Source organism: Leptospira sarikeiensis, assembly GCF_004769615.1.
In the GTDB taxonomy this organism is placed as follows: domain Bacteria; phylum Spirochaetota; class Leptospiria; order Leptospirales; family Leptospiraceae; genus Leptospira_B; species Leptospira_B sarikeiensis.
The window spans coordinates 458,399-516,069 of record NZ_RQGF01000012.1; the positions used below are offsets into that span (position 1 = coordinate 458,399).

Consider the following 57,671-nt stretch of genomic DNA (forward strand, 5'->3'; position numbering starts at 1 on the left):
GTAGAATACTTCGTTTCTTACTACGATTATTACCAACCGGAAGCATATGTCCCTACTTCGGATACGTTTATCGAAAAAGATATGTCGATGAACGAAGAGATAGATAAACTTAGATTGCGAGCTACTTCTTCCTTATTGGAAAGAGATGATGTAGTGATCGTAAGTTCCGTTTCCTGTATTTACGGTTTGGGATCTCCTGAAGAATATGTGAACTCAGTAGTCGCATTACAAAAAGGAGATATAATCGATAGAGACCAAGTCATTCGTAAACTACTACATATACAATACAATAGGAATGATACCGATTTCTCTCGGGGAAATTTTAGGGTAAGAGGAGATTCTATCGAAGTATATCCTGCTTATCATACGGATGCTTTCCGTATCGAATTTTTCGGGGACGAAGTGGATTCAATTTCCAGGATCCATCCGGTCACCGCCCAAGTACTCGCAAAACAGGAAAAATGTTATATCTATCCTGCAAAACACTTCATCATGTCCGCTCCTTTGGTAAAAGACGCAATCAAAAGGATTAAGGATGAGATGGCTGAGCAAGAGATCAAGTTCACAAAAGAAAATAAGTTTTTAGAAGCTCAACGTATCGTATCCAGAACGAATTACGATATGGAAATGCTCCAAGAAATGGGCTACTGCAACGGCATCGAAAATTATTCCAGACATCTTACAGGCAGAAAAGAAGGGGAAAGACCTGCTTGTCTTATAGACTATTTTAGAGGCGACTTCCTATTGATCGTGGACGAATCCCATGTCACTATTCCTCAGGTAGGAGGAATGTATGCGGGAGATAAGGCTCGTAAACAAACGCTCGTGGATTTCGGTTTTAGGCTTCCTTCTGCATTGGACAATCGACCTTTGAATTTTGCGGAATTCGAATCATTAACTCCTAAAACTTTATACGTATCCGCAACACCTGCGGAATACGAATTAGAAAAAAGTAAAATTGCTGTAGAACAGATCATTCGACCTACGGGACTTTTGGATCCGAATGTGGAAGTTCGTCCTACAAAAAACCAGGTAGAAGACTTACTGGTGGAGATCCGCAAAAGGATCGATCTGGGAGAAAGGGTCTTAGTCACCACATTGACCAAAAAAATGTCGGAAGATCTTACGGATTATTATAAAGAACTCGGGATAAAAGTTTCCTATCTGCACTCCGAAATAGAAACATTGGAAAGGGTCGAGATCATCCGGGACTTACGTAAAGGGATTTACGATGTTCTGGTCGGGATCAATCTATTGAGAGAAGGACTGGATATACCTGAAGTTTCTATGGTGGCGATCCTGGATGCGGACAAGGAAGGATTTTTAAGAAATTATAAATCCTTAATACAAACGATAGGGCGTGCTGCAAGGAATATAAACGGGACCGCTGTCCTGTATGCCGATAAAATGACCGATTCTATGAAAAGGGCGATCGACGAGACTAAAAGAAGAAGAACGATCCAGGAAGAACATAATCAGAAATATCGGATCTCACCTCAAACGATCAAAAAACAGATCGGAGATATCATAGAAAGGGAAGAAAAAGATCCGAACTCTGAAGAGTCCGTAATGATCGAGATCAATAAAAAATTCAGGGAAAAGAACTTCTCTTCTAAAGACGAAATGAAAGAACGTATCAGAGAAGAAATGTTGAAAGCCGCAAAAGAATTGGATTTCGAGCGTGCTGCATTGCTTCGAGATAAAATGCTTTCATTAAAGTAATTTTGTAGAGGGATCAATGCGTTTCGACATTACTATTATTACGATCATTGCCACAGGTGCCATAAGCCTGTACACGTTGTATGTAGACCAAAACCTTTTGGATAAACTGATACTCAGGCCTTTTAGAGATTCTAGAGAAGGAAATTATTATACCTTAGCTACGAGCGGATTCGTTCACGCGGATCTTTCCCATCTATTTTTCAACATGCTTACCTTATATTTTTTTGGAAGGCATGTGGATCTTGTGCTTGGGCCGATCGGTTTTATGGGATTGTATCTTGCGAGTATCTTGATCGCGAATTTAGTATCATTTCAAAAACATAAAACCGATACCAATTACGCGAGTTTAGGAGCTTCCGGGGGAACTTCGGGGATCGTATTTGCTTCTATCTTATTTTATCCTTATTCTAAGATCATGTTTATCTTTTTACCTATCCCGATCCCGGGACCTGTGTATGCGGTTTTGTATTTAGCATATTCTTATTATGCTTCTAAAAACAGGCAAGATGGGATCAATCACGACGCGCATTTTTATGGGGCTTTGACAGGGCTTGCAGTGGCGATCTTAGTGCAACCGCAATCTGCGGTCGCATTTATCCAATATGTGCTAACTGTATTTATGTAAGAAGAAGCGAAGGGATTATCCTCCTTTCGCGATCTTATCCTTAATAAAAGCCTTAAATTTGTCGGAACCGAAACTTACATCCAACTTGATGATCTCAGGAGCGAGATAAGGATGTTTTTTCATGATATATTCTTCGATAGCGAGATACTTATCAGCTTTCGCTTTTAATAATATTTTGTTTTCCGAATCGATCGTAAGTTTTCCTTCCCATTGATATAAAAGGGCGACTTCCGGGAAAATGGTACCGCTAACTATGATACCGAGTTGAAGCATTTCTGCGATATACTCTTCCGCTAGATCTCTGTCTGCCAGAGTGGTAAATACCAAAATTTCTTGGGATGAAGACATTGGTTCCTCCGAGAAAAAGGAGGATAAGAAGTATTCTTTCTTTGTCCAGTCTTTCTTTATATTGATATGGATCAGTATCTAGGCGCGTTCGGATCCGAATAATTTCCCTTTCCGGAATTGGGCATGGTCCCGCTGGAACTTGCAGGATCAAAATTATCGCATATGTTCCTACATCTTGCTATACAATCTTCTCTTTTACGATCCACGGTGATTGCGGTAAATACTGTCTCTACTTTAGGAGAAGGAAAGTTTGTCCAACAACTGTCCTTACAATTCCCGTACTTCGCCATACAATTTCGAGTGTAGTTAGAGTCCGATCCTCCGGAGCTCATCATCTCGAAAAGTTGTTGTTCTTCCTTGCTCTTAAAGTCAGATTTTTTCCCCTTTTGAATGAGCTCTTTTCTGCTCAGATTGGATTGTTCAGGCTCGGCAATTTCTTCCGGAGACGGTTTTCCCTTGGTCTTTTCCGGAGCACCGGAACTCCAATCCACTGCGAAATAACAATTGAATAGAAAGAATAAAAGGAAGAGTCCTGATTTAGTTTTCATAGATGGAGAGTCGATATTCGGGGAGCGGGTTCTTACAGGCTGAAAGGCCGGTACCTAAATTCAAGGAAAGAAAAAGTGAATTTTTGAAAACTATACCTTTGGGATTAGTCCAATTATTTCGTCGTTTAACAAATAAAAGCATGGTTTTTGCGTCATTTTATCCCGAAATCGGCTGGAAAAAAATTTCCAGAAACGGTCTCAATAGTATTGAATGTGGGATAACCTACAATAGATTTAGTCTTAGTTAATACTAAGACCTATGAATATGAACGGAGGGTCTTGCGTGAGTAGATTTTTTTCTAATACATCCGTAAAACGTTTCTTTCTTATCACCTTAGTTTTCCTTTTTATCAGTAACTGCAGCGCCTTAGATTGGGGTTGGGTCAGACTTCCTTCCGGACTTACCTGGGACGAAGACGAAACATTCGACAGGAACCCTGTAGAAGGTTTTCAAGTCCAGTTCCCTGAGGAACTAGGGTTGGATTCAAGGCCGTTAGTCGAACTTTCTAAAAAGATCCGAAAAGAAAAAACGGAAGTACGTTCCCTATTGATCCTAAAAGAAGGGAATCTTATTTTCGAAAGATACGCAGGCGGCATCAGCAGAAATCATAATCATAATATGTATTCGGTAACTAAATCCGTAGTATCCATGTTACTAGGGATCTGTTACACAAATGATTGCGGAGTCAACTTAGAGGAAAGTTTATCTTCTGCGGAATCAGGTCTTCCCGGCCTTCTTCCTTCCGAGTTAAAAGGAAAAGAATCCATTCGATTGAAAGACGCTTTAAGAATGAGTTCCGGAATGGGTTGGGATTCATTTCCAAGAAAAGAAGATATCAGAACGGACATTGACCCTCTCGCGATCGCTTGGATCCCTTCCGCATCTACTGCGCCCGGAACTAAATTCGAATATTCTAATGGAGATACTCAGCTTGCCGCTGGATATCTGGAAGCAAAGACTGGAAAAACATTATACGAGTATTCTAAAAACACAGCATTCTCTTGGTTAGGTTTTAAAGGAGAAGAGTGGAACACCTCTAAATCCGGAAGACAAACCGCAGGATTCGGACTTCGTTTGAGACCGATCGATATGGCGAAGATTGGGCAACTCTATTTGGATGGTGGGAAATGGCATGGTCGCCAAGTACTAAAGCCTGAATGGATCGCGCTTACATTGGAACCGGGAGTAGAGAAAAAATACGGCCTACAATTTTGGCTCCACGAATTCGAAGGTAAACCTAGCTTCATGGCAAACGGTAAAGGCGGGCAATTTATCTATGTGATCCCTCATCGTAAGATGGTGATCGTGATGACTAGTGCGATTTGGGACAAGGCTCCCGATCTAGTTTTAACTTCCGTTCTGGATTCTGTAAAAGCTGCGATTTTATCCTCCGACAAATTGCCTTCTATGGAAAGAGAAGAGGCACTTTTACGTGAGCTGAAGATCTCACATAGAACTTCCTTAGACCCGAAACTTAAGGAAGGAGCGGACGAAACAAGGATTGCAGCAGAACCAGGGATGAAACAAAATCATCCTTAAATGAAGACAGTACTTATACCGATCCCTCAAATCGATTTTGATCCCACAGAAGTTTCCGTACCTTGGAAAGTTTTAAAAGAAAACGGATATAAGATAATTTTTGCCACCCCGAGCGGCGGTTCTGCGGAAGCGGATTTTAGAATGGTGACAGGTAAGGGACTCGGGATCCTCTCTCCTGTTTTAAAGGCAAAAAATGATGATGTTTCTATCTATAGAGAATTAGAAAAATCGAATGAATTTCTAAACCCTAAAAAATACGAAGCGGTTAAACCTGATTCTTTCGATGTATTGCTCCTTCCTGGAGGACACGCAAAAGGAATGAGGACCTATCTGGAATCGGAAGTCCTACAATCTTTGGTGGGTAAAACGTTCGCAGAAGGTAAGCCTGTTGCAGCGATCTGCCATGGAGTGCTTCTTGCTGCTCGATCTAAAAATCCAAAGACCAAAAAATCCAGCTTATACGGTCTAAAGACCACTGGATTATTGAAGTCCCAAGAGCTTCTTGCTTGGAATTTGACTAGGGCCTGGCTTGGAGATTATTATAGAACTTATCCTACACCTTTACAGGACGAAGTGATCTCCTTCTTAGAGTCGGAAGTGGATTTCCAAGAAGGTCCAACTCCAATCTCTAGAGATAGTTTTTCGAATACTAAACCGGGGTACACTGTTCTAGATAGATCTTATTTATCCGCTAGATGGCCTGGGGATGCACATAGATTCGCTTCCGAGTTGCCTGAATTCTTCGGTTGAATTCAGGTTTTTGATTTTCCTCGGATCAAGCATCGTCATATTGTCCATAGAGACTGTATTCTTCATTCTCTATTAGGAACCAAATGAGTTCGAAAGAACATTATATATTTTTGGATGTAGGAGATACTCTCCTCACAATGAAAAAGCCCGCAGGGGAAGTATATTTTGAAGTTCTAAAAGAATTCGGTTTGGACGGTTCCAAACATCCGAACGGTTTTATGGAAAGAGCGTTTCGTAAGGCATACGCTCATATGACACGTCATCCGCTACCGGATTATATAGATAAATTCCATGCACATGTGGACGGAAGCGAAGGGTGGTGGAGAGAATTACTAGGCTTCTTCTTAAAAGAGATTGGTTCCGATCTAGAGCCTGATCCCATCTTTCAATCTATCTTCAAACGTTTTGATGATCCTGAAGTTTGGGAAATTGATCCTGGATTTTTCGAATTAGTGGAATTTGCTAAAGAAAGAAATTCAGGATTAGGTATTATCTCTAATTGGGATCATAGATTAAAACAATTGCTTTCAAGCGTTGGGGTTCTGGATTATTTTTCTCCTGTCATTGTGTCTGCCGAATTCGGATATGAAAAACCTTCTCCTTTGATCTTTGAAGAGGCCGAAAAGCTTGTAGGTCTTACTCCGGATAAATTGGTATACTGCGGAGATAAGGTGGAGTTGGATATCCTACCTACTAGGTCCAGAGGATGGACGGCTTTCCATAAACATGCCGAAGGTGATATCAAGGATTTAAGTGAGCTTATATCAAGATTAAAAAATAAGTAAAATTCTTTCGGATCATTCCTTTTCAGGATCCGGCTCAGTCTAACGAAAACAAAAAAATAAAGTTAGGCATTGATGAAAATACTCGCTGTTTCCGGAAGTTTAAGAAAAGGATCAACAAATACCGCCCTATTACTTGCCGCTCAAAAAATCGCAAACGGTTCTTTACAAATTCAATTGGCAGATCCTTTGGATCGTATTCCCCATTTTAATCCGGACTTGGATACGGATACTCCTCCCGAAGAAGTAAAAAAATGGAGAACTGAATTAAAAGAAGCGGATGCGATCTTATTCTCAAGCCCGGAGTATGCATTTGCAATTCCTGGAGTGTTGAAGAATGCTTTGGACTGGATCGTATCCAGCGCGGAACTTTATGGGAAGCCGGTAGGGTTGATCAATGCATCTCCAAGTTATGCGGGTGCTTCCAAGGCTCAGGAAGCTCTTATACATTTATTGAATGTTCTTACCGTAAAGATTAACGATGGCTGCGTGCTCAGCATTGCGTCCGTAAATAAGAAGTTGGATGCAAATGGGAATGTAATCGATTCGAAGACAGAAACGGAACTCATGAATTGCCTGGAGAATTTGAAAGCTCTGGTTTTAGAATCTTCTGAAAATTAAACATGGTTATCGGATGATCCAAAACATCAGATAGGCCCGATGATTGATTTTGAAGAAAATGATTGTACAGCTTTGAAAGACGCTAAAAACAGACGAAAATTGCGCTATATTCTGTTTTAACGTTAAATTTCCTATATTTTAAATATATACTCTGTTATAGTGAATAAAATTCTTGCAATATTTCTAAGATACTGTCATACCTGGTCATAGGAGTAATCGATTATGGCACTTAGATTAGGTGATGTGGCCCCGGATTTCCAGGCAGAAACTTCCGAAGGACCGATTGAATTTCATAAATATTTGGGAGAAGGTTGGGGGATTCTGTTCTCACATCCAAAAGATTATACTCCCGTTTGCACTACAGAGTTAGGATATGTTTCGAAAATTAAACCGGAGTTTGAAAAACGAAATGTGAAGGTTCTAGCTTTATCCGTAGATCCAGTGGATTCTCATAAAGGTTGGATCAGCGATATTAACGAGACCCAAAACACTACTGTGAATTATCCGATCATCGCGGATGCGGACAAAAAAGTTTCCGGTCTTTATGATATGATCCATCCGAATGCAAGCGAGACTACTACAGTTCGTTCCGTATTTGTGATCGGTCCGGATAAAAAAGTAAAATTGACCTTAACTTATCCTGCTTCTACAGGAAGAAATTTCGATGAACTTTTAAGAGTGATCGATTCTTTGCAACTGACTGCGAATTACAGCGTTGCAACTCCTGCAAACTGGAAACATGGTGAGGATGTGATCATTGTTCCGTCTGTTTCCGACGAGGACGCTGAGAAAAAATTCCCAAAAGGTTTCAAAAAAATTAAACCTTATCTGAGATATACTCCTCAGCCGAATAAATAAAAAACAAGATCAAATCGATTTTGCTGAAAAGGAGCTTTTCGAAGCTCCTTTTTTATTTTAAAGGAAATCCTCCGTATTCAGAAATCGTTTTATCGATCGAAGCGGTTACCTTTAGAATGTTTTCGATTGAATTCGGGATTTCAGAATAATGTTTAATTTCGTCGAAGTTTAAATTTCTTCCTTTACGATCATTTAGCCATTTTTCGCAGACTTGGTATCCTCCAATCTTATATTCCCAGACTTCTTTTTGAATTTTGGAAAAGTATTGTTCCGAGTTGATCCAGACCTTTTCCTTAGATTCCTCGTAAAAGATCTTATCAACCGCAGAACTGCCTTGGATAGGAAATTTTACTTTAGTCGTATTCTCGTTATCCATTAATTGAAAAGAGACGATCTTCTCTCCGTATTTGGAAATTTTTTTGAAAAGTTCCTTATCGGACGTGATCGGGATCCTAGGAAAATCACGCTTTAGAAATTCAGAATATCTTTTTCTGTATTCGGAAGAATGTAGAACTGCGAATATATAATAAAAGATAGAATTCGGATCTGTGGAAAATTTTTTTAAAGAAAGCTCCTCTAAAAATTCCTTCGAATAATTAACTGTTTCTTGCGCGAATAATTCGGAATCGTTTTCATTCAAACGTAAAGGAAAGAAAAATCCGTTATTGGAAGTTTTTGGCGAAAGGCAGATCACTTCTCCCGGAATTTCGGTCACCATCGCATGGGCGAAATTTTCTCCCTTGGTCATTCTGGATGTAATGAGAGCTAGATTTCCCCTTTCCATCAGATGTTTCATGGTTTCTCTTCTGGGATAACAAAGAAATCCTTTCGTTTTCCCGGTATAATAAGTGTAACGATAATCGAAGGGTCTATATAGTATTTTCGTAATGTATTTGGAACTCGGGCCGGTATCTTTCAGATCTTTTTGGGCCAGACCCACTTTCCAATCCCGAACATCTTCGCCTAGTTGGAATTCGTTTCTTGCTTGTTCTGCTCCCATTCCGGAGAATTTTAATACCGTCTGCCAGAGTTCTTCTTCCGTAAAATGTATGGTGAGCCTGTCTCTTGCGGTCAATAATCCGATCGAATGTTGAGGCATGATCTCTGTGATCTTAGGATACTTTTCATATTCCGATCTTCGTTTCGTATCTTGAGGAACGAATAGGCAAAAGTCGGAAGAAGGTTCGATTTTAGTCCAATTCGTATTGGAGATATCGTGTTTTCGTAACCATTCGTATTTTGTTTCCCTATCTCCATACAATTCCGAGTGGAAAATCCTCGCAGGTTGTTTGGGTTCCTGTTTTCCGGTTTTGATAAAAATTCCTAGAGCCACTCCTTGAGAAATTTCGAATACGTTCTGGTCCGAACTTCCGTCTTCTTTCTTTTCCGCTCGAGAAGAATTGCCGTGCAGATCTAGTACGTATATATCATCAAAGGTCTCTCTCAAACTTTCTCTCATTCCTCTGAATGTGGGATTGTCTAGATAAGAATGATTCGTTATGAAAGCTAATATTCCTTCCCCGTTTTGATCTATCTTATGTTGCGCAAATCGGATGAACTTCACATAATCGTCGTTTAACCATTTCGGATTTTTTTCTTGTAACGGTTTTCCTCCGAACTCGAAATAATTCCCTTTTCCTTTATGCAGAAGATTATAGATCCATTCTCCCTTGTTTTTGGATTCTCCAAAATAAGGAGGGTTTCCGAGTAGGATCATGATCTTTTTTTTCTCCTTGATCTCGCCCGCTTCTTTGGATTCGTTCACTAGAAATTTGTCGAATATATCCCCTTCTTTAAGATGTACTGATTCTTCCAGAGTATTGGTTAGAAATATTCGTAATCTATCTTCGAATGCGAGATCATAACCGGTTTCCTGTAGATATAATCCGATCTTCAAATGTGCAATCGCATATGGCGCCATTAATAATTCGAATCCCAAGATCCTAGGAAGTAAATGTTTCGGAACGTATTTAGCCCAACTTCCCGCGTTTCCGGAGAAGTTCGATTTAATATGTTTAATCGCTTCGAACAAAAAAGTCCCTGTTCCGACGGAAGGATCCAGAATATGGACCCTATGTGTTTTGGTTCCGTCTTCTTCCTTACGAAGTTCCGTATTTGCAAGCCCGTCCTTGATCCCGAAGTATTCTTTATTTTTCAAGACCAGATCGACTGTTTTAACTAGATACTTCACAACCGGATCCGGGGTATAATAGACTCCTTTTTTCTCCCGTATGTCGGGATCATACGACGCCAAGAAGGTCTCGTAGAAGTGTATGATCGGATCTGCCTGCTTAGTCTTCTTTCCGAAATCTTTTAAGATCGTTTCGAAGTCCGCTCTATCGAGTAGATACGCGAGATTATCCACTGCCCAGGTGACTCGATCATCTAGTTCGGTTCCTGCAATCGTATTGAATAATCTTCTTAAAAAAGGATTTGTTTTCGGAACTTCGAAGCCTGCAGTTTCTCTTGTAAATACTCCGGAACGATGGTTGGATCTGGCAGCAAACATTCCGTAACAGATTGTTTGTGCGTACATGTCCGCGAATTCCTCTTCGGAAAATTTCTTGGTCAATCTGGAGTGAAAGGCGTCCATCTGAGCCTTTAAAGGAGAACTTTCTTCGGATCCGAGCGCCTGTAAGATTGTGTTTCGAATGGCTCTTGCGATCTTTCCCATTCTTTCCGCTAAGTCTTTCGGATCCTTGGCGACTCTGGTTTCTTCCGTTATAAAACAACCCAAAAGATCCAGGACTTCTTTTTCTTGTCCCGGAAAGGGGATGATCTGTTTTCTTTTAAGCCCGCCTAACTTTGCGGAAGATCTTTCGATCCCTTCCACATACCATCTGAACTCTACGTAATTTGTTAATAGGAAGTTACCTAAACTGTCTTTATACCGTTTGATCTGTTCGGTTTTTTCGATCTTGTCTAAGTTCTCTCCGATATCCTTGGTTTCTATATAACCTATGGGAGCGTTATTTTTTAAGATCACATAATCAGGAGCACCGAATTCGGATCGTTTAGGTTCGTTATTTGCAACGATTGCCTTATCCAATGAATTTAGAAGTTCTCCGAGTGGAGGACGATAGGAATGTTCTGTGGACATTCCGGTCTTATAAATTTGGTCCAGGCTATGAGTGTATCTTTCTAATTGTTTCACTCGGATCGAATCGGAGGAATGAGATCTTTTCGGGTCCATTGTATTCCAAAACAGAATATTCTAATTTAGGATAATTTGGGTCAAGGCGGATTTCGGAATATTTATTCAGAATGCATATTCCGCAAAAATGTACGACCGGAAATCAACTTTCCGGACCTGTATAGGTATAATGGGGAAAAGAAAATTGAAAAATCCCCGAAAGGGAGTAGAGTATATGACAATGCCTATGTTTCACAGAATGCCTCGCAGATTTGAAGAGCTTATTGGAAATCAAGGTGCAGATGAATTTGTGGGTTTTATGAATACTGCTTTTGCTGCTAACAAGGAGAATATTGTGGAAATTGTTTCTGAAAGATTTGAGAGACGTTTGTCTGAGGAAATACATGCATTTCGCTCCGAAATCAAAACGGAGATTGCGGATTTGAGAGCAGAATTTAAATCGGACCTCGCGGAATTACGATCTGAATTAAAAGGAGATATTTCTAATTTAAGATCAGAACTTAAGAGTGAAATCGCAGAGCTTAGAGCGGATTTTAAGATGGAGCTCAAACAAGAAATCTCTGACTTAAGAGGGGAGATGAATGAAAAATTTGCAGAAGTCTACAAACTTATCTCTTCTCAAACAAAATGGATGTTTGGAGCGGTAGTAGCATTAACAGGGATCTTTTCAATTATCGTAAAGTTATGAGCCTATTAGAATTTAATTTTTTATTAATTTCCGGATGGCTTCCTTTGCGATTTCCTTTCTTAACTCTTGGGCCTTCTTACGGGAGTTTTGAGTTTCCGAAACTAAATCCGGATTTGCAACGCTCGGATGTCCTCCTAAAAAAGGCGGGCTTGGGTTGTATTCGATCATGAGTTGGATCTCTTCTGCAGCTTTCTGTCCTTGGATCTCGGAAACAACTTGGAGGGCAAAATCGATCCCGGCGGTAACACCTCCTCCGGTAATTCGATCTCTATCAATGACAACTCTATCTTCTTTTACTTCGATTTCCGGAAAAAGACTTAGCACATCTAAAGAAAGCCAATGTGTTGTGGCCTTATATCCGTTTAATAAACCTGCAGCCGCCAGAACTAGAGAGCCAGTGCAAACGGAAGTGATGTATTTTGCATTTTCAGAATTTATTCTTAGCCAGTTCAGGACTTTATCATTTTTCATCAAACGATTGATGCCTAGACCACCAGGAATTAGGATTAAGTCTAAATGGAGCTTTTCTTCGAGTGTAATATCCGGAAGAATATGCAGACCTCTCTCCGAAGGGATTGGATCTTTTGTTTCTGCAATCACATATACTTTGGAGTCTTTCATTCTAGAAAAAACTTCATATGGACCGACAAAATCCAAGGGGGTGATATCCTGGAAAATAAAAAGACCGATCGTAAAAGGATCCTGCATAAATAAGATGGGATAGCATTCGATCATGTTCGCAAGCTTATTCCATGCAAAATTTTCCGGAGAATTTCTACATAAGGATTGGTTTTTTAAGTATTAGGAATGAAAGAGAGATCCTGAAAATTTTCGGGAAATTCTCAAAACTCCTATAAACTGCGTTTTTATTCTAATTTGGGATATTCCGAAATGGGAAGTAGAATTAGTCTAGCTTGGCAAAGACGATCTACACAGAAGAATATAAAATTTTTCAAAAACTGCTGAAACAAGCCAGAGAAGATGCAGGTTTAACTCAAGTAGATGTGGCCAACGCTCTCAAAACTCCGCAATCTTTCATTTCTAAAGTAGAAGCTGGTGATAGAAGAATCGATGTGATCGAATTTTGGAATTTAGCTAGGTTATATAAAAAGCCGGTGGAGTTCTTCTTCCGTTTTGAAGAAAAGGGAGAGCATAAGAAGAAGTCCTTAAAAGCGGCAAGTTCCGGTAAGAAAAAAAAGAAATAACCCCACCTTAAACTTCAGTGAGATTTAATCTATTCCTGAGATCAGAAAAGGAATAGCCAAAGATCCCTGCAGATCTAAAAAATCTCCATTCGCCTTTGGCGGAAAAGCGAAATGAGACCAATCCAGAATTTTCGAGCCTGGTTATATACGGGGAGCCTAATCCTAACTGCACTAGTATCCTTTTTGGTCGGAACGATCAGCAAAGAAAATGTAAATAGCCCTTTCATAGAAACCGAACTCGGAACGGAAAAAATTTCCAATCCATTCTTCTATCCAAGACCCAGATTATTCCTGAAAAACGTTCGGTTTTATTGGCAGAAGGAAGTGTTTGTAGAAACGGAAGGACTTGGACTAGAGGCAATTCCCAAAAACGGAGAAGTTCTACCATTCGATCAACCGAATCGTTTTACTTTAAAGATCCAAGGTGGGAACATTCGGATCTCCTTCGAAAGTTTGGAAAAACTTATGAATTCCAGGTTATTTTCCATTCCGGAATCCACGTTAAGAAAAATAAAACTAAGACCTATTTTTCATAATGGAGCATGGAAACTTAAGGTCTCAGGAGAGGTCAAATTTGTAGTTTGGGTGTCTTTCGAAGGGATCGCTACGGTTAAGATAGATCCCGATTCCGGAAGAATACTCGTAGAGAACGAATCCGTACAAGCATTATTAAATCCTTATACAAAGGAACTCTTAAATACGGTAGGTCTGTCTATAGAGGATTTGGTCCGTTTTCCTAAGGGGAAAGGGTTGAATATCTTCGGGAACCGTATTTTTTTCGAACCATTTTCCGTTTTCCCAGATCCTGAAGTGGAAGGAAGGATCCAAAACATCCGATTGGATGAGGATGCTCTCCATATCGATTTCTTTTCGGAAGGGGACGTTCCCTTACCTAAAACAAATTCTAAAAATTTTATTTTTGTAGCAGGCGGAAAACTTTTGTTCGGAGGGATTCAAGTTCATCAAGGAAGGGTCTTACTTCAAGATAAAGATGAATCCTCCTTGTTCGAGTTCTGTTTTTCAGAATATAAGAAAGCGTTGTCTCTTTCTAATGTAAAAATGGAAGAAGACGGTCGTATCCTTATATTCATGCCTGATTCTCCTCCTCTAAATTGATTTTTAGTTAATAAAATATTTCCAATCTCACAAAATTTTTTACAATCGGGAACGTTCTAACTTGAACTCGGTCTTTCTGTTGAAGAGGGATTTTTATGGATCTGTTCACTTCCGAGTCAAAAATTTTTAACTTACCGTTTAGGATTATTTTACTCCTTGTAGGGTTTCTTTTATTGAATTGTGTCTCTCCTCAATTTGCTGTGGGTGCCGGAAGTTCTTATCCTTCCGACTTCGTTTATAAAGGTGATCTGTTCGGTTTACAGAACTGTTTGAGATCCGGTTATTCCATCGATACCAGAGATCCTTTTACTAGGAATTATACTCCTTTAATGATCGCAGCAAGAGAAGGGGAAGTGGAGATCGCGGATTTTCTGATCCGCAACGGTGCGGATATAAACGCAAGAACGAGGGACGGCCACACAGCTCTTATGATGGCTGTTTACAATCGAAATATCGAGATTGTAAAACTTCTTCTGAAAAACGGCGCGAATGTAAGTATAAAGAGTAAACAGGGCCATACAGCGCTTTCCGAAGCCAGTTTAGAAGAATCTCTTCAGATAAAGGAATTATTAGCTTCTTATGAACTCGGTCCAAAAAAATGAAACATGCAGTTCAGATAGTACTCGTACTTTTCTTTTTAGAATCTTGTATGAATGACGATCGTTGTGCCAAGGATTGTGATAAAAATTTTTCGATCTGCTTATTGGTCGCAAGTGATGAAAATTCTTTAGGGATTGCGGTTGTCTGTAAGATGCTCTGTGATAATTGTAAATCCGATTGTAATAGGGTATCAACTTCTTCCGGAAGAACTACTAGCACATCCAGAGGAGGTTCTGGGGGCGGAGGTGGTGGAGGAAGCGGCGGCGGAAGTTCCGGCGGTGGGGGTGGTGGCCATGGAGGAGGCGGTCATGGTGGAAGTGGATTTACATTTTAAAGTTTTTCTTCCAAAAAAAAGGAAACCGAGCCTACTCGGTTTCCAATTGGAGCTATTATGAAAAATTTATATAGAGGAAATAGAACTACTTCGCAAATCCTATCTCGGAACCGACTGGAGCTTTCTCGTATTCCGGTTTTTTCTCCGCTACCTCGTCAAAGTAAGTTTCGTAATTCGGGAAATTCGTGCCCATGATCCTATCCCAAAAATTGAAATATAAACTATAATTTCCGTGAAACTTCTGATGATGCTGGTTATGATGAGTAGAAGTATTGATCCATTTTGTGATCGGATGACTTGCCCAACCTTTTGGGAAAAACTCATAACCTAGATGCCACCATATATTCATTATCATCGCATAGAATGTATGGAAGATAAATACTCCGAAATGGATCGGGACCAAACTGATAAAAGGAACCACATAGATTGCCTCTAAAAAAGCTTCCGCCCAATGAAAATTATAAGCTGCTAATGGAGAAGGATTTACGGATTTATGATGGATCGCATGAACGAGAGGGTAGATCTTTTTATGATGAACGAGCCTATGCATCCAATAAAACCAGGTTTCATGCCAAATCGTGATCATGATATAACTTAAGATCGCGTATGCCCAACCTCTTTCCGAAATATCAAAGTATAATGCCTTCGGAATGTAGCCTAATTTTTGAAGACTGAAAGAAACTACTGCAACTCCGCTAAACATTATCATCGTAACAGCGGATTGTTTGATCTCGAATACTACCTTTTCCCATTTTGGAAAATTTTTCTGGATCCTATACTTCTCAAAATATCCTTTTTTCCAAACCCAGAAAATGAAGAATGCTAGTCCTGCTAAAGGATAATACCTGATAAAGTTCATGGAAAGTTGGAATAATCCGAAATTACGAACACATTCCCAGCCGAAATCACAAGCGTTGATTGCCATTTGTCCTCCGATTTCTTGTGATTAGTTTACGAGAAGATTCGAAAGAAGTCGTCCTGCCCGATCGGACCGGAAGGAAATAAACGTCCAGACCGATCGAAACGGACTATTTGGATGTTTTTTTTCGGATCTTATTTCTGTATTCGGATGGAGTAAATCCGGTCTCCTTTCGGAAAACCTCATTAAAAGCCGATTTGGAGCCGAATCCTGAGGAGTAGGCGATAGACAATAAAACTTCTCCCGGATCCGATTCTATTTTCTTTTTGGCCTCTTCTACCCTGTATTCGTTCAATAATTGGAAAAAATTTTTACCGATCTCGTTGTTTAAATACTCTGAAAGTTGGTGAGTGCTGATCTCTAACTTACCGGCCAAGAAACCAAGTGTCAGATCTTCTTTTAAGAATACCTTCTCCTTTTGAAATAGATCTTCCAGACTGCGTTTGATGTTTTCTAGATCGAGTCCACCGAGTTGGGAGGCTCTGTATTTTTTCTCTTCTTCTACAACTCTTTGTACTTCTAAAAAGAATTCGGGAAATCCCTGACGTAGAATGTAAAGAGCACAAAAGAAGACTCCAATCATGGAGCCTACTCCTTCCAACCCTCTTATGGAACCTATGAGGACGGAAATAAATCCGTAAGAGAGTATGATAAAGATCCCAATACTAACGCTTAAAATTGTGAGTAGTCTTGTATCCTTATAGATGACCGAAAATCTAAATCCCCAAAATAAACGAAACATGGTCGAAAGTAGAAATACAAATACGATCCCGATTGCGGAAAGAACCGGGATTTTCAAATATAAAGGAAGTCCGGTGTCTTGTATATTACGTAAGATCTCGATCTTCTCGGGACCTTCGGCAAAATAAAAAGGGGACATCCAGAGAAATATTGCTAGAGCAGGAAGCATCTTAAGATAAAAGATTTTTTTGGATTCGGGAGCACTTCCCATTGCAAGAAGAAGATAACGTTCTATAAACGGGCCCATGAGTGCGGAAACCGGTAGATGAGTTAGATACAATCCTGGGTAATGAATGATCACGCGACAGGTGATCAAATATGCATGGGTAAGAAAGATCCCGACTAGGAAAAAGGTTATCGCCAATAAATTTTGTTTTTCTCCACGAGGAGAAGTGAATATTTCTCCAAGGGAAAATAAAAAAGCCAGTCCGATGGAAAAGACTAAAAATAAAGAAGCGATGGATTGATTTTCGATCGGGTTCATAATGAAATTTCCGCAATCCCTACCTTCTCCGCGGCTTTTGCCAAAGATAGATCTGCAGAATATAATTTTGCACTTCCTAGGGCGCAACTTGCAAGCAAATGTGCATCTATCCAGCCTATTCCGAGGCCCGCTAAAGAATTTCTTTCCGAAAAGATCATCGCTTCTTGGTGGGTAGCAAGAGGAACTTCTTTAAGCTGTGAATACTCTTTTAAAAAAATATTCTTATTTTTAAAATTCCCCAAGCTCAATTCACCTTCAACCATCGGATGTCTACGAACGAGTCCGGACCCGAGTAGTTCCACAAGTTTTGGATCCGATTTGCGAAGATGATTGATCCAAACGGAAGTATCTATCAGAACTCCGCTCATTTAGTCGATTTTTTACGGGTAGGACCTTCTGCTTTAGGGTCACTTCCTCCAAGCAAAGCCATTCTTTCTGCGGATTTTTCTCGGATCAATGCGCGTAGCCCCTCTTGTACTAAACGCGTTTTTTCGGAGATCCCTGTATAAGTCTGAGCACTAGAGATGAGCTCGTCCGGAATATATAATGTGGTTTTGACAGCTATCATATATGGTAATATATGGTGCAAATAGATGCATGTCAATATGGTAAGCCCGGAAAAGTGATTCCGGGAGGGGAAAATAGGGTTTTCCATCTTTCTAATTTTGAAAAAGTTGAAAGAGATTTGTTCCTACCCCTGAAAACAGTAAACTTATGTCGCATTAGATGGACGGAGTCGTATGCACTAGGTCCAAAAAACCTTCTCCCTTGCATAAATAATGCCATCTCTTTAGGAACTCTTGGCTAAAACCTTGACCGGGCACCCTGGGTAAAAATACTGTGTATTTCTAGCTCCTCTTCCGGGAGCGGGTAAAGAGACATGCCCTCTTAGCTCAGCGGTAGAGCACTTCCATGGTAAGGAAGGGGTCACCAGTTCAAGCCTGGTAGAGGGCTAAGTTCGTATAGGTCTGTAGTTTAATGGTAGAACAAGGATCTCCAAAGTCCTTGGTGGGAGTTCGATTCTCTCCAGACCTGGAGTTTGGCCCTAAAAATTCGGCTATATTAGGAAGGATTTAGAGTGAAGTTTGGCGCATTTATACAAGAATGTAGAGAAGAACTTAAAAAAGTTCAATGGCCGAATCGACAAGAGGTGATGCAGTCCACCATCGTCGTTTTAGTAACGGTATTATTTTTCTCTGCCTTTCTATTCTTTTCGGATACTGCGTTTGTGAAGTTGCTTACCGGATTCTGGAATCTGTAAGAGCTTAGGATAAAGTGTGATTATGATGGCTGATTTGAAATGGTATGCGTTACAGACTTATTCCGGTCACGAGAATAAGGTCCAGAAAAATCTGGAAAAGCTGATCCAACAGCGCAAGCTGGAGGAGAAGATTTCTCAAGTGCGTATTCCTACCATGGAAGTCGCCGAAATGAAAAACGGCAAGAAGAAGGTCACTAAGAAGAAACTCATGCCGGGTTACGTTCTTGTTGAGATGGATATGGACGAGGACCTTCGATTCATGATCCAAAGTCTTCCTTCTGTTTCTACTTTCGTAGGATCAAAAGACGGAGGACCTGAACCTCTTTCTGTGGACGAGGTGAAAAACCTTTTCGCAGAAACCGGGGAATACAAATCCGAGGAACCAGTAAGTCCTCGTTTATTGTTCAAAGTGGGAGACAACCTGAAGATTATCGACGGGCCTTTCGCTAATTTTACCGGAGTCGTAGATGAGATCTTCCCTGATAAAGGAAGACTCAGAGTGAAGGTGGAGATTTTCGGACGCTCTACCCCTGTGGAATTAGATTATCTACAGGTCAAAACCGAACCCTGACCGGTGGGAGAACCGGGAGAAACAAATAAGGTGTTTCGCCAATGGCAGCAAAAAAAGTAGTAAAGCAGATCAAGCTCCAGGTTGAAGCCGGTAAGGCCAACCCTGCTCCTCCAGTCGGACCGGCTCTCGGTCAGGCAGGATTGAACATCATGGAGTTCTGCAAGCAGTTCAACGAGAGAAGTAAGGCCCAAATCGGGTACAAACTTCCTGTTGTAATTACGGTATTCTCCGACAGGAGTTTTACATTCATTACCAAGTCTCCTCCGGCAGCTCTTCTTGTGAAGAAAGCGATCGGCCTAGAGACTGGTTCCGCAACTCCTCATACCGTTAAGGTAGGGAAGATCACGCGTAAGCAATTAGAAGAAATTGCTAAAACCAAAATGGAAGACTTAAACGCAAACGATCTGGACGCAGCTGTTCAAATTATTGCGGGAACCTGTCGTTCCATGGGCGTTACGGTAGAGGGTTAATTCATGAAACGCGGAAAAAAATATCGCGCGGCTAAAGAGAAAGTCGACGCAACAAAAGTTTATCCGATCGACAAGGCTGTAGAATTAGCTAAAGCTTCTTCTTATTCCAAATTCGATGGAACGATTGAGATCGCTACGAAAGTTAATTATAAATCTCTTCAGAACGTGAGAGGGACTATTTCTCTTCCTCACGGAACCGGTAAACTGGTTCGGGTCCTTGTTTTCTGCAAAGGAGACAAACAGAACGACGCGAAAAACGCAGGTGCGGAATTCGTGGGTGATATGGACTTGATCGAGAAAGTGGCCGGTGGATGGACCGACTTCGACGCTTGCGTTGCTACTCCTGATATGATGAAGGAAGTAGGTAAACTCGGACCAATCTTAGGACGTAAAGGTTTAATGCCTAAGCCTAAGGCTGGAACAGTTACTAACGATGTAGCTAAAGCAGTCGGCGAGCTTAAATCAGGACGTATCGAATATCGTCCGGACAAAGGCGGAGTCGTTCACTTAGGAGTTGGTAAGGTCAGTTTCGATCAAACTAAACTCGTAGAAAACATTCGTACAGTAGTTCAAACTCTTCTCCGGGACAAACCTTCGGATGCTAAGGGTGATTATCTGAAAACTTTCTCCGTTTCCCCAACTATGGGTGCAGGCGTGAAAGTAGACGTGAAGGAACTGGTCAACACATCCATTTAAGGATGTAGTAGACGGGAGTAGGAACAATGCCCAGCCAGGAAAAAATTGAAGCAGTAGCCGAATTAAAAGGCAGATTAGAAAAACGTAGCGACTTTATCCTAGCCAGCTACAGCGGACTCACAGTAGAAGAGATTACCAATCTTCGCGCGAAACTTCGTAAAGAAGGTTCCGAGATGAAGGTGATCAAAAACAATCTCTTCCTACTCGCATTAAAAGAATCCGAGAAGCATAAGGATAAGAACATCGCCTTTGGATCCGAATACCAAGGACCTCTAGCGGCGATTTTTTCGGACGCGAATCTTCCGAACGCAGCCAAAATCCTAAAGGAATACGCTAAGACGAATAAGAACCTTATTCTGAAAGCGGGATACCTAGACGGATCTGTTTTGAATGCGGAAGATGTAGAAGCAATCGCGGGTCTTCCTTCGAGAGAGCAACTATTGGCTCAAATCGCAGGCGGTATCAATGGTCCGGCAAGAAGTATCGCTTCTGGCCTCAACCAAATTATCGCAGGACTTGCAAGAGCTATCCAAGCAGCGGCAGAAAAGAACAATCAGTAGAACTAATTTAGTAGTTAAAAGGACCAAACGGAATCAAAGGAGCACCATATGTCTACCACTGAAGCGTTATTAGAGCAACTCGGCAAACTTACCCTAGTAGAAGCAGCCGATCTAGTTAAAAAAATGGAGGAGAAGTTCGGAATTTCCGCAGCGGCTCCAGTAGCAGTAGCTGCAGCAGCACCAGCAGGTGGAGCAGCAGCGGCAGCAGATGAGCCTGCTTCCTTCAACGTTGTATTGAAAGGTTTCGGCGATAAAAAAATCGAAGTTATCAAGGTTGTTCGCGAGATCACTGGTCTTGGCTTGAAAGAAGCAAAAGATCTAGTAGAAGCTGGCGGAAAGTCTGTTAAAGAAGGCGTTGCGAAAGCAGAAGCTGACGACATTAAAAAGAAATTAGAAGCTGTCGGAGCTCAAATCGAACTTAAGGCTGTCTAATCAGGGAGCCGAGGCTTTGTCTCCTCGATATCTGATTAAAATCCTTTCACTCAGGCAAGGAAGCCAGCGGGACTTCCTTGCCTTATTGCATTTTTTCGCGCAATTATAATTTCCATCACCCCAGGGAGCACACGAATGTACGGTCAAGTCGAGAGAAAACGGGTAAACTTCGGTAAAATCACCAATTTGGATTACCTTCCTAACTTGATTCAGATTCAGAAGAAGTCATTCGATTGGTTTCTTCAATCAGAAGTTAAGGATCCCACAAAAAGAAAAAATCAGGGACTAGAAGCGGTTTTTAGAGAAACCTTCCCTATAGAAAGTCCGAACAACGACATGGTGATGGAATACAGTCACTATGTTCTAGGAGAGGCTAAAAAATCTCCTCAAGAATGTAAGGACACAGATGCGACTTTCGCTCTTCCTTTAAAAGCGGTCATTCGACTTATTATCAAAGAAACCGGAGAGATCCGTGAGCAGGTCGTCTATATGGGCGATCTTCCTGTGATGACCGAGCAGGGAACTTTTATCATCAACGGAGCTGAGCGTGTTGTAGTTTCTCAGCTTCACCGTTCCCCGGGTATCTTCTTCTCTTATGATGAAGAAAGAGATACTTATTCCGCGAGAGTAATTCCTTATCGCGGATCCTGGTTAGAGTTCGAAATGGACAATAAGGGAATTTTGGTCGCCAAGATCGATCGTAAGAAAAAATTCCCTGCTACTCTTCTTGTTAAGTCTTTAGGACACGGGACTAACGAGGAAATATTACGTTTATTTTATAGATCCTCCAAAGCGAAAATCGGAGGAGCTTCTACTAAAGAACTTAAACGTCTGATCGGCCGAAGAGTGATCGCAGACGTGATCAATATGGAAACCGGAGAGGTAATGCTCGATGCGGGTTCCAAGATCAACGAGGACAATATCTCCATCTTGAAAGAGATGAAGGTGAAAGAAGTGGAGCTGGTTGAATATCCTAAAGATAAGGATAATCCTGTTTTAGTAAATTGTTTGGAAAAAGACGGGGTCAACGATTACGAAGACGCCGTTCTTAAATTCCATAGCATCATGAGACAGGGAGAACCTTCTACGATCGAGAACGCGGAAGCGGAATTGAATCGTCTATTCTTCTCTCCTAAAACTTTTGATCTGGGCGATGTTGGTCGTTATAAGATCAATAGTAAATTCGAGTTCAATAACCCGAAAGAATTCACAAGCGCTATCGAAAGAGTTCTAAGACCTGCGGACATCATCGAGACTGTACGTTATCTTCTGAACCTGATCTCCGAAACTGAGAACTACTATCCGGACGATATTGACCACTTAGGGAACCGTCGTATCCGTTCAGTCGGTGAGCTAATCGCAAACCAATTGAAAGTAGGTTTCACTCGTGTAGAAAGGGTGATCAAAGAGAGAATGACTGTCCAAGAAGTTGGAACTCAAACACCTCAACTTTTGATCTCTATCAAACCGATCACTGCGGTAATCAACGAGTTCTTCGGATCCAGCCAGTTGTCCCAGTTCATTGACCAAACAAACCCTCTGGCAGAGCTCACTCACAAACGTCGTTTGAACGCTTTAGGACCTGGAGGTCTTTCCAGAGACAGAGCGGGATTCGAGGTGCGTGACGTTCACTACAGCCACTATGGCCGTATGTGTCCGATTGAAACTCCTGAAGGTCCAAACATCGGACTCATTCTCTCCATGTCTTCTTATGCGAGAGTGAATGATTACGGATTCTTGGAAACTCCTTACAGAGTCGTTAAGAACAGTAAGGTTTCGAATAACATAGAATATTTAACTGCGGATAAGGAAGAATATCATTCAATTGCGGTATCTTCTTCTCCTGTAGATGAGAAGGGAGAGTTTAAGAATAAACTGATCTCAACTCGTCACAGATCTGATTATCCGTTCCGCAACCCGAACGAGATCCAGTATATGGACTTAGCTCCTATGCAGGTAGTTTCAGTTTCTACTGCGTTGATCCCATTCTTGGAGCATGATGACGCGAACCGTGCGCTCATGGGTTCCAACATGCAACGTCAGGCGGTTCCTCTTCTTCGCCAAGAAGCTCCATTTGTCGGAACTGGAATGGAAACTCGCGCTGCATACGATTCTCGTATTTGTATCATCGCAAAACATGACGGTGTTGCTACATATGTAGATGCGGAGAAGGTTGTGGTCGAGCGTAAGGGCGGAAAAGAAACCGATACTTACGATCTTACTAAATTTAAGAAGACCAACCAAGGTACTTGTTTTAACCAAACTCCTGTAGTAGGAGTGGTTCACTCAGAGATCGACGGAAAAGTTTCCAAAGTCAGCAAAGAGAAGATCGAAGTGACTGCGGATAACGGAAACGTAAGAGAATATAATCTTGTTTCCGGAAACAAACAATACCAACCGATCGTTTCCAATGGAGAAGAAGTTCGCAGAGGTTCCACTCTTGCAGGCCAAGTGATCTTGGGTGAGAGAATGGACGAGAACGGAAACATACTCCAAAAAGGTACCGTTCTTGCTGACGGCCCTGCGGTGGACAACGGAACTCTCGCTCTCGGACGTAACGTTCTTGTGGCATTCATGCCTTGGGAAGGTTACAACTTCGAGGATGCGATCCTTATCTCCGAAAAAGTCGTAAAAGACGATATTTTCTCTTCTATCCATATCGAAGAGTTCGAGATCCAAGCTCGTGAAACAAAACTAGGACAAGAACAAATCACAAGAGATATTCCGAATCTTTCGGACAAAGCTTTCCGTGATTTGGATGAGACCGGTGTGATCCGTGTTGGAGCAGAAGTGAAGCCGGGAGACATCCTGGTAGGTATGGTTACTCCAAAAGGAGAGACCGATCTAACTCCTGAATACAAACTACTTCATTCCATCTTCGGTGAGAAGGCGAAAGAAGTAAGAGACTCTTCTCTACGTATGCCGAACGGATTCGAAGGAACCGTAATCGATATCAAACGTTTCTCTCGTGAGAAAGGTGACGAACTTCCTGCAGGTGTGGAAGAAATGGTGAAAGTTTTCGTAGCTCGTAAACGTAAACTTTTAGTCGGTGATAAAATGGCCGGCCGCCACGGAAACAAAGGGGTAGTCGCTCGTATCATGGCAGAAGAGGACATGCCTTACATGGAAGACGGTACTCCGATGGATATCGTTCTGAACCCATTAGGTGTTCCTTCTCGTATGAACCTCGGACAGATTTTCGAAACTCAACTCGGACTTGCTGCAAGCAAATTGGGGATCAATTTCGAAACTCCGGTCTTCGACGGTGCTACTGAAGCAGACGTGGAAAAATACTGTAAGGAAGCGAATCTTCCTCTCAGCTCTAAATTCAAATTATATGATGGACGTACTGGTTCACCTTTCATGAACGAAGTGTTCTGCGGTTACATCTATATGTTAAAATTGGCCCACTTGGTGGACGACAAGATCCACGCTCGTTCTACCGGACCTTACTCCTTGGTTACTCAACAACCACTCGGAGGAAAGGCTCAGTTCGGTGGTCAGCGTTTGGGAGAGATGGAGGTCTGGGCTCTCGAAGCTTACGGAGCTTCTCATACTCTTCAAGAGCTTCTCACCATCAAGTCGGACGATATGCTCGGAAGAGCGAGAATCTACGAAGCTATCGTTAAAGGGATCCATTCCATTAAACCTGGAATTCCGGAATCCTTCAACGTATTGGTGCAGGAACTCAGGGGTCTTGCATTGGATATCGTCATCACCGACTCGGAAGGTAACAGCGTTGATATCTCCGACTACGAGGATGAATATTCCAAGAGCAAGAAGAAGATTAAGTTCGAAACGATCGAGAACGCCTAAGGGTAAGGTAGCATGAGATCCAATAACGATTTTGAATCAATAACAATCAGATTAGCATCTCCGGAAAGGATCAAAGAATGGTCTTACGGAGAAGTCAAAAAGCCTGAGACAATCAACTACCGTACTTTAAAGCCGGAGAGAGACGGTCTTTTCTGCGAGAAAATTTTCGGAACTACTAAGGACTGGGAATGCTACTGCGGAAAGTTCAAGTCTATCCGTTATAAAGGTGTGGTCTGCGACAAATGTGGCGTTGAGGTAACTCACTCTAAAGTTCGTCGTGAGCGTATGGGGCATATCGAACTTGCTGCTCCGGTTTCTCATATCTGGTATTACCGTTCCGTTCCTTCCAGAATGGGGCTCTTGCTGGATATGACTATCAACCAGCTCAAGAGTGTTCTTTATTTCGAAAAATATGTGATCATCGATCCGGCTGATACCGGAAGAAATCGCGGCGAGTTAATCGACGAAGAAGAATATCACGCATACCTAGACGAATACGGCGACAAGTTTGTTGCCGGTATCGGTGCAGACGCGATCAAAGAACTTCTATCTCGTATCGACGTAGACGCAGAAGCTCGTATCATCCGTCAAAAAATCCAAGAGAAAGAAAAAATCTCCGATAAAAGGATCCTGAAACGTCTCGAAGTTCTCGAGGCATTCCGTGATTCAGGAAACCGTCCTGAGTGGATGGTATTGGATGTGGTTCCGGTCATTCCGCCTGAACTTCGCCCAATGGTTCAGTTGGAAGGTGGACGTTTTGCTACTTCCGACTTGAACGATCTTTATCGCCGAGTTATCAACCGTAATAACCGTCTAAAACGTCTTCTCGCGTTAAAAGCTCCTGAGATCATCGTACGTAACGAAAAACGTATGCTCCAAGAGGCGGTTGACGCGTTATTCGATAATAGCCGCCGCAAACGTACCGTAAAAGGTAAGGGTAACCGTCCTTTAAAATCCATTTCAGACATGTTGAAAGGAAAACAAGGACGTTTCCGCCAAAACTTACTTGGTAAGCGTGTGGATTACTCCGGTCGTTCCGTGATCGTAGTAGGTCCTGAGTTGAAATACCACGAGATGGGTCTTCCTAAGAAGATGGCTCTCGAGTTATTCAAACCTTTCATCATGAAACGTTTGGTGGATCTGGACCTGGCTCCAAACATCAAATCCGCTAAGAAGAAAGTGGAAGCGGAAGAAAAAGAAGTTTTCGACGTTCTGGAAACTGTAGTGAAAGAGCACCCGGTCATGTTAAACCGTGCACCTACTCTTCACCGTTTAGGGATCCAAGCTTTCTTACCTGTTCTTGTAGAAGGAAAAGCGATTAAACTTCACCCGTTAGTATGTCACGCATTCAACGCGGACTTCGACGGTGACCAGATGGCGATCCACGTTCCACTGACTCCAAAGGCTCAGTTGGAAGTATGGATGCTCATGCTTTCTCCTCATAATATCCTGAATCCTGCAAACGGTCACCCGATCTGCGGACCTACTCAGGATATCGTACTCGGAATTTATTATCTTACTTCGGAAGTTCCTTCCGAGGCAGGAGTTCCTCTGAAATCTTTCGCAAACCTTGATGAGGTTACTTATGCGATCGATAGAGGTGTGATCGAGTATAGAACTAAAATTTCAGTTCTTCACCAAGGAAAGATCCTAGAGACAACTGCAGGTCGTTTGATCTTCAACACTGTTCTTCCGGAAGGATATCCTTACGTGAACCGTGCTCTTTCCGATAAAGAGACGAACAGAATTATTGCTGAAGTGTATGAGAAATACGGACCGGCTCAAACCGTTCTAATGCTAGACGATATTAAGAAATTAGGATATCGTTATGCAACTATCTTCAGCCCGACTATCTCTATCGAAGATATTCGCGTATCTCCGGGTAAAGTGACTCTTGTTGGCGACGCTAATAAAGAAGTCGAAAAAGCCGACGGAGAGTATCGTAAAGGTATTATCACCAACGAAGAACGTAAGAAAAAAGTGATCGAGATCTGGACTAAAACCAATGACCTCATCACTGATTCCATGTTCAAAGAATTGGAAAAAGATAAGGGTGGATACAATCCTGTATTCATCATGGCTGCTTCCGGAGCGCGTGGATCTAAACAACAGATCCGCCAGTTGGCTGGAATGCGCGGTTTGATGGCGAAACCTTCCGGTGAGATCATCGAACTAGCGATCCGTTCCAACTTCCGTGAAGGATTAAGCGTTCTTGAATTCTTCATCTCCACTCACGGTGCTCGTAAAGGTCTTGCGGATACTGCATTAAAAACTGCGGACGCGGGTTACTTAACTCGTCGTTTGGTGGATATTTCTCAAGACGTGATCGTAGCGGAAGACGATTGTGGCACCGAAGAATGTATTACTCTCGGAACCGTAAAAGAAGGAGAGAACGTAATCGTTTCTCTTAGCGACCGTGTATTCGGACGTTATACTTCTGAAGACATCGTCGACCCAGTTACTGAAAGTGTGGTTTATCCGAAAGGAACTTTGATCACAAGAGAAGTAGGACAAAAACTGGAGAACCTAGGATACGAAAAGATCCAAGTTCGTTCTCCACTTACTTGTGAAGCTCGTTGGGGAATTTGTATTAAATGTTACGGTATGGACATGGCTCGTCTGACTCCTGCGGAGATCGGAGAGGCTGTTGGAACGATCGCAGCACAGTCCATCGGTCAGCCTGGAACTCAGCTTACAATGAGAACATTCCACATCGGTGGTGCGGCTTCCGCAAAAGTACAAGAGAAAGAACATAAAGTGGGATATCGTGCGATCGTAAATTCGATCAATGGTAGAACATTACAAACTACTGATAGAGGTTTGATCTTCTCTCGTCGTGGGTCCATCGTAGTTCAAAGGTTGATCCAACAGTTCAATTCTTCCGAACTTACGAACCTAAGAGTTGAGAACGGTCAGAAAGTGGATAAGGGAGAGTTGGTTGCAACTCTTGCTTCCGGAGAGAACGTAACTTCCGAGGCTCCAGGAACAGTTAAGATCGCTGACGGTCTTTTCAGAATTCTGGGAGAAGAGGCGGTTGTTCCTGTAAAAACTTCTACCACTCTGAACGTTAAAGTCGCACAGATCACAGAGCCGAACCAAGCTTTGGGAGAATTCGACCCATTCAACGAGATCGGTGTTACCGAGATCGAAGGAACTGCCGCTTGGGTGGATCTTGAAGTCGGTAAGAACGTTCGTAGGGACGAGGACGTTAAAACATCTAACGTTAATTATAAAGTAATCGAGCAACGTAGGGAAAAATTGATCCCAAGGATCGTGGTAACTTCTGGCGGAAGCAAAGAAGAATATCTGGTCCCTGTGGACGCGATTATCTCCGTTCAAAACGGGGACAAAGTAAAAGCGGGGGATATCCTCTTCAAAATCCCAACCGTTGCTGAAAAGACCCGGGATATTACCGGTGGTCTTCCAAGGGTAGACGAACTTTTCGAGGCTCGTCGTCCTAAAGACGCAACCACTCTTGCTGAAACTGACGGAAAGATAGAAGATAACGGAGAGATCGTAAAAGAAAAACGAGTTCTCTATATCGTTCCGGACAACGAAGAGTTGGATAAAGTAAAAGTAACCATTCCGATCGGAAAACAATTACGCGTTCGTCACGGTGACTTCGTAAAACGAGGAGACCAGTTAGACGACGGAAACTTGGATCCACATGATATCTTAAGAGTAAAAGGTGTAACCGCTCTTCAAGTGTATCTTGTTCAAGAGGTTCAAGAGGTTTACAGACTACAAGGGGTGCATATCAACGATAAGCATATCGAAGTAGTTGTTCGCCAGATGATGCGTAAGGTTTTAATTACCGATTCCGGAGACACATCTTTCGTGAACCAACAACAAGTGGATCGTTTCGCTTTCTTGGAAGAAAACAAGAGAGTGATCGCTGAAGGAGGATCTCCTGCTCAGTGTGTTCCGATCTTGTTAGGTTTAACAAAAGCATCTTTGAATACTGAGTCTTTCTTCTCGGCTGCTTCCTTCCAGGAAACAACCAAGGTGTTAACAGACGCTGCTATCAAAGGAAAAACCGATAACTTAGCCGGACTTAAAGAGAACGTAATTATCGGTCACATGATCCCTGCGGGAACCGGAATGAGAAAGTATCGCGACGTAGCGGTATTCAAAGAGACTTACGGGGATCTAGATCGTCCAGTGGAAGTGGAAGAGGAAGAAATTCCGATGGCCATACCTGAGGACAACGAGAATTAAAGGAAAGCTTTACAATGGAGCAGGCTCAGTAGAACTGGTAAAATAGGTCACTAGCCTGCTAAAAGAAGAAACTCATGCCTACAATTAGCCAATTGATAAGACACGGCAGGAAGAAACAGATTAACAAATCTAAGTCTCCTGCATTAAAAAGTAGCCCCCAACGCAGGGGAGTTTGTACGAAGGTGACTACCTTCACTCCAAAAAAACCGAACTCGGCTTTGAGAAAAGTTGCAAGGGTTCGTTTAACCACCGGTATCGAAGTGACCGCTTATATTCCTGGTGAGGGACATAATCTTCAAGAGCACAACGTTGTTCTGATCCGTGGGGGAAGGGTAAAAGACCTTCCAGGGGTTCGTTATCATATTATCCGCGGTACCTTGGATACTCTAGGTATTGATAAACGTCGCAAGGGTCGTTCTAAATACGGAACGAAAAAACCTAAGGCGTAAGGGAGTTATTAGGAATGTCTAGAAGAAGAGGAAAAGTAGAACCACGCAAAGTCCAACCGGACTCAGTTTACGGAGACGTAAACATCGCGAAATTCATCAATTGCCTAATGTTGGATGGAAAGAAGTCCGTCGCAGAATCTTTATTTTACGATGCACTTGAGCTAATCCAAAAAAAGACCGGAAACGATCCTTACGTTACTTTTAAAGAAGCTTTAGAAAACGTAAAACCTCAGGTGGAAGTTAAGTCCCGCCGTGTGGGTGGGGTGACTTACCAAGTTCCGATCGAAGTTCGTCCTGAAAGACGTTTAGCTCTCGGGATCAGATGGTTGATCCGTTATTCTAGAGATAGAAACGAGAAAGGAATGGCTAATAAATTAGCTGCAGAATTCATCGAGGCGCAAAAAGGCACCGGTGCTGCTATTAAGAAAAAAGAAGATATCCGCAAAATGGCAGATGCGAACAAAGCATTCAGCCACTATCGCTGGTAAGATTCTTAACCTCCAATATCTCGCGGTTGCATGAGCCGCGAGAATATAATGAAGGGACTCACGAAAAGAGTCCCTTTTTTATTTCTTCTCATTGAGTAAGTTCGATAACTTCTTTTCTATCGACAAAAGTATTTCCGAGGCCAGAATCAGGCCATGGGACAAAAACTTTCTATCTTATATCTATTCTCCTTAATACTCTCTCTTTCTTGCGGGGGACCATACGTAAAAATTCCGGATTCCGCAGAACTTGGAAAAGAATATCCTTTTCCTGAGGAAGAATCGATCGCTAAACGAACTTTGGAACTGACTCTTACTTCGCTTAAAGAATCCTATAAGGATGGAGCTCTTGTAAGAAGGGACGCACATCCGAAACATCATGGTTGTGTAGCAGCTACCTTTACCGTAAAAAAAGATCTAGACCCACAATATAAGTTAGGAGTTTTTCAACCTGGCAAAACGTATCAAAGTTTAGTGCGTTTCTCCAACGGATCTCAAAAACCTAAAGCGGATCTAGAAGGAGATATTCGAGGAGTAGGTATCAAACTTTTCGACGTTCCCGGAAAGAAGATCCTAGCTGAAGAAGCACAGGAAAAAACTCAGGACTTTTTACTGATCAATCACCCTGTTCTTCCTGTAGGTGCTCCCGATGAATACCTTGCTTTATTCGAAGCAGCGTTTGCCGGGAAACCGGGCTCATACTTTTTCGGTTGGAATCCATTTGCTTGGAAGTTGGGCGGACTTTCAAAAGTAAGAGCAATCCGAGGCAAGAAGATCACGAGTCCATTAGAAATTCGTTATTGGTCTACTACTCCATATTCTTTCGGGGAAGGGAAAGCGGTGAAATATTCTGTAAAACCTTGCTCAGAAACTAAATCGGAAATCCCGGATACTCCGGCAGAAAACTATTTAAGAGAAACGATGAGCAAACAACTGAAGGAATCTTCTGCTTGTTTTACTTTTATGGTCCAGGCTCAAAAAGATCCTCAATCTATGCCGATAGAAGATCCAGCTATTGTTTGGGACGAAGAAGCTTCCCCATTCTATCCTGTTGCGGAAATTCTGATCCCTAAACAAGAATTTACAAATGAGAAGATGGATTCACTTTGCGAAAACGTTTCCTATACTCCTTGGCATTCTATTCAAGAACATAGACCTTTGGGTGGAATTAACCGGGTTAGAAAATCAGTATACCAAGCTATTTCCGATTATAGACACGGACAGAATAAAACCAAAAGAAAGGAAATCGATAAGAAAGATATACCTTCTAAGTTAATTCCTTAATATATAGCCTTGATGATAGTTAGGTCTGGCTCGAACCAGTAGGCCTAACTATCAAGTATTTATGATTACGTTAGAATTTCCTTATTTCTGAACGCGATAGATCCTGATCTCGTCTTTCTCATCTATAAAAGTTTTATAAAGTATGAAAGTTTTGAAGATCTCATCGTATTTTTGTATTTCTTTTCGATATCTATTTTGGTCTTTATAATATCTTTCGTAGCTTGATTTGCTTGCGATTATAAATTCGAATCGGTTTTTAATATACCATTCCGGATCATTTTCGATGAGTCTGCTAAGCGCAGAAATCGAATATTTTTCAGGATTTATAAAAGGAGAATATCTTTCTAAGGCTATTTTTGATCCTTCGGGAATATTTTTCGGGATCCATTCGATTGCTTCTTTCTTTGCATATAAATTATATAAACCTCTATCGATCACTATTGAGTTAAATATTAGAGGAAGAACAAATAAGAACGGTAAAGCATGTAAGGCCCATTTGGAAATCTTGGGTATTTTAGAGAATGAATTTAATGACCAGTTAAATACCGTTTCAAAAAAGAAACCTGATAAAATTAGTATGGGCGGGATTGCGGGAAGTATCGTCCTATCGTTTCTAACTACAAAAGTTGAAATAAATCCGAAATATAGAATAAAGAAAGAAGAAAATAAAATTGTTCCTTTGTCTTTACGATACCAACCAATTCCGATCTGTAATAGCGCAAAAACAAAGAGGAAATTCAAATTTTCCCATAGATAATTCAAATACCAAAGAAGGGTATTTCCTTCCATCCCTGGATGACCTGTGGAATAATGAGTTGCTTCATACTGAAGTTGAAAAAGAAAAAGTGTTCTTTCCTTATACGCATAAGGAGTAGTAATAAGGAACCCAATTAAACTAAATAAGGCTGCTTTAAATAAATTTAGATCTTTCCAGCCCTTGATTCCTACACGTAGAAAATGAGCGATCGGGATCGTAATTCCTACTAAAACCGCATTATATTTGCAGGAGGCGGCAAACCCGACAAATAATCCCGCTAATATATAATTCCTCACTCTGCCATCTTCTAAGAGATGTATTGACATATAGATCGAGAGTAGGATGAAAAAAGTGGCAAAGATATCCGGGGTTATTGTTCGACTAAGAGTTACTATGGTCGGACAGCACGCGACGGCAACTGAAGAATAGAAAGAAATGATATTATATTTTTTTAATTTATCCGGAATTAGGTAAGAGAGAGCGATACAGCCAAGGCCGAAACAGACCGATATGGATCGGGTCAATAGAAATAGATTGGGCTGATTGGTTTTAACACTTCCCATTTCTAAGTAAATTAAACTTTGGATGTCGTAAGTGCTGCTTAAAGTCCCGAACAATTTACCGATCAAATAGTAAGGGCCGATCGCCAAAAAGTTTAGGTAGAACGATAAAGAGGGGTATTGAAAAAAGTATGGATTCAAAGTGCCATAAGCAAACATCCTTCGGCTGATCTCGAAGTTTGTCGGCTCATCCGGATGGGATATATACGGCAAATCATAATTTACTCCATAGAGGATCAGAAAAGATCCAATGAATAGAGTAATCAATAGAAGTATTTTATTTTTCAAAAGATTGATCCCGACTTTTTTAGCATAGTTAAGTCGATGTTTCTCAATCGCAAGCCTAATATTTTTGTTAAGTTCTTCGTAGCAAGTGCTGACAAATCACTAGTACAAAACTTTATATGCACCGTTCGTCCCGGCTGGAATGTCTTTGATCGCTTCGAATTTTAAACCAGTATCTTGAGCATTTTCAAAAACAGTTTGAGTGATTAAGATCTCTCCTGCTTCCGCAGTATCTTCCCCCAACTTGCTTGCGGTATTCACTTCGGATCCGAAAACATCTGAATCTCCGATCTTTAAAACTTTTCCGTATCCTAGTCCGACGCAGAGTAAAATTTTCTCTTCTGGTATTTTATCCTTATTATATTCAAGTAATTCTTTCTGCATCCTGATCGCAGCTTGTAGACCTTTGGATACATTTCTGAAGATCACAAGAAAACTGTCTCCTTCGGATTTTAATAGGATCCCGTCGTGATCTTCTATGATCGGCACTAATACTCTTTCAGATTCATGTATGGTTTGTAGAAAGTGAATGATCCCGAACTTTTCCACACCTCTGGAAAAACCTGAAAGGTCTGTAAACATGATACACCAGATCTCGCCGAATAAATCCCAGATCCTTGCATCGATCTTTTCCTTGTCGGCGCCCGGTTTTAATCTTTCTAAAACTAAGTTTTCTAATCTATCTTCGGATGCGCTTGCGAATATACTTCTTTTGTATGCCATAAGAACCGAATAGTAGGTCTTACTAATTGGAATTCGTCGACCCATTTTTTGAACGACTAAATATGAAAAATGAGTTATCATTGTTCTCGGTGAGAATGAATGAGATTCGTATGTGAATTGAGCTGGGAATATTGTGTTTCGGGTTTTGCTTTATATCAGCTAAAGATGAATTTTCTACGCTACTATCCGATTGCAGGTTTGGCGTTTATCATCATTTGGATCTGGAAAAAGAAATATTTCCAAAAGTTCAGGATACAAAATGATTTTCCAAAGAAAGAAAGGGTTATATTTGAGCTAAAACAATCTGCAGTTACTCTCATTATGTTCAGTGCAATAGCAGTTACTGTGTATGTACTCGGAAAATTAAAAATCCTTCATTTAAAGACTTACAAAGACTTTTGGGAATATGGTTTGGGATACGCTTTCTTAAGTTTTATTTTAATTACGATCTGGCATGAGACATGGTTCTATTGGGCTCATAGGATCATGCATCACAGAAAGTTCTATCCGTATATTCATTCCATACATCATAGATCCACAAATCCATCTCCAATGGCTGCGTATAATTTTCACTGGATAGAGGCTTTTTTAGAAGGTGTGTATGTTGTTCCGGCCTTATGTATTATCCCGATGCATTTTTCTGTGTTTCTGATCCATACGTTTTATGCAATGATCATGAATATCTGGTGGCATTTGGGATACGAATTTTTTCCTAAAGGATGGACGATTCATCCTATCTTAAAATGGATCAATACTTCCACTCATCATAATTTGCATCATCAGAAGTTCCATGGAAATTATAGTTTATACTTCAATTTCTGGGATCGGATCATGGGGACGAATTTTAAGGATTATACGGAGAAGTTCGAGGAAATAAAAGAAAAAGTTGATAAGGAGGAAATCCAGTTGGGGATCTCCTCCGGTTTATTGCAAAAATCTTAATTATTCTTTTACTCGGACCTTTAGTAATCTTCTTCTTAATCGTATTTCTTCTTCTATAGATTTAGATAGCGCATTAAACTTTCGGTTTTCTAGATCCACTTTTTGGACCAATGTTTCGAATAGAGGGTTCGATTTCCCATCAGGCACGATGAAGCTAGGCTTAATTTCACCTTCGGTATAGGCTCGGAACGATGCTACGTTTGCATCTTCGTCTATGAATATCACGGAGCCGCCATGGGATTTCATCGGTTGGATCGTATCTACTACCCATCCTCCGGTATTAAAGATCTGTTTATCGGATATTTTCAGACCTAAATCCTGAGATTCCACTGCGAATGGCTTATGTGTATGCCCGAAAATGAAGGTGTAATCGCTTGGGAATGCTCTTTTGGACTTTTTCGTTTCTGCATCCCATTGTTGAGGAAGAGTTTGTTCCAAATATGAATTCATATTATGAACGACTTCTTCACTTAAAACGGCATCCGACATTCCTCTCTCCGCCTGACCTACCTTGACCACAATTTTGGTAAGTACGGAAGTAAGGGCGTAATAGAATAATTTCTTTAATGGGTAGAATATATTCAAATTTCTTAAAGTATATGAAGAAACATTTGCGGCCAATCTTTTTACCGCTTTTTCATCTTGCAGCATGTCATAGATGAGCCCGATCCCTGTTCCTACTTTTCCGGATCTTCCTAAGGTGGACCAAAAGAAGTCGATCCAAGCAAAGTTTTCTCTTTCTAAAGTATATATGGATGTTGGATTCGGGACTTCTTTGTGAGGTCGAAATGGGATGTAGTTCCCCATTTTCGCCCAAATCGAAAGGCTCGGTTTTGGTTTATCTTTATCCTCGTCTATCTCAGGAAGTAAAACTCTTTGGACTGTACTCATTAGGGAGTAAATATTTTCTAAAAAATGGCCATGAGTTAAGAAGACGGAGCGTTTTTTATTTTTGGAGGCGATCTCATAATTCGGATAAGCGATCACTGCTTCGGCTTTCTTTAACTTTTTGTTTCTTCTTAAGATCCCAGTGAGAAGATCCGATTGAATGAAATCCGGATCTATCATTTTAGTAGTATGCCAAGTTTGGTTTATATATTGGTTCGGTTTTAAGGAAGCGATATAATCCATGTATTGTTTTTCTCTCGCGGTTTCCCAGAGGTGATGATCGTGATTTCCGGGAATGTAAAGAATGCTATCGGAGAAAATATGTTTGGTTTCTTTATAAGTAACTTCCAGAAATCTTTCGAATGTCATCGAGGCTTCATTGATATCGCCTAATGCCAATTCAAGTACGTCTCCTAACAGAATGAACTGTGGAGCTTTGGAAGATCCGTTTACAGACTGAACAATATGTTTGATGCAGTTTACTAACTCTGCTAATGCGGGAGAAGTTTTTTGCGGATTTACTTTAAACTTATCAGATTCTTTTACCGGATCGGGAAACTCTTCGATGTATGTAAGTAAACTATTATATGCGCCGAGATGAATGTCGGAGATAACGATATATTTGATCTTACTTGTAGGCATTAAGAAGTGAATCATTCAAAAATCGTAAATAAAATCAATTAATTATTGCTATTTTTAGGCAAATGCAGCAAATAAGTAGATTTTTCTGCGTTAGGAGGCCTACTTGAAATTTTACGAGGCCGTAATTATCGGGACTGGGTTCGGAGGTTCAATCAATGCTTGTCGTTTATCAAAAAAATGGCCGGGCAAAGTTTTAGTACTCGAACGAGGGAAGGAATATCCGAAGGGTTCTTTCCCTAGATCACCCGAAGGGATGTCCAAAAATTTTTGGAATATTCCGGAAGAGGGTTCGATCCCAAGATCTTCTAAGTTCAAACAGTCCGGTAGACAGACCGGCTTATTCGATATTAGTAATTATCCAAAACTTGATGTAGTTCTCTCAGCCGGTCTAGGCGGGGGTTCTCTTATCTATGCGAACGTATTTTTAGAACCTCCGGATCATATTTTCGATCATCGTTGGCCGGATACTTGTAAAAAGAAGAACTTAAAACCTTATTATAAAATAGTAAAAGAGGTTTTGGGCTCTAGGCCTATCCCTGATACTAGTGATGAAAGAAGAAAGGTTGTTCGGACTGAACTTTACGAAAGTTTCGCCAAACATGAATCCAGGGTTTCTAAAAGAGCGGATATCAACGTATTCTTCGGAAATGATTTTAAGAAGCCGACTCCGATAGGAGTTCAGGAGAAGAACCGCTACGGTGCTATCCAAACTTCCTGCACGTATTGCGCGGAATGTGATGTTGGTTGTAACACTCACTCTAAGAATACCTTGGATCTAAATTATCTTTTTGTGGCCAAAAATTCCAATAAGGCCGAGATCAAAACGGAACATCTTGCGACTAAGATCGTTCCTTTGGACAAACAAGGAAAAGAGGATCCTTCTCAGAGCGGTGAATTCGGCTATAGGGTCCATTATCTGAATCTACAAAATGGTCAAACCGTCGAAACTTTTGTAGATACGAAACGAGTCGTGGTTTCTGCGGGGACCTTAGGTTCAACGGAACTTCTTCTTAAATGTAAAACCAAGTTTAAGACTCTTCCAAAAATTTCGGATAAGATAGGAACACAATTCTCCGGAAATGGTGACTTCCTTTCCTTCACTGCAAAAGGCAAAAAACCTGCGGATCCGAATTATGGCCCGGTTATCACACAGTATACGGACTATAATTTATTCTCAAATTTCGACTCCAAAAGAGCGTTTTTGTTGGAGGACGCAAGTTATCCTGTATTTGCATCTTATTTCGTTTCCGGGGCCATTCCGGTCATTTTCAGATTAAAGTTCATTCTTCATTTTATTGGAGAATTGTTCAAAAGTATCATGAGCGGGAAAATTTTCGGAAAAGTTGGCTTTCTTTTGAGTGAGGCTCTCAAGGGAGACCTTTCCTATACTTCTGCGGTTTTACTCTGTATGGGGATCGATACTTCCGACGGAAAGATGTACTTAGATAAGAAGGGAACTCTTCAGATACATTGGCCTCAAGAAGAAAACTTAACACTTTATAATAGCATAATGGATGTGAACAAAAAGTTTTCTAAATTTACTGATGCTAAGACTAGATTCCCGATGCCTACATATTCTTGGCCTGTTAGGAATAATGTGACCGTACATCCTTTAGGCGGTTGTGTGCTCGGCCCTAATCCAAATTCCGGAGTTTGTTCTTCGGATTATAAGACTTTCGGAAAAGTATTCGGTTACGAAGGTCTTTATGTTGCGGATGGTAGCTTGCTACCGACTGCAGTGGGTGCAAATCCTTCCATGACTATCTCGGCTTTGTCCGAATTGGTAGCTGAAGGGATCACCGGTAGAAAGCCGAATGCAAGTTTAAGGTAGGATAATCGATTGGCGACAGCGACGAAAAAAAAATCTAAAAAGACTTCAGGAAAGCCAAAGTTAGGCAAAACAGGAGTTAACTCTCATCCGGTTAGTCTGGAATTTACAGAAGAAATGAAAGGTTTCGTTTCTATGCCTGGTTCTTTTAATTACGAAGAAGATTATCAAGCGGGAAAAAAATCAGGGAACTATCTGATGTTCCATCTAACCATTAGAGTGAACGATACTCAGTTTTTTGTATACGATCCGAACGAAACGGGAGAAGCGATCGGTTGGGTCGAATGCCAGCACTTAGGTGGTCGTTTCGAGGTGGAGAAAGGAATTTTCAATTGTTTTGTGGATTACGGAAAACCTTCTGCCAACGAAAAACATATGAAGTATCGCTTATTCTTAAAGAATAAAGCAGGAAGGAAGATTACATTAAACGGGTTCAAGAAGGTAGTCGACGACGGAATATTAAATATCTGGAGAGATACTTCTACACTTTATACAACGGTATACGAAGGATATGTGGACGAGAAGGCGGAGCCTAAGGCTAATGTTTTAGCAAAAGGGATCCTGCATATATTAGAAAAAGATTTTATTAAACAAATGACGACTTTCAAATCCAACGGTCGGACTTTCTCGGAAAGAAAGGATGCGTTATTCAGATTTGGAGAAATGTTCTTAGGAAATCTTTGGGAGATTTACGGAGCACAGTTCAGAAAAGCGGAACCTGAACTTTGGAGAGAAAGAGATATTCCGGTTTTCACTCTAGACGGTGTCAAAGGGTCCAAGATCAGCTTTCACCCGTTCACAACCGATGATAAAATTTCCTTAAACTTAGTCCGCTTTCAGAAGAAAGAAAGTAAAGACGTAGTCATTCTGATGCACGGCCTAACCACATCTACGGACATGTTCGTGATGCCTGAGCATAAAAATTTGGTTACTTACTTGCATGAGAACGGTTTCACGGACGTCTGGAGTTTTGATTGGAGGGGAAGTTTACGTTTTAATTATAATCTATTCCCTCATAGATACACTTTGGATGATATCGCATTATATGATGTGCCTGCCGCATTAAAAGTCGTGAAGGATGCCGTAGGTTCCGGAAAAAGGATCCATTTTGTGGTGCATTGTGTAGGTTCCATCTCTTTCTTTATGAGTCTTTTCGGAGGGAAAATAGACGGAGTCACAAGTGTGGTATCGAATAGTGTCTCTCTTACTCCAAATGTTCCTACTTGGTCTAAGATTAAACTCGCTTTCTCTCCTTTTTTAATGGAGTCCGTTTTTAGATTTCCGAATGTGAATCCTCGCTGGTATTATCTGCCTGGGATAGCTTCCGGAAAATTATTATCCAGATTCGTAAGCCTTTTTCATCACGAATGTGATGAGCCTGCCTGCCATATGTTGAGCTTGATGTGGGGAACTGGATGGCCTGCTTGTTACGAACACGCAAATCTTCCTGATATTACTCATAGAAGAGTAGGGGATCTATTCGGTGCGACTTCTATGAACTATTATAGGCATATCCGCAAAGCAGTAGGTCGTAAATCTATGATCAAGTATACGCCTACAGATAAAAGATATGAATCACTTCCGAATAATTATTTGGATAAGGCATCCGAGGTGAAAACCCCGATCCTTTTCATGACGGGAGATCAGAATAAAGTATTCAAGGATTCTAATATTATTGCGTTCGAGACATTGAATCGTTTGAATCCGGGAAATAAGAACGAGTTATTCATCGCAGAAGGATACGGTCATCAAGATACTTTAATGGGAAAAAAAAGCGACCAAGACGTTTTTCCTAAGATCGTGGAATTCCTACGTAAGAACTCTAACGGAGTGAAAAAAGGGTAAGATGTCCAAGGATAATCGCCAAGTTGTTTTTCTTACGGGAGCCGCAGGAGGTATCGGTAGAGAGACCGCGGCTTTACTTTCCGAAAAAGGATATCTTCTTTTTTTGACGGATCTGCAGAAACAATCTGCGGATCTGAAAAAATTCGCCAAAACATTAGGAAAAGATAATATAGTATATCCTTGTGATATTTCTAAAGCATCCGATTCGGAAAAAGCGATCAAGGAATGCGTAAAACAATTCGGAAAGATCGATATTTTAGTGAATAATGCCGGGATCATGAGACCTTCTAAGTTCGAAAAATTGTCTCAAGAGGAGATAGACGAACAGATCAATATCAATATAATCGGTACAATTCGCCTAACTAAGCTCGGAATGCCTCATCTAAAAAAGTCAAAGGGTAAACTTATTATTCTTTCGTCTTTAGCGGGGATAGTTCCTGCACCTCATCATTCCATTTATAGTGCCACAAAGTTTGCATTAAGGGGCTTTGCTTTAAGTTTGTATTTGGAATGGAAAGAGATCGGGATCCGTGTAAGTTCTATTCTTCCGGGGACCATTCAGTCCCCTATGACAAAGTATATGGCTTCTCAGGACAGTTCTCCGATGGCTTATATCAATCCACCCTTGCCTAGCTCGGAGGTCGCAAAAGGGATCTGGAAGGCGATCAATTCAGATAAAGCCGAGATCTATATTACGTATTCACAAGGTTTACTTGCGAGGATCGCGTTATTATTCCCTTCTTTACTTTCTTTGATCTATCCGATTATGGCAAAGAAAGGGATCCGAAATTTCGAATCTTGGAAGAAAAAAGGAGTCTTTGATTAAGAACGAAGGTTTAAAGACCTTCGCTTAACTCCTTTAATTTTTGATTCATTTGAATATGTGAATTTCTTACGGCACCTTGGATATGCGAACTAAATAAATTAGGCATAATTCCTGTTAAAATCGCCGTATGACTAAATTTGGTGCGACCGGGGGTGATCTCTTCCAACGTGAACAGATGATCACCGGCAAACATATATTTGAAAAAGAGTGGAAAGGCTCCTTTCCAGGATATGGATTGAGTATGAGTGAGTTCGTATATCAACGCTTTAGTCGGTAAATACACTCCAGTAAAATAATAATCGAAAACGATGATAGATCCATCTTTGATCGGTTGACCTAAGATCTTTTTTAAGAATGGGTTCCAACGTGGAAAAGTGGGGAAATCTGTAAAAATATTCCAAATTTTTTCAGGAGTGGCCTGGATTTCTATCGTAGTGACGATTGTTTGGGCTTTCATACGTCACATAAGGGACGTTAAATCTGAAAAATATTCAACTAACAAATGTTTAAAATTCGGTAAATTATGAATTGTAAAAGTTTTATTCTCTATATCGTTTTAGCGGCGTTATTCGCCAATTCCCCTTTGTTCGCAGAAGACAAGATCAGTATAGATAAAGGGATCGAAAGGTTACCTTTGGGGAAATCCGTCTTCTACCTTGAAGATAAAGAAAGGAAATTAACCTTTTCTGATATTAGTAAGGAGGAGATGAAGAGTAACTTTGTAAAATCCGATCAGGAGTCATTGGATTTCGGTCAAGGCAATCATAATTTATGGTTCAGATTAACTTTCTCAAACGAGACTCCTGAACCGGTTTCAAAATTAATAGAGATCAATTATAGTAATATAGATATCGCACAATTCTATCGTCCGAGCGAAAACGGAAATTTCGAAATGGAACAAAGCGGGATGCTTTTCCCTTTTTCGGATAGAAAATTTAAGAACAGGAATTTCGTTTATCCGATCAAACTCGAGCCCGGAGAAGAAAAAACATATTACATCATGACTTGGACTAGCGGCGGTTTAAAAGTCCCTTTAACTTTATGGGATAAGGAAGCTTTCACTCAGTTCAACGCGGACGTGCAACATGGTTTAGGATTATATTATGGGGTTATGATAGTCATGATCTTATATAATATATTCATATTCTTCTCAGTGAGAGATGTGAGTTATTTCTATTACGTCTGTTATATTCTCGGATTTTTAGGGATACAATTGGTTCTAACAGGTCATGGTTTTCAATATATCTGGCCAGGCTTTCCTTTCTTGCAGAGAAATTTTTATGTGATATTTACCGGGATCTGTCTCGCTTCGGTGTTATTATTCACAAAACGATTCCTGAACACAAAGGAAAATGTTCCTGCATGGTTGGATAAATCGATGAAAGTCATGATTGTCGCTCACGGACTTCTTCTTTTTACTCCTATATTTCTTCCCCCTGAAATCACCGTAAAATTGGCCTTAGTTCTCACTTTGCCGGTGCTTGTTTTTATTCCTACGGCGACAGTGATCAGCTTCTTGAAAAAATTCAGGCCAGCTCGTTACTTCCTACTCGCTTTTACCGTTTTGACTATTTCCGGAACGGTTGTAGTATTAGGATTTATTAATGTAATCGGTTCTAGTTTTCTCACTGAATACGGGCTTTACTTGGGTTCTACTATGGAAGTGATCCTTCTTTCCATCGCTTTGGCGGATAGGATCAATATCATGAAGAAGGAAAAGGAAGAGGCTCAGGCAAAAACTTTAGAGATGCAGAAAATCCTGACGGAATCTTACGCGAGATTCGTACCTAAGGACTTTTTGGCTAATTTGGGAAAGGATTCTATCCTGGATGTACGTTTGGGGGACCAGATCCAAAAAGATATGGCAGTACTTTTCAGCGATATCCGTTCCTTCACTACATTGTCCGAGCAGATGACTCCTGCTCAAAATTTTAACTTTATCAATTCATATTTAAGTAGAATGAGCCCGATTATCCAAAGGCATAACGGTTTTATCGATAAGTTTATCGGGGATGCGATTATGGCTTTATTTCAAAGAAACGTAATCGATGCGGTTTCTGCCGGTGTAGAGATGCAAAAATATCTGAAAGAGTATAACGAACATAGACATCGTCAAGGTTATATTCCAATCCAGATAGGGGTAGGTATACATTCAGGATCCTTGATGCTCGGAACAATAGGTGCCGAAGAACGATTGGAAGGTACCGTAATCTCAGATACGGTGAACTTGGCGTCTAGAATAGAAAGTTTAACTAAGGTATACGGATCTAGGATCGCAGTCAGTGAAAGTACGATCGAAGAAGTAAAAAAAGACGGTAAGTTCCATTTCAGATTCTTGGATAGAGTAAAGGTAAAAGGAAAACAACGACCTGTATCCGTTTACGAGGTATTTGACGGAGACGAACCGGAACACCAAGACCTTAAACTGAAAACAAAAGAGTTTTATGAAAAAGGAGTAAAGGCTTTTTACGCTAACTCTTTCGAAGAGGCTAAAATCCAATTCGAAAACGTAATCTCCGTATTTCCCGATGATAAGGCCACACAATTATACTTAAAACGTTTGTACCCGGTTACTCATGAACGTAAATTAGAAGAAGTGGAAGAATGATCGATTTCCGGGGAGAAATCCCTGGTTGATAAACATCCTATTTAAAGATCGCTCGACTCTATTTTATTCTTTCCTAAAGAAAGGAGGAGTAAAATGTTCCTACAAACGTATTTGTATGTTTCGGGCGTTTGTACTCATCCTGATCTTTTCCGCCGCGTCTTTGTTTGCCGAAGAAGCAATCCCTTTATCCTCATATTCTGAGTGGAAAAGGATTAGTACTGAGGTCTATTACTTTGAAGATCCTACAAAGAAGTCCACGATCGAACTAGTCTCTTCTCCTGAGTATACTGAACACTTTAAAAAATCCGGAATGGACCCTGTAAATTTCGGACAGACCAATTTCGATTATTGGATAAGAATTACCCTTAAAAACACTGAAAAAACATCCATTCGAAAAATTTTAGAAATAGATTATACGAATATAGATCGAGTGGACTTTTTCTCGGAGAATGCTTCCGGCAAACAGGAATTATTTGATTCAAGCGGGATGTCTTTCCCATATTTAGTGAGAAGATTCAATCATAGAAACTTTATCTATACGTTGGACTTCCTGCCGGGTCAAACAAGGACCTATTATCTGAGATTAAACACGAGTGGTGGTTTAGTTTTTCCGATACTCCTATGGAACCCTGAAAGTTTCTATCATCATAATGCAGACATTCATTTAGGTCTGGGACTATATTACGGAATCATGTTTGTAATGATCCTGTATCATATTCTGATCTTTTTTTCCACTCGTGATCTAAGTTATCTATTTTTTGTAACGAATATATTCGGATTTTTTGGGATCCAGCTAGTGCTTACCGGCCACGGCTTTCAATATATTTGGTCGGAACATCCTCATTTACAGAGAAATTTGTACGTGGTCTTTACCGGAATATGTATGTCTTCTCTTGTCTTCTTTGCTCAGAAATTTTTAAATACACAAGAGAACGTTAATAAATGGTTAAATTATTCCTTAACAGGTACTGGAATAATTCATCTTATTCTAATATTCTCTCCAGTAGTTTTTCCGCCGGAGATTACGGTAAAAACAAGTTTAGCATTAAGTATTCTTGCACCTTCTCTTGTGCTCATTGCAGCGTCGGTTTGTTTTTTTAAGAATTATCGCCCTGCGAGATACTTCCTTCTAGCATTCAGTTTCTTATGTGTTTCCGGAATGTTTGTCGTTTTGAAATTTGCGAATCTTGTGGGAGTTTCCAGATGGGCGGATGATGGTCTGTATATTGGATCTTCTATGTCTGCTTTAATATTCTCATTTGCGTTGGCGGATAAGATCAATATACTCAAAAAGGAAAAGGACGAGGCCCAAAGGAAAATTTTCGAAGCTCAAAAAGAGAATTTGGAAATGCAAAAAACTTTGAATGATTCTTTGGAGACCTTAGTCATTGAACGCACTAAGACGATAGAAGAACAAAAACTAGATATTGAAGCAAAAGCCAAATTGATCGAAAAAGATCTGGCGATTGCGGGTAAGATCCAATTTTCTCTTCTTCCTTCTACTCTTCCAAAAGCGCATAACGTTCGGATCGCCTATAGAAGTATCCCGATGCTTCATGTGGGTGGCGATTTTGTGGACTTGATCTCTGATAGAACCGGAAGAGCAATCGGTATTTTTATTTGTGATGTGACCGGTCATGGAACGGGCGCGGCTATGTTAGCTGCGATGGTAAAAATGGCGTTAGCGGACTGGTCCGATTATCTGAGTGATCCTGGATATATGCTCGCTAAAATGAGGGCACAGCTCATGGGAAAATTGAACGGTAATTTTGTGACTGCGACAATGATCACTTTTTATCCGGAATCAGGTCGTATCCTGATCGCTAATGCAGGCCATCCTGAAGCGATCTTAATACGTAAATCTTCAGGTAATCATGAGACGTATCGTCCTTCTGGGATCGCTATCAACGAATTCTTATCCACTCCGAATTATCAAACTATAAAGACTGAGTTGATTAGAGGGGATAAGTTAGTGCTTTATACTGATGGACTTCCGGAAGCAAGAGCGAAAAACGGCGACTTTTACGGTGACGATAGATTTTTAGATCTACTCAAGAACTTTGCCGGATTGGACGCGGATAATTTCTGTAATTCAGTAATCGGGAAGATCCAAGCATTTACTGAAGAAGAACAAAGTTCTCATGACGATATGGCCTTAGTCGTTTTGGAATATTTAGGTTAACGCGAAAGTTCTTTTCTAAACCCCTGAAGATTATATACCTTCCGATCCGATATTAAGTTTAGTCGTTCAGGCCAAACGTATGCTAAGTTCGAATAACCGTACCAGAGTTTACTGGGATATACTAGTATTCGTATGTATTTTCTGGGCTTCTCTTGAATCTCCTCTAAGGATCGTGATCTCTTACGATCAGAATATCATACTTACAGGCGTTTATTTCTTTATAGATTCTATTTTCGCTTTAGATATACTTTGGAATTTTTTCACTCCGGAATATAAACAAGGAAGATGGATATCAAATCGTTCTGAAGTGATCCGGAATTATTTAAGATCATGGTTTGTTCTGGATCTGATCGCAGCTTTTCCTTTCGAATATGCAACTTTTAAGATTTTCGGTGTAGAACAATCCCAACATCCGTATCTATATCTGATCTTAGGGATCACTCGTATATTGAAGGTATTCCGAATCTCGGATATTCTCCATAGGGTAAATTTAGCATTTCAACCGATTCCCGGAGTATTAAGACTAGTGTTATTTTCTTTCTGGGTAACAGTAATCGCACATTGGTGTGCAGTGGGTTGGTTGTATTTGGACGATCTTCAAGATGTTCAGACCGGACTTACTGAATATATTCGAGCTTTATATTGGACCGTTACTACGATCGCAACTGTGGGTTACGGGGATATTACTCCTACAACGGACATCCAGAAGATATATACAATTTTTGTAATGATGTTGGGAGCGGGTGTATATGCTACTGTGATCGGAAATATTGCGAGTATTTTGGGAAATTCCGATCTAGCTAAAGCCGCCCAATTGAAACGAATGGCTCAGGTGGATTCTTTCCTAAAGGCTAGAAATGTACCCGCGGATATAAGAAGAAGGGTCCGTGATTATTATATGTACATTATAGAAAGGGGATGGGGAGAAGATGAGAATTTACTTCTGAATGATCTGCCTTTATCTCTAAAAAGAGAAGTAAAGATCCAATTGCATAAAAGTTTATTGGAGAAAGTCCCATTCCTAAAAGGAGCAGCTCCCGATTTAGTTGCAAGTTTGATATTGTTCTTAAAACCCACTGTCTTTTTGAAAGGGGATATTATTTTTCAAAGAGGGGATAAAGGGGACAGTCTCTATATTTTAAGTGAAGGATCTGTAGATATCATAGGGCCAGATGATAAGACGGTGCTTCTTAATTTGCAGGAAGGCCAATTTTTCGGAGAATTGGCATTAGTGACCGAAGAACCTAGATCTGCGACAGTCCAAGCAAACTCTACATGCGAAATCTATACATTGAATAAGACCGATTTTGATCATTCCTTGGAGATGTTTCCTGAATTCAGATCTGCTGTTGAAAAATCTGTATCTAATCTAAAAAAACATTAATCGAATCGATTCGGATCCTTTTTCCTAAATTGCTTGACCCTCTATTAAATCCTGATAAAAAACTCGGGCTTAAAATAGGAGATTATATGTTACCGGTAATACCGTTAAGTTATTGGGCGATCCTTGTTGGAGTATTGGCGAATGTAGTCATCGGCTTTTTATGGTTCGGTCCTTTGTTCGGAAAACCTTGGGCAAAAGAAATGGGCTACGAAAATATGGAACCGGATACGAAAGCGATGATGAAGTCGATGGGAATTATGATTATCGGCTCATTTCTCACCGGTTTCGTATTAGCTCATAGTCTTTTTGTTTGGAAACCTTCTTCTTGGAATTTGACTGGAGACGGACCTGCTTGGATGTACGGTGCATATGCTGCATTTTATACTTGGTTGGGATTTTATATACCTCAACTTTTGGGATCCGTAGCCTGGGAATCCAGATCTTGGAAATTATTCACCATAAATGCGGGTTATAATCTGGTTTCTCTTGCTGTAATTGGTCAGATACTCGCTGCTTGGCCGGCTTAAGGTATTTAAAATCTACATTCAATTATCTTAAAGAAAGAAGGGTTCTTTATCGGACCCTTCTCTAAGAAAGTCTGATATTTTTCTAAAGAGATTCTAAGAATTTTATTAGATATTCTCTATCCGTTTCCGAAAGTTTTAATACGTATTGTTTACTTTTTTCCGCTTCCCCTCCGTGCCAAAGAACCGCTTCTATAAAAGTCTCCGCTCGTCCATCATGCAATAATTGTAATGTTCCATTTACGGTAGAAACGAGGCCGATTCCCCATAAAGGCGCAGTCCTCCATTCCTTACCTGAAGCTAGATGGTCCGGTCTACCGTCTGCTAAACCTTCTCCCATATCATGTAATAGTAGATCCGTGTATGGACGGATCGTTTGTTCTGATATTTCAGGAGACCCTGCAATAGTACCCGTTTTTAATTTTGGGATATGGCAGGAAGTACATCCCGCTTGGAAAAAGATCTTTTTTCCGGCTAGTACATCCGGAGAGGAGGCGGTTCTTCGTGCAGGAACTGCAATGAGCCTCATGTATTTTACCATTATATCTATTTTTGTCTGAGATAATTCAGGTAAGTTTCCATGAACGGAGCTTAAACACGCGGTTTGGGCAGATGTGCAATTCTTAGAAGTGAATAGAGGGCTTGTTACCCCGATATCTTCTAAAAATGCCCTAGAGCCTTGTTGTTTTAGATTCGGTTCATTCGCTTTCCAACCGAACCTTCCAATCTTTTCGGTTCCACTCTCTATATCAGGAACTAGATTTATTCTTCCTGATATTCCGTCCGAATTGGAGTCCGATGGATCCTGTAGCGAGAGGATTGTAGTATCCGAAAGCGCTTCTAACAAGCCCATCCCAATCACCTTAGAAGTATTTCTGAGAGAATAAATTTCTCCATTCGCATCTAAGGGTCCGTAATTCAAATTAGAAAATTCTACACTAGGTTTTCTTAATGTAAAAGTTGTTCCGTCTTGGAAGGATCCGTTGATCTGGGTATAATTGATCGAAGCCTTTCCTTCTGCGGGCACTCCGCTTAATGAAAAAGGTTGGAATTGTCCTCCATAATTCGTGTCGGGAGAGCCGTTGGAGTTCCCACTTAATCGGACTAACGCGGTAAGCATTGTTTCCGTAGGCCCTGAAGGAACTCTTCCTATCCCATTCCCAACATGACATGCAAGACATGAATTTGCATTGAAGATCGGACCCAAACCTCTTCTATCCAATTGACCTGTACTAGAATTTTCCCAGGCGACATCGAATATAGACTGTCCAACGGTAAAATCAGAAATTTTACTTAGAGGAAGTTGCGCGGGAAATTGTAGATATGCTTTAGAGGTAAAATTGTAGGAGGTCATACCTTGACCTCCTGATAATTCTTCTCCCTCTTCGTATTCCCAAGTGTTCTTCGAGTTCGGGAGGTTTGAGAGAAGTGGAAGCAACTCGGCAAATCCGCAAGATGGGTCTACCGAGATACAATCTCCCTTTCCAAAAAATGAATTAGAACATCCTATTAGAAAAAATGAAACTAGAAGAAAATGGTTTCTAAATTTTAGGTTCAAACTTCTATTCAGGGATTGTCAACTCAACCGGGCTTTTTGCTGCCCATGAATCCTGAAGGTCAGGCCTTCCTAAAGAACCTCTGAAATTCCAACCCCATCCATGAATGGAACCCGTTGGCATAAGAACAAACCCATGAAGAGCTCCGATCCCTAAGCTAGAAGCCTTTTCGATCCCGACTACACTTAGGCCGGGCTCTGTCACCTTTGTAGTTGCATCAGGATTTCCTAAATTACCTTGGCCGTTCTCTCCCCAACCTTTTATGGTCCCATCTGCAAGAATTGCAAAACTCTGGGTCCCACCGGAGAATACTCTTTTTGCGTTTGTGATATTATTCACAAGTAGCGGAGAATTTTTAGGGCTATCTTGATTTCCGATCCCTAACTGTCCGCTCGCGTTTAAACCCCAAGCATAAACAGTCCCGTCATTTTTTAATGCGAGAATATGATCTCTTCCGTTTGCGATATGTTTTATCCCGGTTAATCCATCTACTTTAGTAGGAGTAGAAGAGATTGCGGTTGCACTTGATGTGGTCCCATTTCCTAAATTTCCGTATTGGTTTCTTCCCCATACATAAACGTAACCGTCTTTATCCAAAGCAGCCGAATGTTGAGAGCCTGCGATCACTTGAATGATATTCGTAAGATTTACAACGTTTACTGGGTTTGATGATACAGTTGTGGTTGTGATCGCCGGATCTGCATTTCCTAATTGGCCGACATTATTTTGTCCGAATGCAACTACTGTTCCATCCGATTTTAAGATTACAGCGTGATTGAATCCGAATGCTCCCATGACAGCGTTACTGATACCGGGAACTTCGGTGGGAGGAGTTTGGGCAGCAGGGTTTCCTGCAGTTCCTACCGCGGGCTCAGATGTATTTCCTAATCCTAACTGACCTTGGGCATTTGCTCCCCAAGTATACACTTTACCATTATCCTTGATCGCAAGAGAGTTGTTTTGATTAAAACTGATACCTACGATCCCGGAGATGGAAGTAATTTTGGTAATATTCGGATTTGTAGTATCACCTTCGGAGAAGCCGGTCCCGAGTTGCCCTTTATTATTTCTTCCGCAAGTGTATATATATCCGTTCTTAATAAATCCTGAATGTGATCCGCCGGCAGAAAGTAAACTTCCGAAATAGAAAGAGACCGTTTTCTCTACTTTCCCTTTTTCCGTAGTTAATACTATCTTAAGTGAGTTTTGCCCAAGTTTCGGTTTTAAAGATAATTGAAAATTTGTAGTTTCATTTTCAATTTCGGTCTCTTTGGAATCGTTTAGGAAAAATTCGTATGTTCCGGAGCTAGCGTTGTCGATCCCAAGATCGAGTTGGTAAACTGATAAAACTTCTCCTTCCTGGGGAGAAGAGATCTCGAAATTTCCGACAGAAGTAGCGTTTGGAGTATTTGTGCCCAGAAGCCCGAATGGCATCTGGGAGTTTGAATCAGAACAGGTCCAAAGGAATAAAAGTAGTAGGGGGGTTATATGTTTCATAGTTTAAATCGATAATGAATCTAAGTCTCAATATCAAAATAACCAGACTTGAAAGAATCCCTTTTTGGTCAATCCCTAAAATGTGCTCTAAAAAACCAGAATTCTACTTTGTTTCTTTCTTCTTCCAGGTAACCGCAGCGATCCGTTTTTCAGAATTCGAATCTTGGATCAGGATCTCCAAACGTTTCAGTTTGGTTTCCTCTCTCTTAGGACTGATCACCCACCAAATGGAAGTTCTTTTATAATACGGAGCTTGTTCCTGAAAAAATTTCCAGGCCTTGGAATTCTTCTGGAATCGCTTTTGAAAGGATTCGGGAAGTTCGATCGATTTCTGTTCGAAAGAGTATTGTTTCGTTTTTTTCTTTTTCGTGTGAAAGGCTTTGAGACCCGATTCGGTCGCTTTTCCTTCCTGGATCAATTCCTGCATCCGTTTCGTATTTACAGTACTCCATATACTTGTGGCTTTTCGAGGAGTAAAACGGATCGAATAACTATCTTCGTCTAAACCTTTTCTTACACCGTCGATCCAGCCGAAACATAATGCCTCGTCCAGCGCTTCTTTATAAGAAATTCCTTTTTTAGAAGATTTTGTTTTATAAAATCCTAAGACAAGTTCGGATCCTTTATTAAAATTCTTGGAAAGCCAGGAGTGAAATTCTTTTTGATTTTTAAAGAACTTAGGCTGCATGAGGAATTCTACTTGGCAGAAAATTAAAATACATGTAACTTATGAAAGTTATTTCCTAAGGATTTTATGAGAAATAAAAATATAAGCCTCCGTTTTTTTCAAATCTTAATTCTATTCACCCTACAGTATTGTTTAAGTGCTTCCGCAAATATACAGGATTTTAAGGGACATTTTGCCGGGAACGATCCTAGGGATTTGGTCTCCGATATCCCGAAAGGGAAAGTGAGAGCGGTTTTTCTGGGGACAAGTTCCATTCTTCTGGATGACGGAGAAACCCAGATCCTGACGGACGGATTTTTTTCAAGACCTTCTCTTTTTAAAACTGCATTCGGAAAAGTTTCTTCAAATGAAGAAGAGATTAAATACGTTATGCTTCTCTCTGGGATCAAAAAATTAAAGGGGATTTTTGTTTGCCATTCCCATTATGATCATTCTATGGACGCACCATATATTGCAAAAGAGACGGGTGCTAAATTATACGGATCGGAATCCACGATGCAGATCGGAAGGGGAGGAGGACTTGCAGAAGATAGAATGGAATTATTCAATCCCGGAAAAAAGATCCAGATCGGAAAATTTAAGATCACAGTCCTAAACTCGAAACATACTCCGCCATTCAAAATTTTAGGAAAAACGAATGCTGCGGACCCAAACCGCCCTCATTTAACCGAAGCCTTGCCTCAACCTGCAAATGCGGAAGATTATATAGAAGGAGGCACATTCGATTTTTTGGTAGAGCATGGGAAAAATTCCATACTGATCAAAGGAAGTACGAATTATATAGAAGATGCCTGGAAGGATCTAAAGGCGGACGTAGTTTTTCTTGGGATCGCGATGCTCGGGAAATTGGACGAGGATTTCCAAACTAAATATTACGAAGAGACTATCGGTAAAACTTCTCCTAAGATCGTAATACCTGTACACTGGGATAATTTTTTTAGACCGTTAAGCGAGCCGTTGGAACCGAATTTAAGTTTGGGAGACGATGTGAAAAAGGGAATGGAATTTATGATCAGAAAAACTTCTCAGGATGGGATCCAATTTAAGATCCTGAGAGGATTTGAAAGTATACTATTATTTTAAGGGATCAACACTGTTCGAATTTTGAATATAAGGAAAATAAGATGAATGAAGAACAGTTTATCGAGCAAGCTTTGGAACATCTGGACTCCTTTGGTCCGGATCTGAAGAACGGCCTTAGCAATCATGCTCCGATGGTTTGCGAAGCTTTATATTCTTTAGGGAAGGCCGAGGCAATTCCGGGTTGGTTGGAAAAATACGGGAACCAATTTATTCCGAAAAAGAAATCCAAGAATAAAATAGATACTACGGATTGGAAAAATTTTCTAGGAGAGCCGGAAACATATCCGGAGTGGGAAATATTTTTTAGCAATGAGATCGAAACTGGATATTGGAAACAGGTCCTTGCCGAATGGGTTGTGAAGTTAGCACCAGGTATATGCGCGGACGCAACTCACGGAGTGATCAGAACTGGGCACGCGGTTAGAAATCTCGTAAGGAAAGAAACCAAATTAAGAAAAAAAGAACTAGCTTCAGGATTAGCAGTATGGGCTTCGAACTATTTGGAATTGCCGACTTCTTTCGATGCGTTATTAGGATTAAATCCTGAGGATGCGATCCAAAAAGTGGAATTCGCTCCAAATGGATCCAAAAACTCGAACGGAACGATCGTAACCACTTTGCAAAACCTTGCTCAATTCGAGACATTCGCTCCAACGATCGGCTATCTGGATGTTTCAAATAAGCCGGAAGATATCATTTCCGACTTAGCGGAAACATTCTCTAAAGTTGCCTTGAATAATGTAGAAGATACTTTATCCGCAATCGTATTCGTTCATTCCGTAACGAGTGTATCCGCTCTTAGAAGTATATTGCCTTTTTTGAATGAACCTAGGCAAAAGTCCCTTCTACGATATTCCTGGCAGTCTTCCGCAGCTCTTTTTGCATCATACGGAAAAAGAATCGATCTAAACGTTCCTGAAAGGTTTGAAAAGGAAACCAAGGAAGAAATGATAGAAGAGGCAATTAAACATGGGGACGAACACGTAATTAAGTTTACGGAAGCTTGTTTGAAAGAATACGGATCTAAGTCTTCTTCCGCATTTATTGCTGCTATCCAATTGGTGCGAAAACATTTGGATCCGATCTAATAAAATTTTAAGAAATAATAGTCCTAAAAGTCAAATTTACTCTTGGGTTGACTACGGACTTTGTTTTCGAAAGATTGTGAAGCCAATTCGTTTGCGTTTCTCCTTTCATGATCAATAAACTTCCATGTTCCAAGATCAGAGATATTTGTTCTCCCGAGGATTTATGTTTGAAGGAGAATTTTCTTTCGGCTCCAAGAGAAAGAGATGCGATCACCGTATTTTTTCCCAACGATTTCTCATCGTCGCTATGCCAAGCCATCCCTTCTTGGCCATTATTGTATAGATTAAGTAGACATGAATTGAATTTGTTCCCGGAAATTTCTTCTACGATTAATTTTAACTCGGAAAGTTCTTTATTCCAAGACAAAGCTTTTTTGGTAGTATTAGAATAAGTATATTCGTAATCGGAATCTCCGAACCAAGCTACTTTTCTTTTAGTAATAATACGTTTCCCAAAGATGATCGCTTCATCGTTTTTCCAAGGAATATCTTTTAATAAAACGTTTAGATAAAGATCTGCAGATGATTTGGAAAGTATCGGCCCATGATAATGTACCGTTCCGTCATACGGAAGAAAGTTTCGATTAGTTTGTTCTTGAAAAAGATCCATCTTTCCAAACTTTATATTTTTCTTTTAAACAATGGCCGCAAGGGCGGAAATTTTCTCGAATTGCTTCTTCTTCCGAGGCGAAAAATACACGATTCTTTCGATCCATTCTTTTGCCCGATTTGCAGGAGAGGTTTCCGTATATTTTTAATTTCATATTTCCTGCAAGACGGATCTTACGACTTCTAATATAAGATCTGACCGTTCCTGTGTCCAAGTCTTCATGAAAGATCATCATGATACCGCGTAGTGAAAGATAATGCCCAGAGTATGTCTCTCTCCACTTAGAACTTCGCTTACACCATGTTTGACTTGGGAACTATAGTATCCCTTTGAACCTTTAACAGGAAGAAAATCTGTAGTGAATAATATCATATCTCCCATTTTAGGGCGAAACACTAAAGGTTTTGATTGGGCTCGAGGTCTGGATAAGGTCAGAACGAATTCTCCTCCAGTATAATCTTTCTCGGGCCTATTCAGAAAGAAGGCGGCTTGCATCGGAAAATAGATCTCACCGTATAGATCTTGATGAAGGGTATTAAATCCCCCTGTTCCGTATTTTAAGAGTAAACTTGTAGGAAGAGTTTGTCCTTTCTCTTTGCATATCTGCTCTAATTGTTCCAACCGATCCGGAAAACGTAGATCCTTTCCTAAATTTTCCATCCATCGATTCGCGAGAGGAAAAAGTTTCGGGTATAATAAATCTTTTATACTTCTGATAAACTCCGGTTCTGGATCTCTAAAATATTTGTATTCCCCGATCCCGAAACGATATCTTTCCATGATCACAGTTTTGCGAAATAGATCCTGATCTTTATATAAGGAGATCAATTCTTCGCAAGTGGTAGGATCAAATATGTCGGAACAAAGGGATGCACCGGAAGTATTCAAATTCTCTAAAGTGCTTCCCCAATTCATTCTTGAAAAATCCGCTTTCATAGATCGTTTCTGTTTACTAGATCCGTTTTGGCAGCTTCCCAGCCGATCATTGCGATCTTTCTGGAACTTCCCCAATGGTACTCTCCGAAATCTCCATTAGATTGGATCACTCTATGACAAGGGATCAGAAATGCGACCGGGTTGTTCCCGATTGCAGTTCCAACCGCTCTGGAAGCATTTGGCCGTTCAATTCGTTCTGCAATCTGGCCGTAAGTGGAAAGATTTCCCATAGGTATTTTCAGAAGAGTTTCCCAAACTTTCAGTTGAAAGTCCGTCCCTTTCAAATGTAATTTAATCTGGTTCAACTTGCCCCAATCATGCGAAAAAATGAATAAAGCATTTTGTTGGATCAAATCGACAGTTTGTGAATAATTCGCATTTGGAAAAATGGACTTCAGCTCTTGGAAGGCCTTCTTCTCATTTTCAAAAAAAGAAATATAACAAATCCCTTTTGAAGTGGAGGCCACTAAAAGTTTACCGAAAGGACTTTCTGCAAAACTATAGTTGATAGAAAGATCTTTTCCTCCGTTTTTATATTCTCCCGGGGTCATTCCTTCTATATTCACAAATAGATCGTGCAATCTTCCCGTACCTGAAAGGCCTGAATCTAAAGCAGTATCCAATAAGGAGTTACCGTTTTCTTTCAGTAATTTTTTGGCATACTCCAGAGTTGTATATTGTAGGAACTTTTTCGGACTTACTCCCGCCCAATCAGTGAACATTCTTTGAAAATGGTGAGGACTCAGATGAAGTTTATTTGCGACGTCTTCGAGCCTCGGTTGAGTCTTAAAATTTTTACGTAGAAAATGGATTGCCTCTGCAATTCTATTGAAGTCTGTATTTTCTTGGTCTTTCATACGTTTGAGTATAAGTAAAAACGGAAGCCCGGAAAACCCGATACTTGCTTTTTTTATAGAATCAGATCATATCATCTGATTTTCGCAAAAGAAAATTTGGGCGGTCCTCCCGTTTCACGGGAGTCGCGCTGCTTCGAGTTCCGCTAGCGCTTCATCCAGGCAAAGCCTGGACTAAAGCTCTCCGCATCGCTACCGCGAAGTGAAACTGGAGCCTTGCGTCCGAAAAACTTTTTATATAAATCGTTTCTTTATCGAGATAGGGACTTCGATGTTAGCAGCATATATCTACATATTCCCCGTGATCCGAACAGAACAGAGCCGTATTTCTTCATTATCAAAATTTCTCTTTAATTCGCATTGCGGAATCTGGATTCCCCGTTCCGGACAGGGAATAGGTAAGCCCCGCCCATTTAGGGCGGGGGCCGGCCGGTGGTTTATCGTTCTGCAGAAAAAACTCCTTAACACAGTTTCGAAGGATTCACAATCAATTTTCCATGAGGACTTTGTAGGAGCTCCTACAGGAAAATGGAAAAGAATTCTTATTGATTGCTCTCTACTTTTTTCATTCGAAGGTCATTCTCAAAAATAGGATTTTTCTAAAATATAAACATTACCCTTTCTTTCAATACTCCAGTGGATCGAAGTCGTTTTTTGTAGAAAGGGAAAATCGTGACTTACTAAAATCAAGGCACAGTTCAATCCTAACAAAGCAGTCTCCAAACATTCCGTTCCGACGATATCTAAGTGGTTTGTAGGCTCGTCCATAATGATTAGCTGAGGTTGATAAAGCATCCCGATCGCGAAGAGTAATTTTTTGGTCTCTCCCGGACTAAATAAATCACTTTCTAAAAGTCTTTTCGGATCTGAACCTAATCTAGTAACGAAAGTCATAAGTTTTCCGAGCTTATCATCTCCTAGTTTTCTGATATCTTCCTTAATTGAAATTGTGGCTTTTTCATTGATCTCTTGAGGTATATAAAGAATATTTTCTTTTTCTAATTTGATCTGTTGCAAAATAAAACGGATCAAACTGGACTTTCCAAAGCCATTATTTCCTGTGATCCCTATTTTATCAGAAGGATTTATATTTAGATGATCTATCAAAAGTGATTTATCTACGCCTAATACAATATTCGTAGATCCAAGTGCCAATAAACCATTACGTCTGGATATTTCCGTTTGAAATTCTATCCCGGTCGTATATTCCTTTTTAACCTTATGTTTTTCGAGTTTTTCTGTAGTCTGATTCAATCTTCCTTGGATCTGATTGACTAATTTTCCTCCGACCCCGTCTTTTCCTGTCACCCTTGCTCGATTGAGTTTTTCTCTGGAGTCATGATCATTCTTTGCAATTCCACGTTTGGAAACTCTACTGTCAGAGTTTTGAGCCAACAGTTTTCTCTCCTGTAAAACGGAATTCATTCTTCTTTTTTCTGTCAGTAATTCCGAATATACTTTTCGATTATATTCCAGTTCGGATCCATACTGGGCTTTTGCTTCCGTGTAATTTCCTTTAAATGCGGAGACTTTGGGAGGATCTATAAATAAACAATTGGAACAAAGCGAATCTAAAAGTTCCCGGTCGTGGCTTACGATCAAGCCGATCCCTTTATATTCTAGTAATACTTTTTTGATAATCGATTTTGTCTGAATATCCAAATGGTTTGTAGGTTCGTCGATCGCCAAAAGTTCCGGATCTTCATATAAAACTTTTCCTATTTGAAAACGTTTTCTTTCTCCATGGCTTAAAGAATCCCATCGATTCAGCCCATCCTCGTTGATTCCCAGGATACTTTTTAGTTTGATCGCTATCTTATCGTAAGAATAGATAAAATCCTCGATATTATCAGGTGCAAAATCCGTTCTCTGCTCGCAATACGCAGAGGAGTCAGGCTTAAGGATTACTCCTTTCTGGGCTTTTAGTAGATCGGTGCAAAGTTTTAGGAACGTACTTTTGCCGGTTCCGTTTGGCCCGACGATCGCAGTCCATCCGGAATAAATATTTAAACTAACCGATTCGAATAAAGGTTCGGAGGAACCGTCGTAAGAAAAATGGATATTATTGATTTGAAGAAGATTCGATTT

53 protein-coding genes and 2 tRNA genes (2 of these 55 running past the window's edge) are annotated in these 57,671 nt (G+C 40.6%); 35 read left to right on the top strand and 20 right to left on the bottom strand.

The features are described 5' to 3' along the window. Together uvrB and EHQ64_RS06610 are read left to right on the top strand one after the other, a co-directional pair. On the top strand, positions 1 to 1,722 hold the 3' portion of the coding sequence (gene uvrB / locus EHQ64_RS06605; RefSeq protein WP_135648696.1) for an excinuclease ABC subunit UvrB. 255 nt of this gene lie to the left of the window's left edge; 1,722 of the gene's 1,977 nt are visible here — the last part of the coding sequence; its start codon lies beyond the left edge, outside the window; its stop codon occupies positions 1,720 to 1,722. A 16-nt stretch (positions 1,723 to 1,738) separates the two neighbouring features. Beyond that, entirely contained in the window at positions 1,739 to 2,347 is a 609-nt protein-coding gene (locus tag EHQ64_RS06610) for a rhomboid family intramembrane serine protease (RefSeq protein ID WP_135648697.1), read from the top strand. 15 nt (positions 2,348 to 2,362) lie between these two features. On the opposite strand, the gene cutA is transcribed toward EHQ64_RS06610, so the two are convergent. Both cutA and EHQ64_RS06620 read right to left on the bottom strand, forming a co-directional pair. Next, entirely contained in the window at positions 2,363 to 2,695 is a 333-nt protein-coding gene (gene cutA, locus EHQ64_RS06615; RefSeq protein WP_135648698.1) for a divalent-cation tolerance protein CutA, read from the bottom strand. 71 nt (positions 2,696 to 2,766) lie between these two features. Further along, complete coding sequence (locus EHQ64_RS06620) at positions 2,767 to 3,243, bottom strand: LIC_10730 family protein (RefSeq protein WP_135648699.1); 477 nt, start codon at positions 3,241 to 3,243, stop codon at positions 2,767 to 2,769. A gap of 259 nt (positions 3,244 to 3,502) precedes the next feature. Here EHQ64_RS06620 and EHQ64_RS06625 point away from each other — a divergent pair, with 259 nt between their 5' ends. The 5 genes from EHQ64_RS06625 (at position 3,503) to EHQ64_RS06645 (ending at position 7,794) form a co-directional block, all read left to right on the top strand. Beyond that, positions 3,503 to 4,783, top strand: a complete 1,281-nt coding sequence (locus tag EHQ64_RS06625; protein ID WP_425460397.1) for a serine hydrolase domain-containing protein — start codon at positions 3,503 to 3,505, stop codon at positions 4,781 to 4,783. Further along, complete coding sequence (locus EHQ64_RS06630) at positions 4,784 to 5,533, top strand: type 1 glutamine amidotransferase domain-containing protein (RefSeq protein ID WP_135648701.1); 750 nt, start codon at positions 4,784 to 4,786, stop codon at positions 5,531 to 5,533. Positions 5,534 to 5,616: 83 nt separating this feature from the next. Beyond that, the gene (locus EHQ64_RS06635) at positions 5,617 to 6,318 is read left to right on the top strand and encodes an HAD-IA family hydrolase (protein ID WP_135648702.1); all 702 of its coding nucleotides are present in this window, start codon (positions 5,617 to 5,619) and stop codon (positions 6,316 to 6,318) included. A gap of 72 nt (positions 6,319 to 6,390) precedes the next feature. After that, on the top strand, positions 6,391 to 6,936 hold the full coding sequence (locus EHQ64_RS06640; protein WP_135648703.1) for an NADPH-dependent FMN reductase: 546 nt from the start codon (positions 6,391 to 6,393) through the stop codon (positions 6,934 to 6,936). 222 nt (positions 6,937 to 7,158) lie between these two features. After that, a complete protein-coding gene (locus EHQ64_RS06645; protein ID WP_135648704.1) occupies positions 7,159 to 7,794 on the top strand; it encodes a peroxiredoxin in 636 nt (211 codons plus the stop codon). Positions 7,795 to 7,846: 52 nt separating this feature from the next. Here EHQ64_RS06645 and EHQ64_RS06650 read toward each other — a convergent pair whose 3' ends face one another. Continuing rightward, a complete protein-coding gene (locus EHQ64_RS06650; protein ID WP_135648705.1) occupies positions 7,847 to 10,987 on the bottom strand; it encodes a type ISP restriction/modification enzyme in 3,141 nt (1,046 codons plus the stop codon). A gap of 181 nt (positions 10,988 to 11,168) precedes the next feature. On the opposite strand from EHQ64_RS06650, the gene EHQ64_RS06655 reads away from it, so the two are divergent. Continuing rightward, positions 11,169 to 11,636 carry a CCDC90 family protein gene (locus tag EHQ64_RS06655; protein WP_246048612.1) on the top strand — a complete coding sequence of 156 codons (468 nt, stop codon included), beginning with the start codon at positions 11,169 to 11,171 and terminating at the stop codon, positions 11,634 to 11,636. A 12-nt stretch (positions 11,637 to 11,648) separates the two neighbouring features. On the opposite strand, the gene EHQ64_RS06660 is transcribed toward EHQ64_RS06655, so the two are convergent. Then, a complete protein-coding gene (locus EHQ64_RS06660) occupies positions 11,649 to 12,344 on the bottom strand; it encodes a DJ-1/PfpI family protein (RefSeq protein WP_135648822.1) in 696 nt (231 codons plus the stop codon). A gap of 206 nt (positions 12,345 to 12,550) precedes the next feature. Here EHQ64_RS06660 and EHQ64_RS06665 point away from each other — a divergent pair, with 206 nt between their 5' ends. From EHQ64_RS06665 to EHQ64_RS20305, 4 genes are all read left to right on the top strand, one after another. Then, a complete protein-coding gene (locus EHQ64_RS06665) occupies positions 12,551 to 12,841 on the top strand; it encodes a helix-turn-helix domain-containing protein (protein WP_135648706.1) in 291 nt (96 codons plus the stop codon). A 111-nt stretch (positions 12,842 to 12,952) separates the two neighbouring features. Continuing rightward, a complete protein-coding gene (locus tag EHQ64_RS06670; RefSeq protein ID WP_135648707.1) occupies positions 12,953 to 13,957 on the top strand; it encodes a hypothetical protein in 1,005 nt (334 codons plus the stop codon). A gap of 95 nt (positions 13,958 to 14,052) precedes the next feature. Continuing rightward, positions 14,053 to 14,559, top strand: coding sequence for an ankyrin repeat domain-containing protein (locus tag EHQ64_RS06675; protein WP_135648708.1), 507 nt, complete (start codon positions 14,053 to 14,055; stop codon positions 14,557 to 14,559). Further along, a complete protein-coding gene (locus EHQ64_RS20305; RefSeq protein WP_246048614.1) occupies positions 14,556 to 14,891 on the top strand; it encodes a hypothetical protein in 336 nt (111 codons plus the stop codon). The genes EHQ64_RS06675 and EHQ64_RS20305 overlap by 4 nt, the downstream gene beginning before the upstream one ends. Positions 14,892 to 14,976: 85 nt before the next feature. On the opposite strand, the gene EHQ64_RS06685 is transcribed toward EHQ64_RS20305, so the two are convergent. The 4 genes from EHQ64_RS06685 to EHQ64_RS06700 all read right to left on the bottom strand — a co-directional run bounded on the left by EHQ64_RS06685 (position 14,977) and on the right by EHQ64_RS06700 (position 17,603). Continuing rightward, a complete protein-coding gene (locus EHQ64_RS06685) occupies positions 14,977 to 15,816 on the bottom strand; it encodes a sterol desaturase family protein (RefSeq protein ID WP_135648709.1) in 840 nt (279 codons plus the stop codon). Positions 15,817 to 15,919: 103 nt separating this feature from the next. Beyond that, positions 15,920 to 17,035 (bottom strand): helix-turn-helix domain-containing protein, encoded by a 1,116-nt coding sequence (locus tag EHQ64_RS06690; RefSeq protein ID WP_135648710.1) that lies wholly within the window; start codon positions 17,033 to 17,035, stop codon positions 15,920 to 15,922. After that, positions 17,032 to 17,403: a type II toxin-antitoxin system VapC family toxin gene (locus EHQ64_RS06695; RefSeq protein WP_135648711.1), complete on the bottom strand. Its 372-nt coding sequence runs from the start codon at positions 17,401 to 17,403 to the stop codon at positions 17,032 to 17,034. The genes EHQ64_RS06690 and EHQ64_RS06695 overlap by 4 nt, the downstream gene beginning before the upstream one ends. After that, complete coding sequence (locus EHQ64_RS06700; protein ID WP_135648712.1) at positions 17,400 to 17,603, bottom strand: type II toxin-antitoxin system VapB family antitoxin; 204 nt, start codon at positions 17,601 to 17,603, stop codon at positions 17,400 to 17,402. Before EHQ64_RS06700 ends, EHQ64_RS06695 begins: the two co-directional genes overlap by 4 nt. 314 nt (positions 17,604 to 17,917) lie before the next feature. Here EHQ64_RS06700 and EHQ64_RS06705 point away from each other — a divergent pair. From EHQ64_RS06705 to EHQ64_RS06765, 13 genes are all read left to right on the top strand, one after another. Further along, positions 17,918 to 17,989: transfer RNA gene (locus tag EHQ64_RS06705), tRNA-Thr, on the top strand. Positions 17,990 to 17,999: 10 nt separating this feature from the next. After that, positions 18,000 to 18,070: transfer RNA gene (locus EHQ64_RS06710), tRNA-Trp, on the top strand. A gap of 43 nt (positions 18,071 to 18,113) precedes the next feature. Then, the gene (secE, locus tag EHQ64_RS06715) at positions 18,114 to 18,296 is read left to right on the top strand and encodes a preprotein translocase subunit SecE (RefSeq protein WP_008595351.1); all 183 of its coding nucleotides are present in this window, start codon (positions 18,114 to 18,116) and stop codon (positions 18,294 to 18,296) included. 25 nt (positions 18,297 to 18,321) lie between these two features. Beyond that, positions 18,322 to 18,867, top strand: a complete 546-nt coding sequence (nusG, locus tag EHQ64_RS06720; protein ID WP_135648823.1) for a transcription termination/antitermination protein NusG — start codon at positions 18,322 to 18,324, stop codon at positions 18,865 to 18,867. 41 nt (positions 18,868 to 18,908) lie between these two features. Beyond that, positions 18,909 to 19,337, top strand: coding sequence for a 50S ribosomal protein L11 (gene rplK, locus EHQ64_RS06725; protein WP_135648713.1), 429 nt, complete (start codon positions 18,909 to 18,911; stop codon positions 19,335 to 19,337). A gap of 3 nt (positions 19,338 to 19,340) precedes the next feature. Next, on the top strand, positions 19,341 to 20,033 hold the full coding sequence (rplA, locus tag EHQ64_RS06730) for a 50S ribosomal protein L1 (RefSeq protein ID WP_135648714.1): 693 nt from the start codon (positions 19,341 to 19,343) through the stop codon (positions 20,031 to 20,033). 26 nt (positions 20,034 to 20,059) lie between these two features. Beyond that, positions 20,060 to 20,593, top strand: a complete 534-nt coding sequence (gene rplJ, locus EHQ64_RS06735) for a 50S ribosomal protein L10 (RefSeq protein ID WP_135648715.1) — start codon at positions 20,060 to 20,062, stop codon at positions 20,591 to 20,593. Between the two features lie 48 nt (positions 20,594 to 20,641). Beyond that, complete coding sequence (gene rplL, locus EHQ64_RS06740; RefSeq protein ID WP_135648716.1) at positions 20,642 to 21,025, top strand: 50S ribosomal protein L7/L12; 384 nt, start codon at positions 20,642 to 20,644, stop codon at positions 21,023 to 21,025. Positions 21,026 to 21,160: 135 nt separating this feature from the next. After that, complete coding sequence (gene rpoB / locus EHQ64_RS06745) at positions 21,161 to 24,841, top strand: DNA-directed RNA polymerase subunit beta (RefSeq protein WP_135648717.1); 3,681 nt, start codon at positions 21,161 to 21,163, stop codon at positions 24,839 to 24,841. Between the two features lie 12 nt (positions 24,842 to 24,853). Beyond that, positions 24,854 to 29,059 (top strand): DNA-directed RNA polymerase subunit beta', encoded by a 4,206-nt coding sequence (gene rpoC, locus EHQ64_RS06750; protein ID WP_135648718.1) that lies wholly within the window; start codon positions 24,854 to 24,856, stop codon positions 29,057 to 29,059. 74 nt (positions 29,060 to 29,133) lie between these two features. Continuing rightward, entirely contained in the window at positions 29,134 to 29,508 is a 375-nt protein-coding gene (gene rpsL, locus EHQ64_RS06755) for a 30S ribosomal protein S12 (RefSeq protein ID WP_036090070.1), read from the top strand. A 14-nt stretch (positions 29,509 to 29,522) separates the two neighbouring features. Further along, positions 29,523 to 29,996, top strand: a complete 474-nt coding sequence (rpsG, locus tag EHQ64_RS06760; RefSeq protein WP_135648719.1) for a 30S ribosomal protein S7 — start codon at positions 29,523 to 29,525, stop codon at positions 29,994 to 29,996. A gap of 153 nt (positions 29,997 to 30,149) precedes the next feature. Then, the gene (locus tag EHQ64_RS06765; protein WP_135648720.1) at positions 30,150 to 31,277 is read left to right on the top strand and encodes a catalase family protein; all 1,128 of its coding nucleotides are present in this window, start codon (positions 30,150 to 30,152) and stop codon (positions 31,275 to 31,277) included. 81 nt (positions 31,278 to 31,358) lie between these two features. Here the strand turns inward: EHQ64_RS06765 and EHQ64_RS06770 are convergent, their stop codons facing one another. Beyond that, the gene (locus EHQ64_RS06770) at positions 31,359 to 32,882 is read right to left on the bottom strand and encodes an ArnT family glycosyltransferase (RefSeq protein ID WP_135648721.1); all 1,524 of its coding nucleotides are present in this window, start codon (positions 32,880 to 32,882) and stop codon (positions 31,359 to 31,361) included. Positions 32,883 to 32,981: 99 nt separating this feature from the next. After that, positions 32,982 to 33,602, bottom strand: coding sequence for an adenylate/guanylate cyclase domain-containing protein (locus EHQ64_RS06775; protein ID WP_135648722.1), 621 nt, complete (start codon positions 33,600 to 33,602; stop codon positions 32,982 to 32,984). A 99-nt stretch (positions 33,603 to 33,701) separates the two neighbouring features. Here EHQ64_RS06775 and EHQ64_RS06780 point away from each other — a divergent pair, with 99 nt between their 5' ends. After that, on the top strand, positions 33,702 to 34,544 hold the full coding sequence (locus EHQ64_RS06780; protein WP_135648723.1) for a sterol desaturase family protein: 843 nt from the start codon (positions 33,702 to 33,704) through the stop codon (positions 34,542 to 34,544). Here the strand turns inward: EHQ64_RS06780 and EHQ64_RS06785 are convergent, their stop codons facing one another. Next, positions 34,545 to 36,074: a metallophosphoesterase gene (locus EHQ64_RS06785; RefSeq protein ID WP_135648824.1), complete on the bottom strand. Its 1,530-nt coding sequence runs from the start codon at positions 36,072 to 36,074 to the stop codon at positions 34,545 to 34,547. A 103-nt stretch (positions 36,075 to 36,177) separates the two neighbouring features. Between EHQ64_RS06785 and EHQ64_RS06790 the strand changes: the two genes are divergently transcribed. Genes EHQ64_RS06790 through EHQ64_RS06800 form a run of 3 tightly spaced genes read left to right on the top strand, consistent with a single transcriptional unit; the run spans position 36,178 to position 40,573 of the window. Then, positions 36,178 to 37,905, top strand: a complete 1,728-nt coding sequence (locus tag EHQ64_RS06790) for a GMC oxidoreductase (RefSeq protein WP_135648724.1) — start codon at positions 36,178 to 36,180, stop codon at positions 37,903 to 37,905. A gap of 9 nt (positions 37,906 to 37,914) precedes the next feature. Next, positions 37,915 to 39,747, top strand: coding sequence for an alpha/beta hydrolase (locus EHQ64_RS06795; protein WP_135648725.1), 1,833 nt, complete (start codon positions 37,915 to 37,917; stop codon positions 39,745 to 39,747). Position 39,748: 1 nt separating this feature from the next. Beyond that, positions 39,749 to 40,573 carry an SDR family NAD(P)-dependent oxidoreductase gene (locus EHQ64_RS06800; RefSeq protein ID WP_135648726.1) on the top strand — a complete coding sequence of 275 codons (825 nt, stop codon included), beginning with the start codon at positions 39,749 to 39,751 and terminating at the stop codon, positions 40,571 to 40,573. Positions 40,574 to 40,583: 10 nt separating this feature from the next. Here EHQ64_RS06800 and EHQ64_RS06805 read toward each other — a convergent pair whose 3' ends face one another. Then, positions 40,584 to 41,030: an SRPBCC domain-containing protein gene (locus EHQ64_RS06805; protein WP_135648727.1), complete on the bottom strand. Its 447-nt coding sequence runs from the start codon at positions 41,028 to 41,030 to the stop codon at positions 40,584 to 40,586. A 66-nt stretch (positions 41,031 to 41,096) separates the two neighbouring features. Between EHQ64_RS06805 and EHQ64_RS06810 the strand changes: the two genes are divergently transcribed. The 4 genes from EHQ64_RS06810 to EHQ64_RS06825 all read left to right on the top strand — a co-directional run bounded on the left by EHQ64_RS06810 (position 41,097) and on the right by EHQ64_RS06825 (position 47,274). Further along, complete coding sequence (locus EHQ64_RS06810) at positions 41,097 to 43,181, top strand: 7TM diverse intracellular signaling domain-containing protein (RefSeq protein ID WP_135648728.1); 2,085 nt, start codon at positions 41,097 to 41,099, stop codon at positions 43,179 to 43,181. A gap of 115 nt (positions 43,182 to 43,296) precedes the next feature. Then, complete coding sequence (locus tag EHQ64_RS06815; RefSeq protein WP_135648729.1) at positions 43,297 to 45,363, top strand: 7TM diverse intracellular signaling domain-containing protein; 2,067 nt, start codon at positions 43,297 to 43,299, stop codon at positions 45,361 to 45,363. Between the two features lie 79 nt (positions 45,364 to 45,442). Beyond that, positions 45,443 to 46,747 (top strand): cyclic nucleotide-gated ion channel, encoded by a 1,305-nt coding sequence (locus tag EHQ64_RS06820; protein WP_135648730.1) that lies wholly within the window; start codon positions 45,443 to 45,445, stop codon positions 46,745 to 46,747. An 86-nt stretch (positions 46,748 to 46,833) separates the two neighbouring features. Further along, positions 46,834 to 47,274, top strand: coding sequence for a DUF1761 domain-containing protein (locus EHQ64_RS06825; RefSeq protein ID WP_135648731.1), 441 nt, complete (start codon positions 46,834 to 46,836; stop codon positions 47,272 to 47,274). Between the two features lie 82 nt (positions 47,275 to 47,356). Here EHQ64_RS06825 and EHQ64_RS06830 read toward each other — a convergent pair whose 3' ends face one another. From EHQ64_RS06830 to EHQ64_RS06840, 3 genes are all read right to left on the bottom strand, one after another. Further along, complete coding sequence (locus EHQ64_RS06830) at positions 47,357 to 48,625, bottom strand: di-heme oxidoreductase family protein (RefSeq protein WP_246048616.1); 1,269 nt, start codon at positions 48,623 to 48,625, stop codon at positions 47,357 to 47,359. A 208-nt stretch (positions 48,626 to 48,833) separates the two neighbouring features. Then, on the bottom strand, positions 48,834 to 50,324 hold the full coding sequence (locus EHQ64_RS06835) for an RCC1 domain-containing protein (protein WP_135648732.1): 1,491 nt from the start codon (positions 50,322 to 50,324) through the stop codon (positions 48,834 to 48,836). A gap of 103 nt (positions 50,325 to 50,427) precedes the next feature. After that, positions 50,428 to 51,012 (bottom strand): YdeI/OmpD-associated family protein, encoded by a 585-nt coding sequence (locus EHQ64_RS06840; RefSeq protein ID WP_135648733.1) that lies wholly within the window; start codon positions 51,010 to 51,012, stop codon positions 50,428 to 50,430. Between the two features lie 66 nt (positions 51,013 to 51,078). Between EHQ64_RS06840 and EHQ64_RS06845 the strand changes: the two genes are divergently transcribed. Both EHQ64_RS06845 and EHQ64_RS06850 read left to right on the top strand, forming a co-directional pair. Then, positions 51,079 to 52,095 (top strand): MBL fold metallo-hydrolase, encoded by a 1,017-nt coding sequence (locus EHQ64_RS06845; protein ID WP_135648734.1) that lies wholly within the window; start codon positions 51,079 to 51,081, stop codon positions 52,093 to 52,095. A gap of 41 nt (positions 52,096 to 52,136) precedes the next feature. Further along, positions 52,137 to 53,183 (top strand): questin oxidase family protein, encoded by a 1,047-nt coding sequence (locus EHQ64_RS06850; RefSeq protein ID WP_135648735.1) that lies wholly within the window; start codon positions 52,137 to 52,139, stop codon positions 53,181 to 53,183. A 7-nt stretch (positions 53,184 to 53,190) separates the two neighbouring features. Here EHQ64_RS06850 and EHQ64_RS06855 read toward each other — a convergent pair whose 3' ends face one another. The 5 genes from EHQ64_RS06855 to EHQ64_RS06875 all read right to left on the bottom strand — a co-directional run. Beyond that, entirely contained in the window at positions 53,191 to 53,793 is a 603-nt protein-coding gene (locus EHQ64_RS06855) for an alpha-ketoglutarate-dependent dioxygenase AlkB family protein (protein WP_135648736.1), read from the bottom strand. Continuing rightward, entirely contained in the window at positions 53,768 to 54,028 is a 261-nt protein-coding gene (locus tag EHQ64_RS06860; RefSeq protein WP_210410816.1) for an Ada metal-binding domain-containing protein, read from the bottom strand. The genes EHQ64_RS06855 and EHQ64_RS06860 overlap by 26 nt, the downstream gene beginning before the upstream one ends. After that, positions 54,025 to 54,729 (bottom strand): 2OG-Fe(II) oxygenase, encoded by a 705-nt coding sequence (locus tag EHQ64_RS06865; RefSeq protein WP_135648737.1) that lies wholly within the window; start codon positions 54,727 to 54,729, stop codon positions 54,025 to 54,027. Before EHQ64_RS06865 ends, EHQ64_RS06860 begins: the two co-directional genes overlap by 4 nt. After that, positions 54,726 to 55,586 carry a methylated-DNA--[protein]-cysteine S-methyltransferase gene (locus tag EHQ64_RS06870; protein ID WP_135648738.1) on the bottom strand — a complete coding sequence of 287 codons (861 nt, stop codon included), beginning with the start codon at positions 55,584 to 55,586 and terminating at the stop codon, positions 54,726 to 54,728. Before EHQ64_RS06870 ends, EHQ64_RS06865 begins: the two co-directional genes overlap by 4 nt. A 579-nt stretch (positions 55,587 to 56,165) precedes the next feature. Continuing rightward, positions 56,166 to 57,671 carry the 3' portion of an ATP-binding cassette domain-containing protein gene (locus EHQ64_RS06875; protein ID WP_135648739.1) on the bottom strand. It continues 3 nt past the right edge of the window, so only the last 1,506 of its 1,509 coding nucleotides appear in the window; its start codon lies beyond the right edge, outside the window; it ends in the stop codon at positions 56,166 to 56,168.

Coding starts and splice junctions, on each gene's coding strand:
- EHQ64_RS06610 (WP_135648697.1), top strand. CDS start 1,739: ATGCGTTTCGACATTACTATTATTACGATCATTGCCACAGGTGCCATA.
- cutA (WP_135648698.1), bottom strand. CDS start 2,695: ATGTCTTCATCCCAAGAAATTTTGGTATTTACCACTCTGGCAGACAGA.
- EHQ64_RS06620 (WP_135648699.1), bottom strand. CDS start 3,243: ATGAAAACTAAATCAGGACTCTTCCTTTTATTCTTTCTATTCAATTGT.
- EHQ64_RS06625 (WP_425460397.1), top strand. CDS start 3,503: ATGAATATGAACGGAGGGTCTTGCGTGAGTAGATTTTTTTCTAATACA.
- EHQ64_RS06630 (WP_135648701.1), top strand. CDS start 4,784: ATGAAGACAGTACTTATACCGATCCCTCAAATCGATTTTGATCCCACA.
- EHQ64_RS06635 (WP_135648702.1), top strand. CDS start 5,617: ATGAGTTCGAAAGAACATTATATATTTTTGGATGTAGGAGATACTCTC.
- EHQ64_RS06640 (WP_135648703.1), top strand. CDS start 6,391: ATGAAAATACTCGCTGTTTCCGGAAGTTTAAGAAAAGGATCAACAAAT.
- EHQ64_RS06645 (WP_135648704.1), top strand. CDS start 7,159: ATGGCACTTAGATTAGGTGATGTGGCCCCGGATTTCCAGGCAGAAACT.
- EHQ64_RS06650 (WP_135648705.1), bottom strand. CDS start 10,987: ATGGACCCGAAAAGATCTCATTCCTCCGATTCGATCCGAGTGAAACAA.
- EHQ64_RS06655 (WP_246048612.1), top strand. CDS start 11,169: ATGCCTATGTTTCACAGAATGCCTCGCAGATTTGAAGAGCTTATTGGA.
- EHQ64_RS06660 (WP_135648822.1), bottom strand. CDS start 12,344: ATGCAGGATCCTTTTACGATCGGTCTTTTTATTTTCCAGGATATCACC.
- EHQ64_RS06670 (WP_135648707.1), top strand. CDS start 12,953: ATGAGACCAATCCAGAATTTTCGAGCCTGGTTATATACGGGGAGCCTA.
- EHQ64_RS06675 (WP_135648708.1), top strand. CDS start 14,053: ATGGATCTGTTCACTTCCGAGTCAAAAATTTTTAACTTACCGTTTAGG.
- EHQ64_RS20305 (WP_246048614.1), top strand. CDS start 14,556: ATGAAACATGCAGTTCAGATAGTACTCGTACTTTTCTTTTTAGAATCT.
- EHQ64_RS06685 (WP_135648709.1), bottom strand. CDS start 15,816: ATGGCAATCAACGCTTGTGATTTCGGCTGGGAATGTGTTCGTAATTTC.
- EHQ64_RS06690 (WP_135648710.1), bottom strand. CDS start 17,035: ATGAACCCGATCGAAAATCAATCCATCGCTTCTTTATTTTTAGTCTTT.
- EHQ64_RS06695 (WP_135648711.1), bottom strand. CDS start 17,403: ATGAGCGGAGTTCTGATAGATACTTCCGTTTGGATCAATCATCTTCGC.
- EHQ64_RS06700 (WP_135648712.1), bottom strand. CDS start 17,603: ATGATAGCTGTCAAAACCACATTATATATTCCGGACGAGCTCATCTCT.
- nusG (WP_135648823.1), top strand. CDS start 18,322: ATGGCTGATTTGAAATGGTATGCGTTACAGACTTATTCCGGTCACGAG.
- rplK (WP_135648713.1), top strand. CDS start 18,909: ATGGCAGCAAAAAAAGTAGTAAAGCAGATCAAGCTCCAGGTTGAAGCC.
- rplA (WP_135648714.1), top strand. CDS start 19,341: ATGAAACGCGGAAAAAAATATCGCGCGGCTAAAGAGAAAGTCGACGCA.
- rplJ (WP_135648715.1), top strand. CDS start 20,060: ATGCCCAGCCAGGAAAAAATTGAAGCAGTAGCCGAATTAAAAGGCAGA.
- rplL (WP_135648716.1), top strand. CDS start 20,642: ATGTCTACCACTGAAGCGTTATTAGAGCAACTCGGCAAACTTACCCTA.
- rpoB (WP_135648717.1), top strand. CDS start 21,161: ATGTACGGTCAAGTCGAGAGAAAACGGGTAAACTTCGGTAAAATCACC.
- rpoC (WP_135648718.1), top strand. CDS start 24,854: ATGAGATCCAATAACGATTTTGAATCAATAACAATCAGATTAGCATCT.
- rpsL (WP_036090070.1), top strand. CDS start 29,134: ATGCCTACAATTAGCCAATTGATAAGACACGGCAGGAAGAAACAGATT.
- rpsG (WP_135648719.1), top strand. CDS start 29,523: ATGTCTAGAAGAAGAGGAAAAGTAGAACCACGCAAAGTCCAACCGGAC.
- EHQ64_RS06765 (WP_135648720.1), top strand. CDS start 30,150: ATGGGACAAAAACTTTCTATCTTATATCTATTCTCCTTAATACTCTCT.
- EHQ64_RS06775 (WP_135648722.1), bottom strand. CDS start 33,602: ATGGCATACAAAAGAAGTATATTCGCAAGCGCATCCGAAGATAGATTA.
- EHQ64_RS06780 (WP_135648723.1), top strand. CDS start 33,702: ATGAGATTCGTATGTGAATTGAGCTGGGAATATTGTGTTTCGGGTTTT.
- EHQ64_RS06785 (WP_135648824.1), bottom strand. CDS start 36,074: ATGCCTACAAGTAAGATCAAATATATCGTTATCTCCGACATTCATCTC.
- EHQ64_RS06800 (WP_135648726.1), top strand. CDS start 39,749: ATGTCCAAGGATAATCGCCAAGTTGTTTTTCTTACGGGAGCCGCAGGA.
- EHQ64_RS06805 (WP_135648727.1), bottom strand. CDS start 41,030: ATGAAAGCCCAAACAATCGTCACTACGATAGAAATCCAGGCCACTCCT.
- EHQ64_RS06810 (WP_135648728.1), top strand. CDS start 41,097: ATGAATTGTAAAAGTTTTATTCTCTATATCGTTTTAGCGGCGTTATTC.
- EHQ64_RS06815 (WP_135648729.1), top strand. CDS start 43,297: ATGTTTCGGGCGTTTGTACTCATCCTGATCTTTTCCGCCGCGTCTTTG.
- EHQ64_RS06820 (WP_135648730.1), top strand. CDS start 45,443: ATGCTAAGTTCGAATAACCGTACCAGAGTTTACTGGGATATACTAGTA.
- EHQ64_RS06825 (WP_135648731.1), top strand. CDS start 46,834: ATGTTACCGGTAATACCGTTAAGTTATTGGGCGATCCTTGTTGGAGTA.
- EHQ64_RS06830 (WP_246048616.1), bottom strand. CDS start 48,625: ATGACCTCCTACAATTTTACCTCTAAAGCATATCTACAATTTCCCGCG.
- EHQ64_RS06835 (WP_135648732.1), bottom strand. CDS start 50,324: ATGAAACATATAACCCCCCTACTACTTTTATTCCTTTGGACCTGTTCT.
- EHQ64_RS06840 (WP_135648733.1), bottom strand. CDS start 51,012: ATGCAGCCTAAGTTCTTTAAAAATCAAAAAGAATTTCACTCCTGGCTT.
- EHQ64_RS06845 (WP_135648734.1), top strand. CDS start 51,079: ATGAGAAATAAAAATATAAGCCTCCGTTTTTTTCAAATCTTAATTCTA.
- EHQ64_RS06850 (WP_135648735.1), top strand. CDS start 52,137: ATGAATGAAGAACAGTTTATCGAGCAAGCTTTGGAACATCTGGACTCC.
- EHQ64_RS06855 (WP_135648736.1), bottom strand. CDS start 53,793: ATGGATCTTTTTCAAGAACAAACTAATCGAAACTTTCTTCCGTATGAC.
- EHQ64_RS06860 (WP_210410816.1), bottom strand. CDS start 54,028: ATGATGATCTTTCATGAAGACTTGGACACAGGAACGGTCAGATCTTAT.
- EHQ64_RS06865 (WP_135648737.1), bottom strand. CDS start 54,729: ATGAAAGCGGATTTTTCAAGAATGAATTGGGGAAGCACTTTAGAGAAT.
- EHQ64_RS06870 (WP_135648738.1), bottom strand. CDS start 55,586: ATGAAAGACCAAGAAAATACAGACTTCAATAGAATTGCAGAGGCAATC.